This is a genomic window from Streptomyces sp. NPDC047706, from assembly GCF_043204795.1.
GTDB lineage: Bacteria > Actinomycetota > Actinomycetes > Streptomycetales > Streptomycetaceae > Streptomyces.
The window spans coordinates 1-57,671 of record NZ_JBIDCW010000035.1 but is presented as its reverse complement, the minus strand read 5'-3'; the positions used below and the strand labels follow the sequence as shown (position 1 = coordinate 57,671).

At 72.5% G+C, this 57,671-nt stretch carries 44 protein-coding genes and 1 pseudogene (1 of these 45 running past the window's edge); 23 read left to right on the top strand and 22 right to left on the bottom strand.

All coding sequences use genetic code 11. The features are described 5' to 3' along the window. Both ACGF8A_RS31315 and ACGF8A_RS31310 read right to left on the bottom strand, forming a co-directional pair. Positions 1–1,505, bottom strand: the 5' portion of a protein-coding gene (locus ACGF8A_RS31315) for a glycoside hydrolase family 15 protein (protein WP_393113637.1). It extends 328 nt beyond the left edge of the window; 1,505 of the gene's 1,833 nt are visible here — the first part of the coding sequence; its start codon is at positions 1,503–1,505; the stop codon falls past the left edge of the window. 574 nt (positions 1,506–2,079) lie between these two features. After that, positions 2,080–2,859, bottom strand: a complete 780-nt coding sequence (locus ACGF8A_RS31310) for a DeoR/GlpR family DNA-binding transcription regulator (protein ID WP_393113636.1) — start codon at positions 2,857–2,859, stop codon at positions 2,080–2,082. A gap of 126 nt (positions 2,860–2,985) precedes the next feature. On the opposite strand from ACGF8A_RS31310, the gene ACGF8A_RS31305 reads away from it, so the two are divergent. Together ACGF8A_RS31305 and ACGF8A_RS31300 are read left to right on the top strand one after the other, a co-directional pair. Then, positions 2,986–3,861, top strand: coding sequence for an SIS domain-containing protein (locus ACGF8A_RS31305; protein WP_393113635.1), 876 nt, complete (start codon positions 2,986–2,988; stop codon positions 3,859–3,861). A 73-nt stretch (positions 3,862–3,934) separates the two neighbouring features. After that, a complete protein-coding gene (locus tag ACGF8A_RS31300) occupies positions 3,935–4,795 on the top strand; it encodes a class II fructose-bisphosphate aldolase (RefSeq protein ID WP_393113634.1) in 861 nt (286 codons plus the stop codon). Here the strand turns inward: ACGF8A_RS31300 and ACGF8A_RS31295 are convergent. Beyond that, positions 4,785–5,918 carry a methyltransferase gene (locus ACGF8A_RS31295; RefSeq protein WP_393113650.1) on the bottom strand — a complete coding sequence of 378 codons (1,134 nt, stop codon included), beginning with the start codon at positions 5,916–5,918 and terminating at the stop codon, positions 4,785–4,787. The two genes, ACGF8A_RS31300 and ACGF8A_RS31295, sit on opposite strands and share 11 nt — an antisense overlap. 68 nt (positions 5,919–5,986) lie before the next feature. Here ACGF8A_RS31295 and ACGF8A_RS31290 point away from each other — a divergent pair, with 68 nt between their 5' ends. Further along, positions 5,987–6,670, top strand: a complete 684-nt coding sequence (locus ACGF8A_RS31290) for an alpha-ketoglutarate-dependent dioxygenase AlkB family protein (RefSeq protein ID WP_393113633.1) — start codon at positions 5,987–5,989, stop codon at positions 6,668–6,670. Positions 6,671–6,794: 124 nt separating this feature from the next. Beyond that, complete coding sequence (locus ACGF8A_RS31285; RefSeq protein WP_393113632.1) at positions 6,795–8,039, top strand: ROK family protein; 1,245 nt, start codon at positions 6,795–6,797, stop codon at positions 8,037–8,039. 95 nt (positions 8,040–8,134) lie between these two features. Here the strand turns inward: ACGF8A_RS31285 and ACGF8A_RS31280 are convergent. The 3 genes and pseudogenes from ACGF8A_RS31280 to ACGF8A_RS31270 form a co-directional block, all read right to left on the bottom strand. After that, a pseudogene (locus ACGF8A_RS31280) lies at positions 8,135–8,682 on the bottom strand (phosphotriesterase); the annotation flags it as partial. 47 nt (positions 8,683–8,729) lie between these two features. Beyond that, entirely contained in the window at positions 8,730–9,254 is a 525-nt protein-coding gene (locus ACGF8A_RS31275) for an ATP-binding protein (protein WP_393113631.1), read from the bottom strand. A 250-nt stretch (positions 9,255–9,504) separates the two neighbouring features. Beyond that, on the bottom strand, positions 9,505–9,828 hold the full coding sequence (locus ACGF8A_RS31270; RefSeq protein ID WP_393113630.1) for a hypothetical protein: 324 nt from the start codon (positions 9,826–9,828) through the stop codon (positions 9,505–9,507). 361 nt (positions 9,829–10,189) lie between these two features. Between ACGF8A_RS31270 and ACGF8A_RS31265 the strand changes: the two genes are divergently transcribed. Then, entirely contained in the window at positions 10,190–11,314 is a 1,125-nt protein-coding gene (locus ACGF8A_RS31265; protein ID WP_393113629.1) for a PLP-dependent cysteine synthase family protein, read from the top strand. 6 nt (positions 11,315–11,320) lie between these two features. Here the strand turns inward: ACGF8A_RS31265 and ACGF8A_RS31260 are convergent, their stop codons facing one another. Together ACGF8A_RS31260 and ACGF8A_RS31255 are read right to left on the bottom strand one after the other, a co-directional pair. Continuing rightward, the gene (locus ACGF8A_RS31260; protein ID WP_393113628.1) at positions 11,321–11,791 is read right to left on the bottom strand and encodes an SRPBCC family protein; all 471 of its coding nucleotides are present in this window, start codon (positions 11,789–11,791) and stop codon (positions 11,321–11,323) included. An 82-nt stretch (positions 11,792–11,873) separates the two neighbouring features. Beyond that, positions 11,874–12,704 (bottom strand): DeoR/GlpR family DNA-binding transcription regulator, encoded by an 831-nt coding sequence (locus ACGF8A_RS31255; protein WP_393113626.1) that lies wholly within the window; start codon positions 12,702–12,704, stop codon positions 11,874–11,876. Between the two features lie 302 nt (positions 12,705–13,006). Here ACGF8A_RS31255 and ACGF8A_RS31250 point away from each other — a divergent pair, with 302 nt between their 5' ends. Continuing rightward, on the top strand, positions 13,007–15,361 hold the full coding sequence (locus tag ACGF8A_RS31250) for a hypothetical protein (protein ID WP_393113649.1): 2,355 nt from the start codon (positions 13,007–13,009) through the stop codon (positions 15,359–15,361). Positions 15,362–15,365: 4 nt separating this feature from the next. On the opposite strand, the gene ACGF8A_RS31245 is transcribed toward ACGF8A_RS31250, so the two are convergent. From ACGF8A_RS31245 to ACGF8A_RS31235, 3 genes are all read right to left on the bottom strand, one after another. Then, entirely contained in the window at positions 15,366–17,807 is a 2,442-nt protein-coding gene (locus ACGF8A_RS31245) for a right-handed parallel beta-helix repeat-containing protein (RefSeq protein WP_393113624.1), read from the bottom strand. Positions 17,808–18,520: 713 nt separating this feature from the next. Next, positions 18,521–19,342, bottom strand: a complete 822-nt coding sequence (locus ACGF8A_RS31240) for an MOSC domain-containing protein (RefSeq protein WP_393113623.1) — start codon at positions 19,340–19,342, stop codon at positions 18,521–18,523. Between the two features lie 42 nt (positions 19,343–19,384). Then, on the bottom strand, positions 19,385–19,816 hold the full coding sequence (locus tag ACGF8A_RS31235; RefSeq protein ID WP_393113622.1) for a DUF6643 family protein: 432 nt from the start codon (positions 19,814–19,816) through the stop codon (positions 19,385–19,387). A 299-nt stretch (positions 19,817–20,115) separates the two neighbouring features. Between ACGF8A_RS31235 and ACGF8A_RS31230 the strand changes: the two genes are divergently transcribed. Beyond that, a complete protein-coding gene (locus ACGF8A_RS31230) occupies positions 20,116–21,369 on the top strand; it encodes a TerD family protein (RefSeq protein ID WP_393113648.1) in 1,254 nt (417 codons plus the stop codon). Positions 21,370–21,382: 13 nt separating this feature from the next. Here ACGF8A_RS31230 and ACGF8A_RS31225 read toward each other — a convergent pair whose 3' ends face one another. Further along, positions 21,383–22,576 (bottom strand): glycosyltransferase, encoded by a 1,194-nt coding sequence (locus ACGF8A_RS31225; RefSeq protein ID WP_393113621.1) that lies wholly within the window; start codon positions 22,574–22,576, stop codon positions 21,383–21,385. 39 nt (positions 22,577–22,615) lie between these two features. Here ACGF8A_RS31225 and ACGF8A_RS31220 point away from each other — a divergent pair, with 39 nt between their 5' ends. Further along, complete coding sequence (locus ACGF8A_RS31220; protein ID WP_393113620.1) at positions 22,616–23,401, top strand: glutamate racemase; 786 nt, start codon at positions 22,616–22,618, stop codon at positions 23,399–23,401. A gap of 107 nt (positions 23,402–23,508) precedes the next feature. Continuing rightward, positions 23,509–24,057: a hypothetical protein gene (locus tag ACGF8A_RS31215; RefSeq protein WP_393113619.1), complete on the top strand. Its 549-nt coding sequence runs from the start codon at positions 23,509–23,511 to the stop codon at positions 24,055–24,057. Between the two features lie 126 nt (positions 24,058–24,183). On the opposite strand, the gene ACGF8A_RS31210 is transcribed toward ACGF8A_RS31215, so the two are convergent. Next, positions 24,184–25,236: an O-antigen ligase family protein gene (locus ACGF8A_RS31210; RefSeq protein ID WP_393113617.1), complete on the bottom strand. Its 1,053-nt coding sequence runs from the start codon at positions 25,234–25,236 to the stop codon at positions 24,184–24,186. A gap of 227 nt (positions 25,237–25,463) precedes the next feature. On the opposite strand from ACGF8A_RS31210, the gene lnt reads away from it, so the two are divergent. From lnt to ACGF8A_RS31190, 4 genes are all read left to right on the top strand, one after another. Next, positions 25,464–27,077, top strand: coding sequence for an apolipoprotein N-acyltransferase (gene lnt, locus ACGF8A_RS31205; RefSeq protein WP_393113616.1), 1,614 nt, complete (start codon positions 25,464–25,466; stop codon positions 27,075–27,077). A 67-nt stretch (positions 27,078–27,144) separates the two neighbouring features. Further along, positions 27,145–27,621, top strand: a complete 477-nt coding sequence (locus tag ACGF8A_RS31200; RefSeq protein WP_393113615.1) for an NUDIX domain-containing protein — start codon at positions 27,145–27,147, stop codon at positions 27,619–27,621. A 58-nt stretch (positions 27,622–27,679) separates the two neighbouring features. Continuing rightward, positions 27,680–28,480, top strand: coding sequence for a 3-hydroxybutyrate dehydrogenase (locus ACGF8A_RS31195; protein ID WP_393113613.1), 801 nt, complete (start codon positions 27,680–27,682; stop codon positions 28,478–28,480). 76 nt (positions 28,481–28,556) lie between these two features. Next, positions 28,557–30,506: a helix-turn-helix domain-containing protein gene (locus ACGF8A_RS31190; protein ID WP_393113612.1), complete on the top strand. Its 1,950-nt coding sequence runs from the start codon at positions 28,557–28,559 to the stop codon at positions 30,504–30,506. 43 nt (positions 30,507–30,549) lie between these two features. On the opposite strand, the gene ACGF8A_RS31185 is transcribed toward ACGF8A_RS31190, so the two are convergent. The 5 genes from ACGF8A_RS31185 to ACGF8A_RS31165 form a co-directional block, all read right to left on the bottom strand. Next, on the bottom strand, positions 30,550–31,932 hold the full coding sequence (locus tag ACGF8A_RS31185) for an MFS transporter (protein ID WP_393113611.1): 1,383 nt from the start codon (positions 31,930–31,932) through the stop codon (positions 30,550–30,552). A gap of 474 nt (positions 31,933–32,406) precedes the next feature. After that, entirely contained in the window at positions 32,407–33,654 is a 1,248-nt protein-coding gene (gene fmdA / locus ACGF8A_RS31180; RefSeq protein ID WP_393113610.1) for a formamidase, read from the bottom strand. Positions 33,655–33,820: 166 nt separating this feature from the next. Continuing rightward, entirely contained in the window at positions 33,821–34,477 is a 657-nt protein-coding gene (locus ACGF8A_RS31175) for an AmiS/UreI family transporter (protein WP_393113609.1), read from the bottom strand. A gap of 97 nt (positions 34,478–34,574) precedes the next feature. Beyond that, entirely contained in the window at positions 34,575–34,853 is a 279-nt protein-coding gene (locus ACGF8A_RS31170) for an FmdB family zinc ribbon protein (protein ID WP_393113608.1), read from the bottom strand. Between the two features lie 297 nt (positions 34,854–35,150). Beyond that, the gene (locus ACGF8A_RS31165; RefSeq protein WP_393113607.1) at positions 35,151–35,579 is read right to left on the bottom strand and encodes a hypothetical protein; all 429 of its coding nucleotides are present in this window, start codon (positions 35,577–35,579) and stop codon (positions 35,151–35,153) included. A gap of 676 nt (positions 35,580–36,255) precedes the next feature. Here ACGF8A_RS31165 and ACGF8A_RS31160 point away from each other — a divergent pair. Next, positions 36,256–37,269 carry a serine/threonine-protein kinase gene (locus tag ACGF8A_RS31160; RefSeq protein WP_393113606.1) on the top strand — a complete coding sequence of 338 codons (1,014 nt, stop codon included), beginning with the start codon at positions 36,256–36,258 and terminating at the stop codon, positions 37,267–37,269. 57 nt (positions 37,270–37,326) lie between these two features. On the opposite strand, the gene ACGF8A_RS31155 is transcribed toward ACGF8A_RS31160, so the two are convergent. After that, entirely contained in the window at positions 37,327–37,557 is a 231-nt protein-coding gene (locus tag ACGF8A_RS31155) for a response regulator transcription factor (RefSeq protein ID WP_393113605.1), read from the bottom strand. 248 nt (positions 37,558–37,805) lie between these two features. Then, positions 37,806–40,238, bottom strand: coding sequence for a SpoIIE family protein phosphatase (locus tag ACGF8A_RS31150; protein ID WP_393113604.1), 2,433 nt, complete (start codon positions 40,236–40,238; stop codon positions 37,806–37,808). A 389-nt stretch (positions 40,239–40,627) separates the two neighbouring features. Between ACGF8A_RS31150 and ACGF8A_RS31145 the strand changes: the two genes are divergently transcribed. The 5 genes from ACGF8A_RS31145 (at position 40,628) to ACGF8A_RS31125 (ending at position 49,499) form a co-directional block, all read left to right on the top strand. Then, positions 40,628–41,212, top strand: a complete 585-nt coding sequence (locus tag ACGF8A_RS31145; RefSeq protein WP_393113603.1) for a hypothetical protein — start codon at positions 40,628–40,630, stop codon at positions 41,210–41,212. Between the two features lie 373 nt (positions 41,213–41,585). Further along, positions 41,586–43,130, top strand: a complete 1,545-nt coding sequence (locus ACGF8A_RS31140) for a DUF6777 domain-containing protein (protein WP_393113602.1) — start codon at positions 41,586–41,588, stop codon at positions 43,128–43,130. A gap of 210 nt (positions 43,131–43,340) precedes the next feature. Then, positions 43,341–44,966: a sigma-70 family RNA polymerase sigma factor gene (locus tag ACGF8A_RS31135; protein ID WP_393113601.1), complete on the top strand. Its 1,626-nt coding sequence runs from the start codon at positions 43,341–43,343 to the stop codon at positions 44,964–44,966. Between the two features lie 405 nt (positions 44,967–45,371). Continuing rightward, complete coding sequence (locus ACGF8A_RS31130) at positions 45,372–46,997, top strand: alpha/beta hydrolase (RefSeq protein ID WP_393113600.1); 1,626 nt, start codon at positions 45,372–45,374, stop codon at positions 46,995–46,997. A gap of 117 nt (positions 46,998–47,114) precedes the next feature. After that, entirely contained in the window at positions 47,115–49,499 is a 2,385-nt protein-coding gene (locus tag ACGF8A_RS31125) for a phosphoketolase (RefSeq protein WP_393113599.1), read from the top strand. Between the two features lie 478 nt (positions 49,500–49,977). Here the strand turns inward: ACGF8A_RS31125 and ACGF8A_RS31120 are convergent, their stop codons facing one another. Beyond that, positions 49,978–50,715: a hypothetical protein gene (locus ACGF8A_RS31120; RefSeq protein ID WP_393113598.1), complete on the bottom strand. Its 738-nt coding sequence runs from the start codon at positions 50,713–50,715 to the stop codon at positions 49,978–49,980. A 417-nt stretch (positions 50,716–51,132) separates the two neighbouring features. On the opposite strand from ACGF8A_RS31120, the gene ACGF8A_RS31115 reads away from it, so the two are divergent. The 3 genes from ACGF8A_RS31115 to ACGF8A_RS31105 are packed head-to-tail and all read left to right on the top strand — an operon-like array spanning position 51,133 to position 55,044. Further along, positions 51,133–51,993, top strand: a complete 861-nt coding sequence (locus tag ACGF8A_RS31115) for an ABC transporter ATP-binding protein (RefSeq protein WP_393113597.1) — start codon at positions 51,133–51,135, stop codon at positions 51,991–51,993. Further along, positions 51,990–52,973: an iron-siderophore ABC transporter substrate-binding protein gene (locus tag ACGF8A_RS31110; RefSeq protein ID WP_393113596.1), complete on the top strand. Its 984-nt coding sequence runs from the start codon at positions 51,990–51,992 to the stop codon at positions 52,971–52,973. Before ACGF8A_RS31115 ends, ACGF8A_RS31110 begins: the two co-directional genes overlap by 4 nt. 4 nt (positions 52,974–52,977) lie before the next feature. Beyond that, on the top strand, positions 52,978–55,044 hold the full coding sequence (locus ACGF8A_RS31105) for an iron ABC transporter permease (RefSeq protein ID WP_393113595.1): 2,067 nt from the start codon (positions 52,978–52,980) through the stop codon (positions 55,042–55,044). 82 nt (positions 55,045–55,126) lie between these two features. Here the strand turns inward: ACGF8A_RS31105 and ACGF8A_RS31100 are convergent, their stop codons facing one another. Then, the gene (locus tag ACGF8A_RS31100; RefSeq protein WP_393113594.1) at positions 55,127–56,470 is read right to left on the bottom strand and encodes a lysine N(6)-hydroxylase/L-ornithine N(5)-oxygenase family protein; all 1,344 of its coding nucleotides are present in this window, start codon (positions 56,468–56,470) and stop codon (positions 55,127–55,129) included. A 120-nt stretch (positions 56,471–56,590) separates the two neighbouring features. Between ACGF8A_RS31100 and ACGF8A_RS31095 the strand changes: the two genes are divergently transcribed. Continuing rightward, entirely contained in the window at positions 56,591–57,538 is a 948-nt protein-coding gene (locus tag ACGF8A_RS31095; RefSeq protein ID WP_393113592.1) for a methionyl-tRNA formyltransferase, read from the top strand. The last annotated feature ends 133 nt before the right edge of the window (positions 57,539–57,671 follow it).

Sequence of the window (57,671 nt, the reverse complement as noted above, 5' to 3'; positions counted from 1 at the left end):
CACTTGGGGTCGGTGGGCGCGATGAACTTCGACAGCGGCATCATCAGCAGTGCCGCGTCGAGCACCTCGTCGTCCTCGTGCTGGACGAACGCCTGACGCCGTTCCGACCAGCCGTGGGTCATGATCCGCCGGTAGATCGTGTCGCGGACGCCCCGCCAGCGCACGATGTCGGCGGGCAGACCGCGCCGGTTGGCCATCCGGATGGCCCGCTCGATCGCCACCCAGCACATCAGCCGCGAGTACAGGAAGCTCTTGCGGCCACCGCGGGTCTCCCAGATGCCCTCGTCCGGCTGATGCCAGTTCTCGCACACCCAGTCGACCAGGCCGCACACGTGGTCCCACTGGGTGCTGGAGATCGGCTGCGCCCACTTGTCGTACAGGTAGACGGAGTCGATGAGCGCGCCGTAGATGTCGAGCTGGAGCTGCTCGGCGGCGGCGTTCCCGACGCGCACCGGAGCCGCGCCCTCGTGCCCCTCCAGATGGTCCAGTTCACGTTCGGGCAGATCGGTGCGGCCGTCGATGCCGTACATGATCTGCAACGGGCCCGAAGGCTTGCTGTCGCCCGGGGTGATGTGCCGGGTCACGAACTTCATGAACGCGTCGGCCTCGCCGGTGAAGCCCAGCCGCAGCAGCGCGTACACGCAGAAGGCGGCGTCGCGCACCCAGACGTAGCGGTAGTCCCAGTTGCGCTCGCCGCCCAGCTGCTCGGGCAGGCTGGTGGTCGGCGCGGCCACGATCGCGCCGGTGGGCGCGTAGGTGAGCAGCTTCAGGGTCAGCGCCGAGCGGTGCACCATCTCCCGCCAGCGGCCCCGGTACTTGGAGGCGGCCAGCCAGCGCCGCCAGTACGCCACCGTCGCCGAGAAGTGCCTCTCCGCCTCCTGACTCGGGCAGCAGCGCGGGGCCACGTCGTCGCCGACCTGGTCCAGCGCGAACACCGCCGACTCGCCCTCGGCGAGCTTGAAGTCGGCGCGGGCGTCGAGACCGGCGGCGTCCAGGGGGACCGTGGAGGTGAGGCCGAGCGAGAGGTCGGGTGACTCGAACACCGCCACGTCCCCGACCATGCGCAGGGTGTGCGGCTGGGTGCCGTAGTCGAAACGCGGGGCCACCCGCGCGCGGAACGGGATCGAACCGCGCACGCACAGCACCCGCCGGATCAGGCGGTGCCGCTCCGCCTCGAGGGACTCGCCGCTGATCGGCATGAAGTCCTGCACCTCGCCCACGCCGTCCTCGGTGAAGAAGCGGGTGATCAGGACGTTGGTGTCGGGGAAGTAGAACTGCTTGGTACGCCCGGGCACGGACGCGGCCAGCTCGAAGCTGCCGCCCCGCTCGGCGTCCAGGATCGACGCGAAGACGCTCGGCGCGTCGAAGGCGGAACAGCAGTACCAGTCGATCGTGCCGTTGGTGCCCACCAGGGCGACGCTGCGCAGATCGCCGATCAGCCCGTGCTCGGCGATCGGCAGGTACCGGGAGTTGCCGGATGCCCCGTCGTCAGGTATTCCGTACATCGCTGCCTCCCACAACGGCCGTACAGCGCGTTTCCAGCTTAGGCGCGATCGGAACAGACCGGCGGTGCGAAGTGCGAAGGGGGTGCGAGGCGGATCGGAGGGCGTGGAGGGTGTTGGGGACTCTCGGGCCGGGCACGGACGGTGCGGGCAGCGCAGCAGCGGCCGGGGCGGCACGCGGGGAGCGGGTCGTGTCCGGGAGGTCCGTATGCCGGGCGGCGGTGTGTTCGGGAGGTTCTGAACGGCGGGCGGAGCTGTGGCCGCAAGGCCCTGTATGCCGGGCGGGGTGTGGCCGTAAGGCCCTGTATGTCTGGCGGGGTGTGGCCGTAGGCCCCCGTATGGCGACTGGGAAAGCCGGCGCAGCGCGCCCCTTCACGGAGGGCTGGCGCGCGGGCGACGGCGGCAGGTCGGCACGGGTGGGTGGCTGGGCCGGCGGGCGCGGCGACGGCAGGCGCGCGGCGTGGGCGCCTGCGCGCTGAGAACGGATGACAGTGCGCGCGAGTGAGGGCGGGCGACCGCGACCAGCGCACATGGAAGGTGGGCCCGGATGAGGACCCGTGCACGGCGATGGCGCTGGTCAGACCGCTACCACCGTCACCCCCGCCTCCTCGAAGCGCCGTACCGTCTCCTCGTCCACCGCCGTGTCCGTGACCAGCGTGTCCACGAGCTCGGTGCCGCAGATCCGGGCGAAGGCGCGCCGGCCCAGCTTGCTGGAGTCGGCCGCGACGATCACCCGCTCGGCGCGCTCGCACAGCAGCCGGTTGATCGCCGCCTCCGCCTCGTCGTGCGCCGCCGCCCCGTCCGCGACATGCAGGCCGACGACCCCGACCACCGCCACGTCCAGCGTGATCTGGCCGAGCACACCGTCCGCGAGCGGCCCGATGAGCTCGTACGACTGGGCCCGTGCCACCCCGCCCGTGACCACGATCTTGAACTGCGGTCGTACCGCCAGCTCGTTGGCGATGTTCAGCGCGTTGGTGACGACGGTCAGCGCCGGCGAGCCGGAGGCGAGGTCGCCGCGCACGGCGAGGGCCCGCGCCACCTCGGTCGTGGTGGTGCCGCCGGTCAGCCCGACCGCCTCACCGGGGGCGATGAGTTCGGCGACCGCCTGGGCGATGCGCTGCTTCTCGGAGGCGCGACGGGCCGTCTTGTAGCGCAGGGGCAGCTCGTACGACACTCCGTGGACGACCGCGCCACCCCGGGTGCGGACGAGCATCTGCTGCTCGGCGAGCCGGTCGAAGTCCCGGCGGATCGTCGCGGGCGACACCTCCAGTTCGGCGGCGGCCTCCTCGACGTCCAGTCGGCCGCGCTCGACGAGCAGCTCCAGCAGCGCCTTCCAGCGGGCGTCCCGTGACATCCGCACCTCCCTGCACGTTCTCGGTACCCGTGACCCTAGCGCAGCCCCCATCCCTCAGAGTGCTTGATTCTGCTCGAAAAGGCGCTGTATCTTGCAGCAACAATCAATCGTTGGGAAGGGTGCGGCATGACGCATGTCGAGGACGAGCTGGGCAGCCAGCCGGAGTGCTGGACCCGGGCCGCCGCGCTCGCGCCGGAGCAGCGCGCGGCACTGCCGGCGCCGGGGGAGCGGGTCGCGATCGTCGGATGCGGCACCTCGTACTTCATGGCGCAGTCGGCCGCGGCCCTGCGCGAAGCCGCCGGGCAGGGCGAGACGGACGCCTTCGCCGCCTCGGAGTTCCCCTACGGCCGCGGCTACGACCGGGTCCTCGCCCTGACCCGCTCCGGCACCACCACCGAGGTCCTCGACCTGCTCCGCAAGGTGAACGGACGCACCCGCACCTCCGCGATCACCGCCGACCCGCTCACACCCGTCATGGACGCCGCCGAACACGTCGTCGTGCTCGACTTCGCCGACGAGGGGTCGGTCGTGCAGACCCGCTTCGCCACCACCGCGCTCACCCTGCTCCGCGCCCACCTGGGCCTGCACACCGACGCCGCCGTCGCGGACGCCCGCACCGCACTCGACGCCGAGCTGACCGAAGTCCTGATGGACTGCCGCCAGTTCACCTTCCTCGGCACCGGCTGGACGGTGGGCCTCGCCCATGAGGCGGCCCTGAAGATGCGCGAGGCCGCCCAGGCGTGGACCGAGTCCTACCCCGCGATGGAGTACCGGCACGGTCCCCTCAGCATCACCACCGAAGGCACGGCGACGTGGATGCTCGGGCCCGAGCCCGAAGGACTCGCCGACCAGGTACGGGCCACCGGCGGGCAGTGGGTGGCGGGCGGCCTCGACCCGCTCGCCGAGCTGATCCGCGCCCAGCGCCTCGCCGTGGCCGTGGCGGCAGCCCGCGGCCTCGACCCCGACCGGCCCCGCAACCTCACCCGCTCGGTGATCCTCTGAGACGCCCGCGCACGGAGGGGCCGCCCGGCCCCGCCCCCGCGTGACCTCCGAGCAGCACCAGCAAGGAGAAGCCGTGCCCCTCGTGAGAACCGGCGAGCTCGTCACACGCGCCGCCGACGCCCGTTCCGCCGTCGCCGCCTTCAACATCATCACGCTGGAACACATCGAGGCCGTCATCGCCGGCGCGGAGAGCGCCGGGAGCGGCGTCGTGCTGCAAGTCAGCGAGAACGCCGTCAAGTTCCGCTACGGCCGGCTGCTGCCGCTCGCCCGCGCCGCCGTCACCGCCGCCGAACGGGCCGCCGTTCCCGTCGCGTTGCACCTCGACCACATCCAGAGCGACAGCCTGCTGCGCCAGGCCCCGGACGCCGGCTTCAGCTCCGTCATGTACGACGCCGCGCGCCTGGCCTACGCCGAGAACCTCGCCGCGACCCGCGCCGCCGCCGACTGGGCGCACGCCCAGGGGCTGTGGATCGAGGCCGAGCTGGGCCAGGTCGGCGGCAAGGACGGACAGCCGCCGCTGGACGCCCACGCGCCCGGCGCCCGTACCGAGCCCGCCCAGGCCCGCGCCTTCGTCACCGGCACGGGGGTGGACGCGCTGGCTGTCGCCATCGGCAGCAGCCATGCCATGACCACCCGCACCGCCACCCTCGACCACACCCTCCTCAAGCGCCTCTCCGGCACTCTCGACGTCCCCCTCGTCCTGCACGGCTCCTCCGGAGTCCCGGACGGCGATCTCACGGCGGCGGTCGCCGGCGGCATCACCAAGGTCAACGTCGGCACCGCCCTCAACGTCGCCATGACCGGCGCGATCAGGGAGTTCCTCGCCGCCCGTCCGGAGGCCGTCGACTCGCGCATGTACCTCAGCGTCGGCCGCGAGGCGATGGTGCGGACGGTCACGGCGATGCTGCGGATACTCGGCGGCCCTACCGTTTGACGGCCTTCAGCACCACGAACTTCGGGTCGCTCGCCACGAGGTGGCTGTTCCCGAACAGCCGCCGCAGCTTCACGTGATAGCCGAGATGCCGGTTGCCGACCACCCACAGCTCACCGCCCGGCCGCAGGGCCCGCCGCGCGCCCGTGAACATCCGCCAGGCGGTCGCGTCGGTCGTCGCCTGGTGCGCATGGAACGGCGGATTGTTCAGCACCAGGTCGACGCTGCCCGACGGCACCCCGGACAGCCCGTCGCCGACGCGGAACTCGGCGTGCCCGGGCACCCCGTTCGCCTTGTACGTCGCCTCCGCCGAGGCTACGGCCTGGAACGACTCGTCGACGAACAGGACCTCGGCGGCCGGGTCGGCCAGCGCCACCGCCGTACCGACGACACCGTTGCCGCACCCCAGGTCGACCACCCGGCGCACCCCGCGCGTCCGTGGCAGATGGGCGAGGAAGAACCGCGTGCCGATGTCGAGCCGGTCCGCGCAGAAGACGCCCGCGTGGTTCACGACCGTGTGCCCGGACACCGGGCCGACGTCGCCGGGCAGGGCGTAGCTGTGCGGCCACGGGTTCGCGGGCCGCCGCAGCGACGGATCCGGCGTGCACAGGATCAGCCGGGCCTTCTTCCGCGCGAGTGAGGTACGGGTCGGGCCGAGGATCCGTTCGAACAGGTTCAGCGTCGAGGTGTGGATCTCCTTCACCATGCCGGCGCCGACGACGACCGTTCCCTCGTGCACGGCGGGCGCCAGCCGCAGCAGCTGGTCCTCCAGGAGTGCCAGGCTCTTCGGGACACGCACCAGGAGCACGTCGATCCGCTCGGGCGGCGCGTCCCGCGTGGTGAGCAGCGACACCGTGCCGGGCTCGACGCCGCTGCGGGCGAGGTTGGCGCGGGTGGCCTCCTGGGCCAGGTAGGAGTCGGTGATCTGCACGGGCGCGTGCCGCGCGAGCGCCGTGACCAGCGCGCCCCAGCGGTCGCCGAGCACCACGATGGTGCCGGACAGCGGGACGTCCTGCTCCGCGAGGTGCCTGAGCAGATACTCGTCGGAGGCGTCCCACGCGCGCAGGCGGTCACGCGGGTCCTCGGGGAAGCGGATCGGCGCGAGCTCGCCCCAGGGCGTCGTCATACGGTCGTTCATCGTGCCGTCCAGGCTAGCTGCCCGCAGCTCACGGCCGGTGCGCGAGGATGGAGGGCATGGACACCGAGCTGTTCCCCAGGGAGCGTACGGAGATCGCGCCCGGCGCGGTGCACGTGCCCGACTGGCTGGACGGGGACGGCCAGCGTGAGCTGCTGCGCGCCTGCCGGGAGTGGGCGCGGCCGCCCGCCGGACTGCGCACGGTCCACACCCCTGGCGGCGGCACCATGACCGCCCGGCAGGTCTGCCTGGGCTGGCACTGGTACCCGTACGCCTACGCCCGCACGGTCGCCGACGGCGACGGTGCCCCGGTGAAGCCCTTCCCTGCCTGGCTCGGCGACCTGGGCCGACGGGCGGTGACGGACGCCCTCGGAGCGGCGGCGGCCACCGGGGCCGCGTACGACATCGCACTGATCAATTTCTACGACGGCGACGCCCGGATGGGCATGCACCGCGACGGCGACGAGGAGTCGGACGCGCCGGTGGTGTCCCTGAGCCTAGGCGACACCTGCGTCTTCCGCTTCGGCAACACCGAGACCCGGACGCGCCCCTACACGGACGTCGCGTTGCGCAGCGGCGACCTGTTCGTCTTCGGAGGACCGTCACGGCTCGCCTACCACGGGGTGCCCCGGGTGCGCCCGGGGACCGCGCCCGGCGAGTTGGGCCTGACCGGTCGGCTGAACGTGACCCTGCGGGTGAGCGGCTTCACGGCGGAGCGGGCCGAGGGCCGTCCGGCGCCCTGACGGGCGGGGGAACCGGGCGGCCCGCCGCGACGGTGGCGCGGACCGCCGGCCGCATGGCCCGCCGCTTCCGGCGGTGCGCCCGGCGGCCGCCGACGAACGAACGGATCATGGGAGACTCGCCCTCATGAGTGGCAAGGCGGACCCCCGGACGGCGGGGGAAGGGACCACCTCGAGAACGCGGTTGGACCGGGGGCGCGCAGCGCTCGGCCCCGCGTTGGAGCTCGTGCACACCGGACGCGCCCCGACCCGCGCCGTCCTCACCGCCGAACTCGGCGTCACCCGCGCCACGGCCGGAGCGGTCGCCGCCGAGCTGGAGGCGCTGGGCCTGATCCGCGTCGACGCCCGGCCCGGCGCCGCCGCCGGGTCCCAGGGCCGCCCCTCGCACCGGCTGGAACTCGCCGAGGACGGCCCCGTGGCACTCGCCGCGCAGGTGCACGCCGACGGCTTCCGGGCCGCGCTGGTCGGCCTCGGCGGGCGGATCGTCGCCACCGCGCCCGGCTGCGAGACCGTCGACGCCGACCCCGCGAAGGTGCTCGGGTCGGTGGTGGAGGCGGGCGCCGAGCTGTTGCGCGCGACCGGGCGGCGGTGCGTGGGCGCCGGCCTCGCCGTGCCGTCGGCCGTCGCCGAGCCGGCGGGGCTGGCACTGAACCCGCTGCACCTGGCGTGGCCGGCGGGGGCGCCGGTGCGGCAGATCTTCGCCGAGTGCGTCCGCGCGGCCGGGATCACCGGCCCCGCGTTCGCGGCCAACGACGTCAACCTCGCCGCGCTCGCCGAGCACCGGCACGGCGCCGGACGGGGCGCCCGCGACCTGCTGTGCGTGGCCACCGGGCACCGTGGCGTCGGCGGGGCGCTGGTGCTCGACGGGCGGCTGCACACCGGCAGTTCGGGCCTGGCGCTGGAGGTCGGCCACCTCACCGTCAACCCCGAGGGCCGCCCCTGTCACTGCGGCAGCCGCGGCTGCCTCGACGTCGAGGCCGACCCGCTTGCCTTCCTCACCACGGCCGGCCTCGAACCGGGCCCCGAGGTGTCCCTGCTGAAGCAGGCCGACGACCTGATCCGGCACGCGTACGCCGACCCCGCCGTCCGCATGGCGACCGAGGCCCTGATCGACAGGCTGGGACTGGGCCTCGCCGGGCTGGTGAACATCCTCAATCCCGACCGGATCATCCTGGGCGGCCTGCACCGCACCCTCCTTGACGCCGACCCCGGGCGTCTGAGGGCGGTGGTCGCCGACCGCAGCCTGTGGGGCCAGAGCGGCGGAGTGCCGATCCTCGCCTGCTCCCTGGACCACAACAGCCTGGTCGGTGCGGCGGAACTGGCGTGGCAGCCGGTACTGGACGATCCGCTGGGGGCGCTCGCGGCGGCCTGAGGAGTGCCGCCGTCCGGGGCCGACGCCTTCCGCGGGCGCCTGGCAGGCGGTCACCGTGACGACACGGCTGGTCGGGCTTCGGGGCGGCAGGACCGGCGATCTTCGAATCCGGTCTCGGCCGGCGCGCGTACGGCGTTCGGTATGCGCCAGTCGGTGGCGTGGTGGGGGCGCGCGGGACCGTCGTAGGACAGGCAGGCGCCCGCCTCGGCCGGCCTGGCGGTGCACGACGGGGTCGGGGGAGCGGTCCGAGGTGCCCAGGATCATCCGGTGCGGCGGCACGCCCAACTCCCCGCACCGCAGGTCCAGTACGTCCGGTGCGGCCGTGCCCAGCTCCAGGTGGACGGCGACGGACGCGCCGGTCGCGTGGTGGGCCTCGGGGCGGCGGCCATGGTCCAGCTGGGCGTGGGCGTCGAACGCGTGGAGCCCGCCCGCGACCTTGACGAACCCCGCACGGACGCCCGACGTGCCGATGCCCTCGGTCAGTTCGGCGACGAACACGTCCGCCGGCCCCCCGCACCCGCTCCAGCGCTCCCTCGCCGTAAGGGGCGGCCTGGTGCAGTCCCGTCGCGGCCACCTCAGGGACCCCGCAGTCCCGGGCGGGCGCGGGCAGATCCGCGGCCCGCCGGCCCAGCCCGTACGGGGTCGCATGACGCCGTTCAGCAGGACCCGCGTGCTGCGCTCACCGCCCGGTCAGCCCACAACGGCCGACCGGGCGGGAGTGTGTTCGGGCGCGCGGACGGCCGGTTCGACCTCCGCGAACCGGCGCGCCGGCTCGGCGGCCGTACGGCGGGCCGGGCGCGGGGGCGCCTTCAAGGCAGGGCTGACCGTGGGCAGCGTGAACCACACGATCTTGCCGTTGTCGCCGTCCGGCCGTACGCCCCAGCTCTCGCTCATCGCCGCCACCATGGCGAGCCCGCGCCCACAGGTGGCCAGCGGGTCCGCGTCCGCCACCACGGGAAGACGCGGGTCGTGGTCGCGCACCGAGACGGTGAGCCGGTCGAGCAGGAGCTCGATCTCGACGGTGCACGTCTTGTCGGGTTGGGCATGCCGGTGGACGTTCGAGAGCAACTCCGTCACACCGAGCGCCGCTCGGTCTATCAGGGGATCCAGATGCCAGTAGCGCAACTGCGCAGATACGATTCTGCGGACCTGGCCGATCCGCGACGGCAGGGCTTGGAGCTCCACCGTGCAGTGCCTGCTTGGGTGACTGATCACGGCTGCGACTCCCCGACGTGAGGTCCGGAAGAACACGGAGTTCGGATCCAGCAGCGCCCGTGAAAAGGCCGCCTGCTGTCGTGGCCGGCGGGCTGGTTCGCAGCGTTATCGCCGGTAAACCCAGAGTGACGTGAGACCAGAGTGGCGCAAGGGGTGTGAGGCCGCAACTCGCGGTGTTCCGGACAGAAAGCGGCGCCGTCGCTTCCCGGCCACGGCTGCCGCCCTCCCCGGCCCGGCCCTCGGTCACCTGTCAGGTGCCCTCTGCGGCCGCCCTGCGCACGGCCTCGATGAACCGGCGTGCCGCGGGTGGGCCAGGCTCGCCCGGGGCGGGGTCCTGCTCGCCCAGGGTCAGCACATAACGCTTGCCGTTGAGGTCGGCCAGGGCGCGGTCCCCGGAGGCGAACCACGGCTTCGACGCCCGCACCGCCCGCACCGGCGCGCTGTCGATCTCGCTGCCGTAGCTGGTGAGCAGCTCCACCCGGCCGCCGCTGATCCGGACCTGCCCGGCCCGGGTGAGTGAGCGCAGGCCCTTCCCGATCCGCACGCCCAAGGCCGTGAACTCCGGCTCCGCCATGCCCTGCCGCCCCCTCGTCGACCGCGGGTCCTGTTCGGGGTGTCCGTCCCACCCGGTGCAGTCTGCACGCCACCGCAGTCGCGCACCAGTGCGCACGTCACCGAGGCATAGGCCACCCGGTGCACTCACGCGAATGCGCCCCCGGAGGTGGCCGGCAGGACAGCCGCCCGCCGGTCGGCGCCCGAGTGCGCCAAGGCCGCCGCGCGGTGGCGGCGCGTCCCCGTGCCCAGTGGGCCCCCAGCCCCGGCTTTGAGCGCCTCAAAGATGCGTTTATGCAGGTGAGGAGCGTGCTCAGGCTGCTTATGATCGGTGCGTCGGCCGCGCGATCCGCCGTCGGCGTGCAGCCCTAAGGAGCCCCGCCGTGACCACCCCCCAGCAGATCCGGACCGGCACCACCCTCGACGCCGACCGCACCGACGCCGCCTACCGCGGCTGGCTCAAGGACGCCGTCCGCAAGGTCCAGGCCGACGCCAACCGCTCGGCCGACACCCACCTCCTCCGTTTCCCCCTGCCGGAACACTGGGGCATCGACCTCTACCTCAAGGACGAGTCGACCCACCCCACGGGAAGTCTCAAGCACCGCCTCGCGCGCTCGCTCTTCCTCTACGGGCTGTGCAACGGCTGGATCCGTCCGGGCCGCCCGGTGATCGAGGCGTCCAGCGGTTCGACGGCCGTCTCCGAGGCGTACTTCGCGAAGCTGATCGGTGTCCCCTTCATCGCGGTGATGCCCCGCACGACGAGTGCGGAGAAGTGCCGCCTGATCGAATTCCATGGCGGCAGCTGCCACTTCGTGGACGACTCACGCAGGATGTACGAAGAATCCGCCCGCCTCGCGGCCGAGACCGGCGGACACTACATGGACCAGTTCACCTACGCGGAACGGGCCACGGACTGGCGCGGCAACAACAACATCGCCGAATCCATCTTCCGTCAGCTGGAGTTGGAGCGCTTCCCGGAGCCCGCGTGGATCGTCGCCACGGCCGGCACCGGCGGCACCTCCGCGACCATCGCGCGTTACGTCCACTACATGCAGTACGACACCCGCGTCTGCGTCGCCGACCCGGACAACTCCTGCTTCTTCGAAGGCTGGACCACCGGCGATGCGGACGTCACCTGCGACTGCGGCTCCCGTATTGAGGGCATCGGCCGGCCCCGGATGGAGCCGAGCTTCGTGCCCGGTGCGATCGACCGCATGATGAAGGTGCCGGACGCGGCGAGCGTCGCCGCGGTACGCGCCCTGGAGCGGGCCATCGGCCGCAAGGCGGGCGGCTCGACGGGCACCGGCCTGTGGAGCGCCCTGAAGATCGTCGCCGAGATGGTCGCCGAGGGACGTACCGGCAGCGTGGTCACCCTGCTGTGCGACCCCGGCGACCGCTACCTCGACAAGTACTACTCGGACGCCTGGCTGGCCGGACAGGGACTGGACATCGCCCCCTACACCGCGGCGATCGACTCGCTGCTCGCCACGGGTGACTGGCCGGACTGAGGCGTCCTACCGCGCCAGCCGCCGGTCCAGCGCCGTCATCGCGTCCCGGAAGGCCTTGCCGAGGCCCGGCCGGGCCAGCCTCAGCAGCGCACGGAACACCGGCGGCCCGTCGGCCGCGAACGTCCACTGCACCCGCGTACCGCCACCGGCCGGCGCGAGCCGCCACTCCTCGACGAGCGCGCGGGCGCCCGGCGTGTTGGTCTCGTCGATGCGATAGGCGTACACCTCCGGCCCCTTCGCCACGAGGACCGTCTCCGCGAACCGCGTACCGCCGCGCAGACGGACCTCGCGCCCGGCGCCTTCGCCGGTCGTCCGGGCCAGCGTCACCGCCGAGAACCACTCCGGCCAGCCGGCCACGTCCTCGGCGAGCGCGTGGAAGACCGACTCCGGGGAAGCGGCGATCTGCCGCGCGAAGACCAGCCGTACCGGAGCGGACCGGACGAAGCCGAGATCCACCGGACGCAGTCGGCGCGCCATGTGAAACCCCCTGTGCGAGGAGCGGGGACGGGGCCGCTCACCCTGGTCTGCGGTCCGTCGGATGTCTGCGCCGCGGACGGGATCAGGGCTCGTCGGTGGCCTCGTCCTCGCCCGCCACGATCAGGTGCCGCAGATGCTCCGCGATGTCCTCGCGCGCCTCGGCGGTCAGCCCGGAGTCGGTCACCAGCGTGTCCACCTGCTCCAGCGTCGCGAAGGAACTCAGGCCCACCGTGCCCCACTTGGTGTGGTCGGCGACCACCACGACCCGCCGTGCCGACTGCACCAGCCGCCGGTTGGTCTCGGCCTCCGCGAGGTTCGGCGTCGACAGGCCCGCCTCCGCCGATATGCCGTGCACGCCGAGGAACAGGACGTCGAAGTGGAGGGTGGCGATCGCCTGGTCGGCGACCGGCCCCACCAGGGAGTCGGACGGTGTGCGCACCCCACCGGTCAGCACGACCGCCGCGGCGCCCTGCCGCTGTCCCGAGGACCGCTGCGCCGAGTGGAAGACGTCGGCCACCCGCACCGAGTTCGTGACCACGGTGAGGTCGGCGACCTCCAGCAGATGGTGGGCCAGCGCGTAGGTCGTCGTGCCGCCCGACAGCGCGATCGCCGAGCCCGGCGCGACCAGTTCGGCCGCGGCCTTCGCGATGTCCTCCTTGGCGCTCAGCTCCAGGCCCGACTTGGCCTCGAAGCCCGGCTCGTGCGTGCTCGCCTCCAGCACCGGCACCGCACCGCCGTGCACCTTCTCCAGGACGCCCTGGCGGGCCAGCGCGTCAAGATCGCGGCGGACGGTCATGTCCGACACGCCGAGCTTGCGGGTGAGCTCGTTGACGCGGACGCCGCCGCGCCGCCGCACCTCGTCCAGGATCAGGGCGCGGCGCTGCTCCGCGAGGAGGTTCTGATTCTCACTCACGTACGCTCCGGTCCTTTCCTCGAGCCGCCCGACACACCCTCGCACCTGCTCCCACTAGGACGTTCTCGCGGGCCCCGGTGCGTGGGCGTCCCATGTTCGCACGGCTTGGCCCGAGTCGCGCCACCGGCTGCACGACGCGCACATGTCACCTGGGTCTCATCGGTTGCCCGCCCCTCACACGGATCGGGGAGATTCCGTGACGAGGGGTGTGCAGCGTGCCGCCAGGGGAGATCCTGGTGCCGCATGGACATGCCGATGGCGCGTCCGGGGGATGTGCGAAGGACACGGGGGAAGTGCGGAGAGTGGAAAGCGCGCAGGAAGACCTGAACGACGGAGCGTCCCGGCCCGCGGCCCCGCCGGTGGGGACCGGAGCCACCCTGGAACTGCTGGTGCACGGCGTGGGCGGCGCCACGCCCGAGCACATGCTGGACGATCCGCGCACCGTGCGGGTCTCCGGCGACGACACGGCGGCCGTCTTCCGTCGCGCCGACGACGTGGATGCCGAGCATCGCCCGGCCGGGACGCAGACCCGGACCGGGACCGGCAGCGCCACCGGCGGCCGCCCGGTGCCGGAGGCCTACGTCTGGTGCAACCTCACCTCCGGAAACGGCGCACGCGCCCTGTGGCTGCTCCTGCTGCCGTTCATGGTGGCCAACCTCGCCCACTGGATGCGCCCCTCGGCCCAGGACCGCCCCCGCACCATCCGTCTCTACGGGCTGCTGGTGCGCCTCGTCGGGCTCAGCCTGACGGTACTGCTGGTCGCCGCCGCCTGCGACGTCGCCCTGGACCTGACTGCCTGGCAGTGCGCCGGCACGCGCGCGTGCGCCGAGCGGCACACCTGGCTCGGCTTCCTGTCACCCACCGCGTCGGCCGGCGGCTGGTGGAGCCGGCCGGGCCGCCGCCTGGCCCTCGCGGCCCTGCTGCCCACCGCCCTGGTCGGTCTGCTCTGGTACCTCTCCCGGCGCACCTGGAGCGCCTACGAGTCGGAGCAGCCGCTCGTCCGTGAACCCGACGAGGACGGCGCCCGCGGCGCGCTCGGCCGCCCCGGCTTCTGGTACGGCCGGCGCCTGGTCGCCCGGCTGCGCGGCGCCCACACCGCCGCCGGTCTGCTCACGGTGGCCGCCGCCGTGGTCCAGGCCGCCGCCCGGCACGACCGCGAGGCCGGCGGTCCAGCCGCCCTGGCGACGCTGGGACGGGTGCTGGAAGCGGCTCTCGTCCTCGGCGCGGTCGCGGTGGTGGCGGTGGTCTGCCGGCGCGGCCGCAGCGAGAAGCACCTCGACCGGGAGATCGACACCTCTCTGGTACGGCACCTGCCGCTCGGTGCCCTCGTCCTGCTCGCCCTCACCCTGGTCCACGCCTGCTGGGAGCGCCCCGGGTGGCACTCGGACGGCAGGCTGCCGGGCGACGTGGCTTTCGCGGGCATCGCCCTGGCACAGGGCCTGCTGGTGATCGTCCTCGCGGTCGTCGCCCACCAGCTGTACCGCAGCGACCCCGACCCACGCACCGCGATGCGGGGCTTGGCCGGACCCGCCGTCGCGATGCTGGCCTGCGCACTGGGCGGCGTGATGTCCGGCGGCGTCTCCCAGCGCGTCGCCGACTGGGTGGACGGCACCCGGGCCTCACTTCCCGGTCCACCGGTCGTGCTGACCTGGCAGGCGTCCGTGATCCCGCCGCTGCTCGTCGTCCTGCTGCTCCTGGCCTGCGGGCAGGCCTGGCGCACCCTGCGGCTGGCCCGCGCCGAGCGCGCCGTCGTGGAGGCCGAGTACGCGGGGGAGGCAAAGGACCCGGACCGCACCCGCCGTATCGCCCGCACGCGTGCGACGGCCACGCTCACCGACCGCGGCCCCCTCTTCGTAGCCGCCGTCTCCGCCGTCTCCCTGGTCCTGGGCATCGGAGCGCTGGTCGGCGCGATGGCGACGGACAAGACCCCCGGTGCGGCCGCACAGCACACCCATCCCTTCGTCCACGGTGCCGCGGACACCGCCCAGGCGCTCGGATCCTGGCTGGTCGGACTCGGCTTCATCCTGTTCGTCACCCTGGGCCGGCGTGCCTACAAGGACGCGTCCGCACGCCGCACCGTCGGCGTCCTGTGGGACGTCGGCACCTTCTGGCCGCGCGCCGCCCACCCCTTCGCACCGCCCTGCTACGCCGAGCGCGCGGTCCCCGACCTGAGCTGGCGGATCACCACCTGGACCCGCACCACCGGCGGCCGTCTGGTGATCTCCGGCCACTCCCAGGGAAGCGTCCTCGCCGCCGCCGCGGCCTGGCAGCTGCCGCCGGCCGTGCGCGGGAAAGTCGCCCTGCTGACATACGGATCCCCCCTGGAGCGCCTGTACGGCCGCTGGTTCCCGGCCCACTTCGGGCCGGCCTCGCTCGCCGCCCTCCACGACGAGGTCGACTGCTGGCGCAACCTGTACCGGCTCACCGACCCGATCGGCGGCCCCGTGCACCTGCCCGCCGGTGACGGCCCACAGGTCGACCGCGAGCCGATGCGGGACCCTCTGGCCCATGCCCGCAGCGACCTCCACCCGCTGCCCGCCCCGGTCCTCGGACATTCCGACTACCAGGCCGACCCGGCCTTCGACCGGGAGCGCGGCGACCTGCTGGACCGGCTCCGCCCTGGACTGCCGGCCCAGCGCCCCGGGGCCGCCCGCTAGCCGCTCACGCGAGATCGGGCAGGTCCCGCGCGTACAGCAGGGTCAGATCGTCCGTGCTCGGTTCCTCGACCTGGGCGACCCGGCTCGCATGCCGTTCCACCATCGCCTCGAAGGTCTGCCGCGCGGTGCGGCCGTTGCCGAAGGCGGGACCCTTCGGGATCGCCGTGAAGTACTTGAGCAGGGCCTCCGCGGCACCCGGCGCCAGCCGGTACTCGTGCTCCTCGGCCTGCTGCTCCACGATCCGCAGCAGTTCCTCGGGGCCGTAGTCGCTGAAGGTGATGGTGCGTGAGAAGCGGGACGCGACACCAGGGTTGACCGACAGGAAGCGCTCCATCTCGGCCGTGTAGCCCGCGACGATCACCACGACCGCGTCCCGGTGGTCCTCCATCAGCTTCACCAGCGTGTCGATGGCCTCCTTGCCGAAGTCCCGGCCCGCGTCCTGCGGGGACAGCGCGTACGCCTCGTCGATGAACAGCACCCCGCCACGCGCCCGCTCGAACGCCTCCTGGGTGCGGATGGCCGTCGAACCGATGTGCTCGCCGACCAGATCGACGCGGGACACCTCGACCAGGTGGCCCTTGTCCAGCACCCCGAGCGAGGCGAGGATCTCGCCGTAGAGACGCGCGACCGTGGTCTTGCCGGTGCCGGGGGAGCCCGTGAAGACCAGGTGCCGCTTGACCGACGCGGCCTTCAGGCCCGCCTGCTGCCGGCGCCGGCCCACCTCGATCATGTCGGTGAGCGCCCGCACCTCGCGCTTGACGCTCTCCAGGCCCACCAGGGCGTCCAGTTCACCCAGGACGGCCTTGGAGGTCCGGGCCGGTGTCTGCGGCTGTACGGCGGCGACGAGCGGCTCCTGCTCGGTCGAGCGCTGCCCGGGGATGGCGCCCAGCAGCCCCGGTGACTGACCGGCCGTCTGCACCGCGGGCGCGGGGGCCGTTGTGGGTGTGCGCACCCCCGCGCTCTCGTCGCTGGTGCAGTCCTCCACCACCGGCCCCACACCCGACTCGGCGTCGGGACCGCCGTCCGCGAACTCGTACCCGCCGCGCGCGCACCGCTCCGTACGGCACTTCTTCAGCGTCGTACGGCAGCCGTCGAGGACATGGAAGCCGTATCCACCGCTGCCCCGCACCCGGCAGTTGAGGAAGCTGCCGCGGCCTCCCGCCGAGACGTAGAAGCCGGCCTCCGCGGGGGAGTCGACCGTGCACCGCTCGATGGTGGGGTCGGCGCCCTTGGTGACGATCACGCCGGTCTGGGTGCCGTCCAGCGTGCAGTTGCTGAGCGTTCCGCCGCTGCCGTGGTCGCGGAACCACGCGCCCGTCGCGGCGTCCCGGATCCGGCAGTCGTCGAGCTGCGCGGTCGCCCCGTCGCTCACCGACACCGCCGTGTTGCGCACCTGGGACAGATCGCTGTCGACGACGTCCGCGCGCGAGCCGCGATCGAGGACGAACAGCGCGTCGGGCACGTCGTGCACCCGGCAGGAGTCCAGCACCGCGGTGGCGCCGTCGCTGACCCAGACAGCCGGGTAGTCGCCGGTGCTGTCGAAGATCTCGCACTGGTTGGCGTCCACGCGTGTACCCGGGTCCCACACCGACAGGCCGTTGCGCCCGAACTGGCGCACGCTGGTGCGGGTCAGCGTCAGAACGGAGCGGGAGCGCAGGTCGACCGCGTTCTCCGGGATGTCGTGGATACGGCAGTCGGCGAGGGTGAGCACCGCGTCCGTGTCGAGGGTGACACCGTCGGCGGTGGTGCGGTGGACGTCGCAGTCGGTGAGGTGGGCCGTGGCCCGGCCGGTGATCTGCACACCGCTGCCGCGGACCTCGTACACCTCGCACCCCACGGCCTCCAGCGCGGAGTTCTCACCGGTCGCGGTGAGGCCCGAACCGGCTGCGTGGTGCACCCGGCAGCGCTCCAGGCGCGGGTGCCCGCCGCCGCGCACCGCCACGCCCGCCTGTCCGGCGGCGACGACCTCACAGTCCTCGAACACCCCGGCCCCGCCGTCGACGACGGCGATCCCGATACCCGCCGGGTTGTCGACGGTGCACCGCCGCACGGTCGGCCGGGCGCTGCCGCGCACCTCGATGCCGGCCGCGGACCGTGTGACGACCCGGACGTCGGACAGCTCCGGCGCGCCCTCCTCGACGAGCAGCGCGGGCGCCGCCGCGTCCTGGCCCTCCACGTGCAGGTCCTGGACGACCGCGGAGGCGCGCACGACGAGCGGCACGCCGTCGGCGGGCGCGATCCGTACGGAACCGGGCGAGCCCTCGGGTCCGCGCAGGGTCACCGCCCGCTGGACGACGAGATTCTCCCGGTAGGTCCCCGGGGCGATGGTGAGCACGTCACCGTCGGCCGCGGCCTCCAGGGCGGCGGCGAGCGAGGCGTACTCACCTGTGCGGCGCCGCCACCGCGATGTACCGGCGTGCGTCACCTGGACCGTGCCCTGTGCCATGGCGTTGCTGTGCCCCCACCTCGGTCGTACTGACGGCTCGTTCGCCCGGAGGCGTCCACCCGTGCCGGAACCCGTGACCGCGCCCGGCCCCGCAGGGCCGTCGCGCGCTCGCGCGCTCGACACCGGCGCGCCCCTGAAGCTCGCTCGCGCGCAGGTCGATGCCGAATCTCGCTTCGGCCGGTCCACCGTAGCGTGCGCGCGGACACCGGGTTGACCGGAGCCGGAAGGCCGTCAGCTGCCCGTGCCGGTCCTGCCCCGCTCCGGGCGCGCCCGGCCCGACGCCTGGCTCCCAACGCGCGTTCCGGCGAAGGACCGTGCGCCGGACGATCAGCCGTCTTCCGCCCTCGACCGGGCACATGGCCGCCAGGGCCGCGCCGGCCCCGGCGAGCACGGCGTGCGTGGCCGCCGCCGCGGGGCCAGCGGGCGCACCACCGGGCGACCCTGCCCCTCGGTCCATGTCGCGAACCGGTCGCCCGGCTCGGGGTTCTTGAGCCGGGCGGCGACCGGACCCGTCCGCTCGGTGCCCTCCGGAGCGGTCCAGTGGGCGAGGGCAAGCGTCCTGCTGTCCCGCTCGACCGCCTCGGGGCCGGCGGCGAACGTGGCACGCTCGAGGGCGACATGTGTCCCCGGACCTCTCACGAACGTCTCACCAAAGGCCCGACGCCCCGGTCCCGACGCCGGGTCCCGCAGGTCCGGCTTCCCGCGCGGATCCCTCATTCGAGGACGCGGACCGGGTCACCGATGCGGACCGTGCCCGGCGACAGGGGCACGAGATGCTGTCCGAAGATCAGGCGGCCGCCGATCCGGCGGTGCCGGCCGAGGGTGCGCAGGGGCTCCTTGCCGCGCTCGGCGGTGTCCTGGTCGGTCGTCGTCACGACGCATCGGCCGCACATCCTGGCGACGCGGAACTCGGCCTCGCCGACGGCGATGCGCCTCCAGCCGTCCTCGGCCCAGGGCGAGGTGCCCGCGACGACCACGTTCGGCCGGAAGCGGTTCATCGGCAGGGGGCCCTCGGCGGCGAGACCGTCCTCGGCGATGAGGGAGTTCAGGGCGTCGAGCGAGGCTGCCGTGGTGAGCAGCAGGGGGAAGGCGTCGGCGAACGAGACCGTCTCGCCGGGCAGCGCGTGGTCCGGGGCGACCGGCCTGCGTGTGGCGGGGTCGTCCATGTGGACCAGACGCACATCCTCCCCGAGGTAGGAGCTGCACCACGCGTGTGCGGACTCGCCGGCGAGGACCCCCTCCACCTTGGTTCCGAAGATGTCCAGCGTGACCGTGCCCGCCGGTTCCGGGACGAGCACGTCGAGCGGCTCCGTCCCGGGCCCGGACAGCCGGACGCCGCCGGGCACGAGCTCGGCGGCGGCAAGCGCGAGACGCGGTTGCCGGCGTTGGGTGACGACCTTCCCCCCGTCGTCGATCAGCACCCAGCGTCTGTCCCCGGCCAGCCCCCAGGGCTCCACGACGGCCTCACGGGGCGCCGTGCCCCGCAACGCCTTGACCGGATGGACGTGAATCGACTGCAGCTCCGCGTTCCCCATGGGGCCATCGTGCCAGCCGGCGCCGACAACCTCACGGGGTGATCAGTAACCGCGGTACTGCTGGTGCTGGTACGGGTCCTGGTACGGAGCCGGGGTGGGCCGGGGGGCCGCCGGGCGCATCGCCTCGTAGCCCGTGCCGCCGGGTGCCGCGGGGCGGGGGTGCTGCGGCTGCGGGCCGGGATATCCGCGCGGCGCGGCGGCCTGCTGCGGGATGTACGCCGTCGGCGCCTGCTGCAGCGGAGCGGGCTGCGCCTGGGGGTAGCCGTACGAGGGCTGGGAAGGGGCCGCGGGGAGGGCGGGCAGCGCGGAGGGGAGGGCTGGCAGATGGCTGCCCGGGGTGTCGTACGCGGCGGGGACCCGGATCGGGGCGATTTGCGGGGTGCCCCGCTCGGCGACGAGCGAGTCGTAGATCGGCGTGTCCGGGAAGGAGGCGGAGTAGTAGCCGCCGCCATAGGTGGAGCGGGGGGAGGTCATGGCACATAAGTTAAGCCCACGATGTGCTGGTTGGGGAGACCGATAAGAGGGTTGTTTTCCGTGTCGGCGGTGACGTGGGATCCCCAATGCGAGCGAACTTGGGGAAAAGGGGCACCGGGCGGCGTTCTGATCGTGTAAAGGCTCAGCTCCCAGGGGGTTACCGGCGGTTGACGACTTGTGTTTCTGCGCTCCACATGGGCGTCCGGCGCTCTGGGCAATACGTTGGGGAGCGCGGAGAACGCGACGGGATGCCGGGACGTGACCTGGCATGGTGACAGCGGATGGGGGCGGACATGTCAATGCCGAAGGGATCGAACGTCCCGGTGCCGACGACGGCGCTCCGGGTGGAACTGGGCTGGCGCTCCGGACCGGGCGTGCCCGACACCGACGCATCGGCGCTGCTGCTGGTGGGCGGAAAGGTCCGCTCGGACGCGGACTTCGTCTTCTACAACCAGCCACAGCACTCCTCCGGAGCGATCCGTCACGAGGGGAAGCGGGACGCCGGCGGCCAGGTCACCGACACGCTGGTCGTCGACCTCGCGCGCGTCGAGCCCGCCATCGAGTCGGTGGTGCTCGCCGCGTCCTCCGACGGCGGGACGTTCGCCCAGGTGCCGGGTCTCTACATCGAGGTCAAGGACGCCGGCGGGGGCACGGTGGCGGCGCGGTTCGACAGCGCGGGCGCGACCGTCGAAACGGCCTTCGTGCTCGGCGAGTTCTACCGGCGCCAGGGTGCCTGGAAGTTCCGCGCCGTCGGCCAGGGGTACAGCAGCGGCCTGGAGGGCCTGGCCACGGACTACGGCATCACGGTGGACGAGCCGCAGCGCACCGCGCCCGCCGCACCGCCGGTCCCCCCGGCCCGGCCCACGACCGTCGCCCCGCCCGCCCCCGCCGCTCCGCCGGCCCCGCCCGCTCCCGTCCAGCTCACCAAGGTCACGCTCACCAAGGCGTCCCCGTCGGTGTCGCTCACCAAGCAGGGCGGAACGTCGGGTGCCATGCGCGTGAACCTCAACTGGCAGGTGCGCAAACAGTTCTCGAGATGGGGCAGCAAGCGCGGCCGTGCCGTCGCCATGCACGCGGACCTCGACCTCGACCTGTGCGCCCTGTACGAACTCGACGACGGCAGCAAGGGAGTCGTACAGGCCCTCGGCAACGCCTTCGGGTCGCTGCACCAGCCGCCGTACATCCACCTCGACGGCGACGACCGCACCGGTGCCGTGGCGAGCGGTGAGAACCTCACCATCAACCTCGACCACAAGCAGGCGTTCCGCCGCATCCTCGTCTTCGTGACCATCTACGAGGGCGCCCGTTCCTTCGCCGACCTGCACGCCACGGTCACCCTGCATCCGCAGTTCGGCGCGCCGATCGAGTTCTCGCTGGACGAGTGCACGGTCCCCTCCCCGGTGTGCGCGCTCGCGCTCATCACCAGCGCCGGCCAGGACCTGGTCGTCCAGCGCGAGGCGCGCTACCTGGTCCCCGATCGCGGGGTGAGCATGCAGCGGGCCGTCGACCACGCCTACGGATGGGGCATGAACTGGACGCCCGGCCGCAAGTGAGCCCGCCGCCGGCTCACCCCTCGTCGGCCACGGCGTCCGGCCGTGTGTAGGTGCGGCCCTTCCAGGCCGCACCGCGTCCCCTGTAGTGCTGCACCGCGGAGTCGACGGTCATGAAGAGGTACAGGGACGCGGTGAAGGGCAGCAGGGGAGCGAGCCACAGGGGCTGCTCGTAGTAGCGGAGCATGGGCAGGTACGTCCCCGTCATCACGAGCCAGGCCAGGGCGCCGAGCACCGCGGTCGCCGTGCTCCCCAGGGCCAGGCCCGCGCACACTGCCACGGGCGGCACCAGGTACACCACCGCGAGCCCGGCCACCGTCCCGGCGAGCACCGACGGGTTGTGCCGCAACTGGGCGTAGGCGCTGCGCGAGACCATGCGCCACAGGTCGTGCAGCCGGGGATAGGGGCGCACGCTGTCCACGCGGTCGGCCAGCCCCAGCCAGACGCGCCCGCCGCTGCCGCGCACGGCCCGCGCGAGGGCGACGTCGTCGATGACGGCGTGCCGGATGGCGTCGGGGATCCGGGCGCGCACGGCGGCCTCGGTGCGCAGCAGTACACAGCCGCCCGCCGCGGCTGCCGTCCGCGCGCCCTTCCGGCCGATACGGCGGAACGGATACAGCTGCGCGAAGAAATACACGAAGGCCGGTACGACGAGGCGCTCCCAGGGGCTGTCGACGCGCAGCCGGGCCATCTGGGAGACGACGTCGAAGCCGCCGGTGTGCGCCGCCGCGACCAGCTCGCGCAGACTGTCCGGCGCGTGCGCGATGTCGGCGTCCGTGAGCAGGAGGTACTCGGGGGCACGCACGCGTGCCAGGCCGATGCCGTGACGCACCGCCCAGAGCTTGCCCGTCCAGCCCGCGGGCGGTTCGCCCGGCGAGTCCACGGTCAGCGGCAGCCCCCCGCACCGGCGCGACAGCTCGCGTGCCAGCTCCCCGGTGCCGTCCGTGCTGCCGTCGTCCACCAGGAAGACCTCGGCCCGCCCGGGATAGTCCTGGGCGAGCAGCGACGGCAGACCGGCCGGGAGCACCGCGGCCTCGTCGCGCGCGGGGACGACGACGCACACGGACGGCCAGACGGCGGGAGCCGCCCGCGGCGGCAGTCGGATGTCCGTGCGCCAGAAGAATCCCTGACAGAGCAGCAGCCACAGCCAGGCGGACAGGGATCCGGCGGCGATCCACAGCAAGGCGCTCACCCGCGCAGTCTGCCCCACGGGACCGGCCGCGAAGTGCCCATCGTCTATCGTGGCCGGGTGAAGATCGCGCTCATGGACTCCGGACTCGGTCTGCTGGCGGCCACCGCAGCGGTACGGCGCCTGCGGCCCGACGCCGATCTCGTCCTCTCCCTCGACCCCGACGGCATGCCCTGGGGACCCCGGACGGCGGAGGACCTCACCGAGCGCGCCCTGGCCGTCGCCGAGGCGGCCGCCGCGCAGCGGCCCGACGCCCTCATCGTCGGCTGCAACACCGCCACCGTGCACGCACTGACCGCCCTGCGCGCCCGCCTGGAACCCGCGGTGCCCGTCGTCGGCACGGTCCCGGCGATCAAGCCCGCGGCGGCGGGCGGGGGACCCGTCGCGATCTGGGCCACGCCCGCGACCACCGGCAGCCCCTACCAGCGCGGGCTCATCGAGAACTTCGCCGACGGCGTGGACGTCGCCGAGGTGCCGTGCTGGGGGCTCGCGGAAGCGGTCGAAGGCGCGGACGAGACGGCCGTCGACGCCGCCGTCCGCGCCGCCGCCGAACTGACCCCGGACGACGTCACCACCGTCGTGCTGGGCTGCACCCACTACGAACTGGTCGCGGAGCGCATCCGTGGCGCGGTGCAGCGCCCCGGCCGGCCCCCGCTCGTCCTGCACGGCTCCGCCGGTGCCGTGGCCGCCCAGGCGCTGCGGCGGATCGGCGTGCGCCCCGACCCCGCGGCCACGCCACTCGGCGGCGTGACGGTGCTGCTCAGCGGCCGCGAGGGCGCGCTGCCGGACGCCGCCCTGACGTACGAGGAAGGCCGCCTGCTCGCGGCCGCGAGCCCCGTACGGTGACCGCCGGTCACTGACGGGAACCGCTCGGCCCGCTCCCAGATCTGCTCCTTACCGTCACTGAGCGCGACCCCCGACCCGGTCAGCGAAACCTGAGTAGTCTCAATGGCATGAGGCACCACCCCCGCGGCGAGCACACCACGCATCCGGACGTCTGGACCGGCCGGGCGACCAACCGGGTCCAGTGGCTGCTGGCACTCGCCGGCGCCGCCTGCCTCGCGCTCGGCATCGATCTGGCCGTGGCCTCCGCGTGGACGCACGAAGGCCTCGCACCGCTCGTGATGTCCGTCGTCGGCTGCATCGCCGCCGGGCTGCTCGTGCTGTTCGGCACCCTCGCTTTCGTGCACGTCGCCCTGCGGGTGGACAAGGAGTGCCTGGAAGTGCGCTGCGGCCACATCGGCGTGCCGCGCCGCCGCATCCCGCTGTCGGACGTCGCCGGCGCGGAGTTCGTGCCGCACGTCACCCCGCGCCAGTGGGGCGGCTGGGGCTACCGCTGGCGTCCCGAGAAGGGCACCGCCGTCGTCGTGCGGCGTGGCGAGGGCGTGGCGCTGCGGCTCTGGGACGGTCACACGTTCACGATCACCGTGGACGACGCGGAGGCCGCCGTCCGGGTCATCAAGGAGCGCCTGCGGCCGACCACGCCCGGCGCCGCGCGCTGAGGCCGGGGGCTCAGCCACGCGCGGTGCGCCCAGCCCGGGGGATCCGCCGCCCCTCGCGGCCGTCCGCCGGTCGCATACCGCGGGCGAGGACCGGTGCGCCGGGGCCGCGGGCGGCCCCGCGTCCCCTCACGGCACCGGTCGGTGTTCCGGTACGACGCCCTCCCGACGAGTCGGCTCCTGCGCCAGCGGGCGTGCCGTCGCCAGCCCCGCGAGCAGTCCGGCTCCCACCGACACCGCCGTGAAGCTGAGCGCGTTGCCCAGCGAGGCGATGGCCGCGAGAGCCGTCAGTGCCGCGCCCGCGCTCAGCGCGACCGGCGCCGGCCGCGCGGTGCGCCACAGGGCGTACAGCAGCCAGCAGAAGGCCGCCGCCAGCAGCGTCACTCCAACGGCCCCCTGTTCGGCCGCCTGCTGAAGCAGCGCGGAGTGGGGCTTGCCGTCGGACAGCGGCGACGCCACCGAGGTCGCGCCGAGCTCCCCGAAGCGCCCCGGACCGACTCCGAGGACCGGGTTCTCGCGGGTCACTGCCAGCGCGTCGCGCCACAGCTCCACCCGGTGCCCGGTCAGCGGACCCTGCAGAGCGGCGGCGAGCCCCGCGGGTAGCGCGCCGGCGGTGACCGCCCAGGTCAGGCCGGTCACCGCCGCCGCCACCGCGCCCAGACCGGCGAGGGCGACCCCACGGTGGCTTATGCGCCCGGCCGCCGACGAGCAGAGCAGCACCCCTGTGCAGGCGACGACACCGGCGATCGTGCCGAGTACGGCCGCGGTCGCCACGATCCCGGCCGCCAGCGCCCACAGCGCGGGCCGCAGCGCCGGTGCGGCCGTGGACCAGGCGGCGCAGCACGCGGCGCCGGTGGCCAGCGTGAGCAGGGCCGCGGTGGCGCCCGCGTGCCCCAGCGGCACCCCGGGCTGCGGCCCCGGCGCGAGATGCGGAACGGCGATCGCCAGGCCGGCTCCCGCCAGCGCTCCGGTCAGGGCCGCGGCGACCGGCGCGATCGCCCCGCACACACGGCCTGCCGCATAACCGGCCGTCACCGCCAGCACCGCGAGCAGCACGCCTTCCGGGCGCCCGCCGTGCACGGCCGCCGTGATCAGCGACCACAGGGCGCAGGTGCCGAGCACGACGACGCCCGCCGCGTCCGAGGCGCTGCGTCTTGTGTCGTCGGCCTTCGCGTCGGCCACAGACGTCAATCCCGTGAACCCCACCCGTCCCCCCGCAACCGGCCGTCTTCCCGACCTGCACGGGCCCGGGCCGTCCCGCGGGCGACCTGGGCACGGGCACACGGTAACGGCTTGTGGGCGGTTTGGGGACGTGTGGCACCGACTTGTGCGGAACCGATGTGCCCGTGCGCGGGGGAGCGTTCCGGCCGCGCTGCCGGCGACGCGGAGGGCGGCCGTAGACTCGCGGGGTGACCGTCACCGCAACCTCCGTGGACGAGTCGGACGCCGCAAGCCCGCGAACGGCGCCCGAGTCGCGCGCCGCGCGGTGGCTGCGCCACCTCGTCCCGGCCGCCGCCTCGGCGCTCTCCGGAGTGCTTCTCTACGTCAGCTTCCCGCCGCGCACCTTGTGGTGGCTGGCCCTGCCGGCCTTCGCCGTCTTCGGCTGGGTGCTGCGCGGCCGGGGCTGGAAGGCGGCCCTCGGTCTCGGCTACCTCTTCGGCCTCGGCTTCCTGCTCCCGCTGCTGGTGTGGACCGGTGTGGAGGTGGGCCCCGGCCCCTGGCTGGCCCTGGTCGTGATCGAGGCGATCTTCGTCGCCCTGGTGGGCGTGGGTGTCGCGGCGGTGTCCAGGCTGCCCGGCTGGCCCGTGTGGGCGGCGGCGGTGTGGATCGCCGGTGAGGCGGCACGCGCGCGTGCGCCGTTCGAAGGCTTCCCGTGGGGCAAGATCGCCTTCGGGCAGGCGGACGGCCTCTTCCTGCCCCTGGCCGCGGTCGGCGGCACGCCGGTGCTCGGCTTCACGGTGGTCCTGTGCGGCTTCGGTCTGTACGACGTGGCCCGGCTGAGCCTTGCGGCGCGACGCACCCGGGCGGTGCGGCGGGGCGCGGCGGCCGTGGCGCTGCTCGGTGTGGCCTTGCCGCTGGCCGGCGCCCTCGCCGCGCGCCCCCTGGTGAGCGACCGGGCGGAGAACGGCACGACGACCGTCGCCGTCGTCCAGGGCAACGTGCCGCGCGCGGGCCTCGACTTCAACTCCCAGCGGCGCGCCGTACTCGACTACCACGCGCGCGAGACGGAGCGGCTGGCCGCCGAGGTCGAGGCGGGCAGGGTGGCCAGGCCCGACTTCGTGCTGTGGCCGGAGAACTCCTCCGACATCGACCCCTTCGCCAACCCTGACGCCTACGCGGTCATCGACCATGCGGCCAAGGCGATCGGTGTGCCCGTCTCGGTGGGCGGGGTCGTCGAGCGGGACGGCAAGCTCCTCAACGAGCAGATCCTGTGGGACCCGGGCAAGGGACCCGTCGACACCTACGACAAGCGGCAGATCCAGCCGTTCGGCGAGTACCTGCCGCTGCGCCCGTTGCTCGACATGATCAACGAGAGCTGGACGTCCATGGTCCGCCAGGACTTCAGCCGGGGCGGCGAGCCGGGCGTGTTCGACATGGACGGCGCCACGGTCGGCCTCGTCACCTGCTACGAGGCGGCGTTCGACTGGACGGTGCGCTCCGAGGTCGTCGACGGGGCGCAGCTGATCTCCGTCCCCAGCAACAACGCGACCTTCGGCCGCAGCGAGATGACCTACCAGCAGCTCGCCATGTCCCGCGTCCGGGCCGTCGAGCACAGCCGCACCGTCGCCGTGCCGGTGACCAGCGGTGTCAGCGCGATCATCCTGCCGGACGGGACGATCACCCAGCGGACCGGCATGTTCGTGTCCGGCTCCCTGGTCCAGGAGGTGCCGCTGCGCTCCTCACTGACGCCCGCCACCCGCCTCGGCGTCCTGCCGGAGATCGCCCTGGTGCTGGTCGCTGCGGGTGGTCTCGGCTGGGCGGTCACGACGGCCGCGCGCGGGCGGCGCGCGGGTGACGCCTAGCGGTATGCCCGCGGTACGCCTCCGGAGCCCGTCCGGGACCGTGGAAGCAGCCCGTTAGGGTCGTCCCATGGCAACTCCTGACTTCATCCGCACCCTGCGGGCGACCGCCGGTCACCAGCTCCTGTGGCTCCCGGGGGTCACCGCGGTCGTCTTCGACGACGACGGACGGGTGCTGCTGAACCGCCGGTCGGACACCGGGCGGTGGTCGCTGATCGGCGGTATCCCCGACCCCGGAGAGCAGCCCGCCGCCTGTGCCGTGCGGGAGGTCCACGAGGAGACGGCGGTGCACTGCCGGCCGGAGCGGGTGGTGCTGGTGCAGGCGCTGAAGCCCGTCACGTACGGCAACGAGGACATCTGCCAGTACATGGACATCACGTTCCGCTGCCGGGCCGTCGGCGGCGAGGCGCGTGTGAACGACGACGAGTCGCTGGACGTCGCCTGGTTCGGCATCGATGCCCTACCGGGGCTCGACGCGTCCGACGTGCTGAGGATCAAGCAGGCCCTGTCGGACGCACCCACATGGTTCGACCCCATGACATCTTGATGAAGTATGGGGGATGACCACATGGGGTGAGGGGAGAGGGCTGCCTAGGGTCAGTCCCATGACCGCGTCCCGCGCCTTCCCCGGCCCTCCTGCCCCGTTGCTCGACCTCGGTGGCCGCACGGCCCTCGTCACCGGCGCCGCCGGTGGTATCGGCCGCGCCTGCGTCCTGCGGCTCGCGGCCGCCGGCGCCAAGGTCAGAGCGGTCGACCGGGACGACTCCGGCCTCGCGGCGCTCGCCGAGCAGTCGGCGGGCCTGCCGGGCAGCGTCGAACCGCAGGTCCTCGACCTCACCGACCTGGACGCCGCCGAGGCCGCGGCCGCCGGCACGGATGTGCTGGTGAACAACGCCGGACTGCAACTGGTCCGGCCCATCGAGGAGTTCCCGCCCGACGTCTTCCACACCGTGCTCACCGTGATGCTGGAGGCGCCGTTCCGGCTCGTCCGCGGCGCGCTGCCGCACATGTACGGCCAGGGCTGGGGGCGCATCGTGAACATCTCCTCGGTGCACGGCCTGCGCGCCTCGGCCTACAAGTCGGCGTACGTGGCCGCCAAGCACGGCCTGGAGGGGCTGTCCAAGACCGCCGCCCTGGAAGGCGCGCCCCACGGCGTGACCTCGAACTGCGTGAACCCCGGCTACGTGCGCACCCCCCTGGTCGAGCAGCAGATCGCCGACCAGGCCCGGGCACACGGCATCCCGCAGGAACGGGTGCTGTCGGAGGTCCTGCTGCAGGACAGCGCGGTCAAGCGGCTCATCGAGCCCGAGGAGGTCGCCGAGGCGGTGGCCTATCTGTGCAGTCCCCAGGCGTCCTTCATGACCGGTGCGTCGCTCGTGCTCGACGGCGGCTGGACCGCGCACTAGTTCGACCGCGTTCGGAGTGCCCGGAGTTTTCCACAGGGCTGGACGGGGCGGCCCGGCGATGAGGAATCCTGTGACCATGACCCGCGATCACGTGCAGTCCGCCGAGCGCCCCACGGGCGAGCCCGAAGCGCCACCGTACGGCGCCGAGGCGCCGTTCCTGGAGCTGCTGGCCCGTGGCGCGTCCGCCGACGCCTACGAGCAGCCCGTGCTCCTCGCCCGCGCCCAGGGCCGGCCGGACCGGTGGATCGCGGCGCTCGAACACGCCAAGCTGCTCGCGCTGCGCGTCCGGTCGGAGCTGGAGGGGCGGCGGCGCCGGGAGGCCGAGCTGTCGGCACTCTTCGAGACCGCCCACGACCTGGCCGGGCTGCGCGACCTGGACGCCGTGCTCCAGGCCATCGTGCAGCGCGCCCGCTCGCTGCTCGGCACCGACATCGCCTACCTCAGCCTGAACGACCCGGACCGCGGCGACACCTACATGCGGGTGACCGAGGGCTCGGTCGCGGCCCGCTTCCAGCAGCTGCGGCTCGGCATGGGCGAGGGCCTCGGCGGCCTGGTCGCGCAGACGGCCCGCCCCTACGTCACCGACGACTACTTCAAGGACGGCCGCTTCCAGCACACGGACACCATCGACGCGGGCGTGCGGGACGAGGGTCTCGTCGCCATCCTGGGCGTCCCCCTGATGCTCGGGCACCATGTGATCGGCGTGCTCTTCGCGGCGGACCGGCGCGCCCGGGTCTTCGAACGGGAGCAGATCGCGCTGCTCGGCTCCTTCGCTGCCCTGGCCGCCGCCGCCATCGACACCGCCAACCTGCTCACCGAGACCCGCTCGGCGCTCGCCGGCCTGGAGCGCGCCAACGAGATCATCCGGGACCGCAGCGCCGTCATCGAACGGGCCTCCGACGTGCACGACCGCCTCGCCGAGCTGGTGCTGCGCGGCGGCGGGGTCCACGACGTCGCCGCCGCCGTCTCCGAAGTCCTGGACGGCACGGTCGAGTTCACCGACGCCACCGCCGCACCAACCCGGGCCCTGGAAGCCTTCCGCACCGAAGGACACGCGGTGCGGCACGCCGACGACTGGATCGCCGCCGTCGCCGCGGGCGGTGAGCTGTTCGGAGCGCTCGTGCTGCGCGGACACCCCGGACTCGACCCCGTCGACCAGCGCACCCTGGAGCGCGCCGCGATGGTCACCTCGCTCCTGCTGCTGGCCCGGCGCTCCGCCGCCGAGGCCGAGCAGCGCGTCCGGGGGGAACTCCTCGACGACCTGCTCGACGCCCGCGACCGTGACCCCCGCCTGCTGCGCGAGCGGGCCTCCCGGCTGCACGCCGATCTCGACGCCACCCACGTCGTCCTGGCCGCGCGCCTCGACGGCCCCGCGGCCGACGCCGACCAGGAGGCGGACGCCCGTCGGCGCCTCTGGTCCGCCGCGTCCCACCTCGCCGCCACCCGGCACGGACTGGCCGCCGCCCGCGACGGCGGCACGGTCCTGCTGCTGCCTCTGGACGTCGGTGACACGGCGACGGGCCTGGCCCGCCGCACCGCCCGGCACCTGGGCACCGCCGTCCACGAAGCGGTCACGGTCGGCTCGTCCGCCCCCGTCGAGGCCCTCACCGCCCAGCCGGACGCGGTGGCCGCCGCCTACGAGGAGGGGCGGCGCTGCCTGGACGCCTTGCGCCTGCTCGGCCGCAGCGGGGACGGCGCGGCCGCCGAGGACTTCGGCTTCCTGGGGCTGCTGCTGGCCGGTGACCGGGACATCGCCGGCTTCGTCGACCGCACGATCGGCCAGGTGGTCACGTACGACGAACGCCGGGGCACCGACCTGCTGCGCACCCTCGACGCGTACTTCGCCTGCGGGATGAGCCCCGCCCGCACCAAGGACGAACTCCACGTCCACGTCAACACCGTGGCCCAGCGTCTGGAGCGCGTCGGCCGACTGCTGGGCGACGACTGGCAGACCCCGTCCCGCGCCCTGGAGATCCAGCTCGCTCTGCGCCTGCAGCGCCTCACGGCTTCCCCGATACGCCCCTGACCCCCGCCGCCACGGGGGCGTACGGGGGTCAGCGGCACGCGGATCAGACGGTGTGCGCGTCAGCCGCCTTGACCGGCGACGCCGCGTCGGTCTCCGCCTCGACATCGGCCAGATCCCGGTTGCGGGTCTCCTTGGCCACCGCGACGGCGACTGCCGTGAGGAGTGCCGCGGCGATCACGTACAGGGCGATCGGGGTGGAGCTGCCGTATGCGGACAGCAGGGCGGTGGCGATCAGCGGGGCCGGGGCGCCGGCCGCCACGGAGGCGAACTGGGCGCCGATGGAAGCGCCGGAGTAGCGCATCCGGGTCGCGAACATCTCGGAGAAGAAGGCGGCCTGCGGCGCGTACATCGCCCCGTGCAGCACCAGGCCCACGGTCACGGCGAGGATCAGGTTGCCGAAGCCGCCGGTGTCGATGAGCCAGAAGAACGGGAACATCCACAGGCCGACGCCCACCGTGCCGATCAGGTAGACGGGACGGCGGCCGATCCGGTCGGACAGCGCGCCCCACAGCGGGATGACCGCGAAGTGCACGGCCGACGCGATGAGCACCGCGTTGAGGGCGGTCTGCTTGGAGACGCCGGCGGCGGTGGTGGCGTAGACGAGGATGAAGGCGGTGATGACGTAGTAGCTGATGTTCTCGGCCATGCGGGCGCCCATCGCCACGAGGACGTCACGCCAGTGGTGGCGCAACACCGCGACCAGCGGCGCCTTCTCGGCCTGCGCCGTGCGGTCGGCCTTGCGGGCCTCGGCCTGGGCGAGTGCCTGCTGGAAGACGGGCGACTCGTCGACGGACAGCCGGATCCACAGCCCCACGATCACCAGCACACCGGAGAGCAGGAAGGGAATCCGCCAGCCCCAGCCGGTGAAGGCGCTCTCGGACAGCACGGCGGTGAGGAAGGACAGCACACCGGTCGCCAGCAACTGCCCCGCGGGTGCGCCGGTCTGCGGCCATGACGCCCAGAAACCACGGCGCCGCGCGTCCCCGTGCTCCGAGACCAGCAGGACGGCGCCGCCCCACTCACCACCTAGCGCGAAGCCCTGGACGAGCCGCAGCACCGTCAGCAGCACGGGCGCCGCGCTGCCGATCGTGGCGTGCGTGGGCAGGAGGCCGATCGCGAACGTCGCGCCACCCATCAGCAACAGGCTCAGCACCAGCAGCTTCTTGCGCCCGAGCCGGTCGCCGTAGTGCCCGAACACGAGGGCACCGAGCGGCCGGGCCGCGAAGCCGACGGCGTAGGTGAGGAACGACAGCAGGGTGCCGACGAGCGGGTCGGAATCCGGGAAGAACAACTGGTTGAAGACCAGTGCGGCGGCCGAGCCGTACAGGAAGAAGTCGTACCACTCGATGGTGGTGCCGATGAGGGACGCGGCGACGATGCGCTTGAGGTTGTTCGGCGTCGGTGGAGCGGATGCTGCGGAGGCCATGTGCGCCACTTCCTCGTGTGCGGTGGGGACGGGTACGTGTCGGCACACGGTAGAAACACGCAGATCAGGCGCACATGTGGCGGGGCAACATAGTTCAGGGCCGGACTATGCGTCCGGCCCCCATGCCTGCTCGGCGAGGGTGCTTCGGGGCCCTCGGCGGAGGCGGAGCGAGGAGTGTGGGTGACGGGTTCGTCGGGAACCGGCCGGCGCCCTTGGGGGCGGCATGGTCAGCCTGCGGGACTGCTGACGCGTTCCGGCTGGATCACGCAGATCACCCTGACCTGGTCCCGGCCGCGAACCAGGGGCAGGGCCCGCCCAGGTACTTCTGCGCGAGGGCCTCGATGTGATCGACCGCTCCCTCGGTGGTCACACACCGCAGCGCCTGTACCGCCCCCGGGCCGGGCCCGGCCTCTCCGGGTGGCCGGCGGGGTTTCCGGAGCGCGGAGCCCGGCCCGGGAGCGGTTTCGGGTCGACTCAGCTGGACACCGCGCACTGACCGCGGTCCGCCGACATCGGTCCCTCCGAAGTGGGACGGACGTCGAAGTCGAAGATCCCGGTCGGGAGGTACAGGGAGCAGCAGGCGTTGGGGATGTCGACGATTCCGCTGATGCGTCCCTCGATGGGGGCCGCGCCGAGGAGCAGATAGGCCTGCTCACCGGTGTAGCCGAACCTCTTCAGGTACTCGACGGCGTTGAGGCAGGCGCGGCGATAGGCGACCGTCGCGTCCAGGTAGTAGTTGGTGTCGGTGTCGTGATCCACGGAGATCCCGATGAACGAGAGGAATTCCGAGTACCGCGGCTCGACGTTGCCCGGCATGAAGACGGGGTTGGTGGTGACACCGTACTTCTCCATGCCGCCCTTGATCAGGTCGACGTGGAAGTCGATGAACCCGCCCATCTCGATGGCACCGCAGAAGGTGATCTCACCGTCCCCCTGGCTGAAGTGCAGATCACCGCCCGACAGCTTGGCGTCCTTGACGTGCACGGGGTAGAAGACGCGCGATCCACGAGTGAAGTTCTTGATGTCGTGGTTGCCGCCGTTCTCCCGCGCGGGAACGGTCCGGGCGCCTTCCCGGGCGATACGTTCGGCATCCGAGCCGTTCGCCTTCCCGGCAAGGGCCTCGTCGGGGTCGGGCGCGAGTCCCAGGGGCGGGACACGGTCGGGGTCCGTGTCGATCAGCGCCTGCTCACGCCTGTTCCACCGTTCCAGCAGTTCCGCGGACGGCGCGGTGCCGAAGAGGCCGGGGTGGGTGATGCCGGTGAAATGGACACCGGGAAGGTGCCTGGACGTCGCCACCTGCCCGTGGAAGTCCCATATCGCCTTGTAGGCGTCCGGGAAGTAGTCCGTCAGGAAACCTCCGCCGTTGGCCTTGGCGAAGACCCCGGTGTAGCCCCAGGCCTCACCGGGAGCGTCGCCCACCTGCTGCGGTACCGGTCCGAGGTCGAGGATGTCCACGACGAGCAGGTCCCCCGGCTCCGCGCCCTCGACGCCTATCGGCCCGCTGAGCATGTGGCACGCCTTCAGGTCGACGTCGCGTACGTCGTTGGCGGAGTCGTTGTTGCCGATCTGCGCGTCGGTCCATTCGCGGCATTCGACGCGGAACTCGTCCCCCGGGCGGACCATCGCCGCGTTGGGTACGTCAGGGTGCCACCTGTTGTGTCCCGGTACGTCCTGCTCGCGCATCGAACGGGACTGGTCGACGCTGAAGATTACTTCAGGCATGTGAATTCCCCATGTTCTTCTGTAATGGTGAGCGGCTGTGCAGGGGGCCATGGCGTGCCCCGGTGACAGCCCCGTTGACCATCTGCCGCTTTTCTGTTCGTGCTCGCCCGGGAGTTACGCGTATTCCGAGTTCCCGGTGAGCCGTCAGCGGCGCTCTCCCGCCGCGCTAGCCGTGGCTGCCGGCTGGATATCCCGGAGTTCCGTACTGCTGCTCCGCGGGCTTGCCGGGCCGCCTGTGACGCAGCGCGAACCACAGCCCGCCGAAGGTCACCACGCCGAACGCGGCGAGCGCTATCGCGATCTCGTAGAAGTTCTCCGCAACCCAGTAACCGGACAGCAGCATGAATGCCGGTATGACGCCGGTCACCCATCCCTCGATCGCGGTCACCCAGCCGACGTAAAGCGTCAGACTCTCCAGTTTCAGACCCAGGAGCAGGAAGAAGAGGAACCACAGGAACGCCCAGTAGAGCCATATGACTCCGAAGGGCTGATCGCCGAACTGCCGGAAGCTGACGAAGGAATAGCCAAGCGCCACGATCGCCACGAACAGTGAGTAGTAACCCACGCCGGTGGTGTCGAGCCCCATCAGCAGTCCGATTCCTACATACAGGTAGGTGAAACCGAAGAGGAAGATGCCGGAAGCCAGCAGGATTCGCTCGGCATCCTGGTTCGCGGCGATGATGAGGTAGGTGGGTGTCAGAACCTGCAGCCCGCCCACGAACAGATTGAATACGGCGGCTGCCCGGCTGTCCACTTTCCCCAGCAGCATCAATCCGTTCAGGAACAGCACCGCGCCCACGAAGAGAAGTCCGACATTCGCCAAGAGAACACACCTCCCGATGCACTGGCGAGGCAGTGGACCCGTGGCCGCTTCCCGCCTTTGTCAGGAAGGGCCGACCGGCCGGGTCGCGACTTCCCGGTCAGGGGCGGGGTAGCCGGGCGTGGGCCGGATGAACGGGCCTCGGCGCTGCCTCCTTGGCAGGCACCCGCGTGACCACCGCGGGGCTCTCCCGAGACTTTTCCTCTCGCTCGTGCAGGGCCGCGACCGCGGGTGTCGTGAAGGTGGTCGCGGGTGGGGAGTACACACGACGAGCCGCACTCGAGCACCGCGGGCAGACTTCCTCGGCCGACGCCGTGCCGATGGGCCGCCTCACGTCGAACGAACCGCAGCTGTCGCAGGAATACTCGTACGTCGCCATGAGCTGTCTCCGCCCGTTTCCGGGCCCTTGTGACGGCGGGCCGCGGAGCCGATCGAGCCGGGTGAACCTTGAGAAGCCACCTCTCATACCAGGCAACGCCCGCCACGACGGCGTGTCAAGGCGAGTCGCCGAGGCCCCCGAACGGGCCGCCCTGAGCTGGGGATACGGGCATCAGGCGTCATGTGCCCCAGGGTGCGGCAGGCGGTCTGGCGTACGAGGTGGAAGCCGGCGAGGCCGTCGCCGCAGGAGCGGCGACGGCCTCGGACCGGCGCGTTCGGGACAGGTCCCCGGCGTGTGTCAGGGCGCGCCCGCGATCGCGCACGCGCGGCACGGCGGCCGGCCGCAGGTGCACTGCATGATGGCGTCCAGCACGTCGCGGTCGTGGTAGAGGCACTCGTCCCGGCAGGTGTGGCGCGGCACGAAGCCCGCCTGCAGCTCGTCCGGCCAGGGCTCTTCGCCCTCCCGGCAGCGCACGAACCGCTCCGGATCCGTGGAGTGCAGGTGCTGCATGCTCTCGCGGGCCTGACCCTCCAGGTCCCGCGTCTCGGCGACCACCGCCTTGAGCTGGTCGGCGAGACCGGAGAACCTGGTGTCCCCGGTCCTGACATGGGCGGCGCTCAGTGCCATGACGGCGTTGCCCAGGAACCGTCGCGCGTCCTGGAGATCAGTGACGTGGTGCAGCTGGATGCCGGTCACACCCCTGACCCACACGGCGTCTTCGCTCACTTGTCCACCTTCCGGACCCGAGTGGGCCCCTCTGGTGATGCCGGCGCGGAAGTACGCCGCATCTTCCTCATGCGCCCTGAAGTGCCGGGAACGAAAGCCGTCCGCGGGTCGCGGTCGTTCCGTTCTCTTGTACGGCCCGTCCGCTGCGCCGCGGAAATCATCTGCAAGGCTGCTCTTTCCTGCGAAGCTAAATCTGCCAGAGGCCTCAGTCCAGACATTTGCTGGTGAAATGCCTCACAAGGTGCTATTTCGCGATCAAAATGCGCGCGACGGCGGTGTGGCGGAGTGGGGCCGGTGCCGCCGCGAACGCGCTCCTGCGGAAGACGGGGCTGTCACCGGGCCCATCTGCACAACTGCTGACGCCTGCTTCCCGGATGAGGCGATTCGGACCGGACGCTCCTGGCCGCCGGGACGAGCCGGGGCGGGGCGAGGGACGTCGCGATCAGGGGGCGATCGCGACCGGACGGGCCCTGGGCCGGCAGGTGCCGTCCCCGTCCCGCGGCCGGGCCTGGAAAGAGTCCGGTGGATAGAATCGCAAGTATGGACGAGCAGCTGTCACGTCGGCCGGTCACCGGAGAGTCGGGGACGGAGCGGCATGATCGGCACCTTTCGCTCATGGGCACCGCAGAAGTGCGGATCCGTCGCCGGGCCGGCCCGGTGAGGGGGCCTGACGGGCATGGCGGCGCATGACATGGGCCTGTCCGCGGGGCGGCCTTCCGGCCTGGCCGGGCAGCGGATCGCGGGCTACCGGATCGAGAATGTGATCGGCCGCGGTGGCATGGCCGTCGTCTACCGTGCCAGGGATCTGCGTCTGGACCGCACCGTCGCGCTCAAACTCATCGCCCCGGAGCGTGCCCGCGACGACACCTTCAGGCGCCGCTTCGCGCACGAGTCACGGGTGGCCGCGGCGATCGATCACCCGCACATCGTGCCGGTCTTCGAAGCCGGAGAGACCGACGGCGTCCTGTACATCGCCATGCGCTACGTCGCCGGGCAGGATCTGCGGGCCCTGCTGGACCGGGAAGGCCCGCTGCCCGTCCCGGCGGCCCTGCGTATCGCCGCCCAGGTGGCCTCCGCACTGGACGCCGCCCATGAGCACGACCTGGTGCACCGGGACGTCAAGCCGGGCAACATCCTGGTCGCCGCGGGCACCGACAGCGACCATCCCGAGTACATCTACCTCACCGACTTCGGACTGACGAAGAAGTCGCTGTCGCTCAGCGGGTTCACCGCCGCGGGCGAGTTCGTCGGCACGCTCGACTACATGGCGCCGGAACAGATCTCCGGCAGGCCGGTGGACGGAAGGTGTGATCTCTACAGCCTCGCCTGCGTCGTCTACGAGGCCCTCGCCGGCGGGCCGCCCTTCCAGCGCGAGGAGGATGTGGCGCTGCTGTGGGCGCACCAGTACGACCAGCCGCCCCGGCTGACCGAGCGGCGGCCCGGGATCGCGCCCGCCGCCGCCGATGTCATGGCCAAGGCGCTGGCGAAGGTTCCCGAGGACCGCTACGACTCCTGCCTCGAGTTCGTCGCGGCGCTGCGTGCCGCCACCGGGAGCGGGGCCGGCCTGGGCGTTCATGCATCGCCCTCCGAGGACGCCCGGCCGCCGGAGAGTCAGGGCCGCCCCGAGGCGCCGCCGGATCCTCCCCACTGGGCCCGGCCGGTCTTCCGGGGCCCGCCCGCGTGGCCGTAGACCGCTCCGGCTCCTGCGTCCGGGAGGGCCCGCGGCGGCCTGCGTTCTCTCTGGGCGTCACAGCCCCAGGGAGATGGCCAGACGCGTCAGTTCAGCCGTGCTGCTGATGCCGAGCTTGGCCCGGATGCGGCGGAGGTAGGCGTCGACGGTGTGCTTGGAAAGTCCCATGTGGCGGGCGGTCTGGAGATACGTGCGCCCGGCGGCGATGTGGCGCAGGGTCTCCTGCTCGCGGGGGGCCAGCGTGGGGGCGGGGGCTTCGGCGAGCGGCGCGGCGATGGTGAGGCTCATGGGTTCTTCACTCCGATGGGTTGGCTCGGCCATCCCTGCTCACGACCTCGGAAGCGGGTGACATATGCCGGTATGTCGCTTTTCTCCTCGTAGGGAAAAGCCTGACCTCGCGACTTCATGACAGCGTCCGTGGACTGTCACAGGCGTGTCACAGCGGACGTTTCGCCGCGCGTCACAGCGGACGTCTCGGTGCGTGTCAGATCGTGATCGGAAGGGGGGCCGTGAGTCTCGCTCGGCGAGCGGCGTCCTCACTGACCGGTGAGGGACTGCTCGGCCCAGATGGTCTTGCCGATCGGCGCGTGCCGGGTGCCCCAGCGCTGGGCGAGCTGGGCCACCAGCAACAGGCCGCGGCCGCCCTCGTCGAAGGTCCGGGCCCGCCGCAGGTGTGGGGCGGTACTGCTCGAATCGGAGACTTCGCAGATCAGGGAGCTGTTCTCATGAATCAGCCGCAGCTGGATGGGCGGTCGGCCGTAGCGGATGGCGTTGGTGACCAGCTCGCTGACCATGAGTTCGGTGACGAAACCGGCTTCCTCGAGTCCCCAGACCGTCAGCTGGTCGGTGGTGAGCCGACGGGCCTGGGCGACGACGGAGGGATCGGGTGGCAGCTCCCAGAGGGCGACCCGGTCGTCGTGGAGGACCCGGGTGCGGGCGACGAGAAGGGCGACGTCGTCCTCGGGGCGGTGGGTGAGCAGTCCCGTCAGGACCCGGTCGCAGACCGTCTCCAGCGTCGCGGCGGGACGGGCGAGCGCCGCGAACATGCTGTCCAGGGCGTCGTCGACATCGTGCTCGCGGGTCTGGAGCAGACCGTCGGTGTAGAGGGCGAGGATGGTGCCCTCGGGAAGTTCGGTCTCCACCGTCTCGAAGGGCAGGCCGCCCAGCCCCAGCGGCGGACCCACCGGGACGTCGAGCAGATACACGGAGCCGTCGGGGGAGACCACGGCGGGTGGAGGATGACCGGCCCGGGCGATGGTGCAACGGCGGGAGACCGGGTCGTAGACCACGTACAGGCAGGTGGTGCCGATACCACCGGCGGCGTCCCCGGCGCCTTCCGTGCCGGCCTCGTCGGCGGACAGGCGCAGGATCAGGTCGTCGAGGTGGGTGAGCAACTCGTCCGGCGGCAGGTCGACGTCGGCCAAGGTGCGTACCGCGGTGCGCAGCCGGCCCATGGTGGCGGCGGCGCGCATGCCGTGGCCGACGACGTCGCCCACCACCAGCGCCACCCGCGCTCCGGACAGCGGGATCACGTCGAACCAGTCACCGCCCACGCCGGACTCGGTGCCGGCGGGCAGATAGCGGGAGGCGATCTCGAGTGCCGACTGGACCGGCAGCGTCTGCGGCAGCAGACTGCGCTGCAGGGTCATGGTGTTGGTGCGCTCCCGGCTGCGGTGGCGCGCGTTGTGGATACCCACGGCCGCTCTCGTCGTGAGCTGCTCGGCCAGCCGCAGGTCTTCCGGCCCGAAGGGCTCCGGTCGCCGGTGCCGGCCGAAGACGGCCATGCCCAGGGTGCTTCCGCCGGAACGCAGCGGCACCGTCATGAGCGAGTGGGTCCCGTGCCCGAGGACCCAGGCGGCGCCGGGATCCTGGGCCACCCATCGGGCGATCACGGCATCGTTCGTCGCGTAGACGGCGCCGCGGCCCGTGGCCAGGCACTCGGCGGGCGGCGAGAGCGGGGGATAGACGGTCGACCCGCCGACCCGGACCGGGGACTCGGGGCTCCCTTCGAGCACCGATCGCACAGCGGTCCGGCACATGGTGACCGGCTCGGCCGCCGGGACGTGTACCGGCTCGCTTCCGCCAGGAGCAGGGTCGAGCAGATCGACGGTCACGAAATCGGCGAGCCGTGGGACGGCGACGTCGGACAGTTCCTGCGCGGTGCGGGCGCTGTTCAGGCCGGTGCCGATCAGGGCGTCGGCCTCCGTGGGCAAGGGCATCCGGCGCCGGGCACCGCCGACACCGGTGTCGTCATGCGCGGACAGGCACACGGCCCGGACCTTGCCGTCCGGGTCCCGCAACGGGGCCAGCGAGGTCGTCCAGTCGTGTTCCCCGCCCCTGCCGGCGTGGCGTACGAAGGCGCCCACCTGCTGCGGCTCGCCGGTCTCCAGCGCCAGGCGCATCCTGCGCTCGGTCTCGGCACTCACGGGATCCGGCGCGATGTCCGGCAGCCGCAGCCCGCGCATGGTGTCCTCCGAGAGGGAGAGCACGCGCTCCATCCCGGCATTCGCCCGCAGCAGCCGCAGGTCCGTGTCGAAGATCGCCATGAGGTAGGGGGACTGGGTGAACGCCCACTCCTCCATGGGCTCGGTCCAGGGCGTGCGGGGCCTGTCCGGTACGGGGGACACCACGAGCCACTTGGCGCTCTCGCCGGTCGACGTCCAGTGGTGCGCGAGCAGACCGACGTCCAGCCGGTGGCCGTCCCGGTGCCGCAGGGACACGGTGCCGCTCCACCGTTCCTGCCCGGACGGGGCTGGCCGTGTCGTGTCCGCGACGGCGTCGGCGAGCAGACGGGCGGCGGGCAGCCCGAGCACCTCGGAAGTCGTGTAACCGAGCAGGCGACGGGCACTGTCGCTCCACCCGATCACGATGCCCTGCTCGTCGATGGTGGCCGTCGCCGTGTCCGCCGATTCGGTCCTCGGGTCCGGCTCCTCCGGCCGCTCACCAGGAGAGACGGGAAATCGTTGCATCGCCGCTCATCTCGCCCTCGCTAGTTCCCTTCCCGTCGCCCCCGTGAGGACCCGCACGGCAAGGGACTCCACTGACAAGCATGATTTAGCGGGGCCGGGAGCACCAACGCAGTGCCGGCCTGGTCGCCGCCGGGGGTGGATCGGCTGTCGTGTGGGTCGGGCCGCCGGACGGGTCGGATGCCGGGCGGCGAAAAGCGCGGAAAGCTAAACTCCTGACCAGGGCTGAGCGCTCTGTGAAGCCGATCGATCCCGCCAGAACTCCTGCTCCAGACCGAGTGATTCCGGGACTCCCGGGATCGCGCGGTTGCCGCGGCCCCCCGTTCGCCGCCCGGCGGCAGCCGAAGGTGCCGCAACCCCGTGATCACGCGAAAGCAGCGGAAGCGCAAGACATGGCCACCCCCGACGCCGACTTCCTTCCGACCCACGTCATCCCCAGCGACGGCCTGTCCGCCTGGGAGACCCCCGACGCGTCCCGGCCGACCGTGCCGCTCGACGCACTGCTGCCCGTCCAGCTCGTTGAACGGCGCGGCGACTGGGGGCGCATCGTCTGCTGCAACGGCTGGTCGGCCTGGGTCGACGGCCGTCTGCTGGTCCCCGTACCGCAGGCCCCGCCCATGGCCGGAGCGCAGCCCGCCCGCTCGGCCGACCTCCGCCGGTTGCTGGCCCGGGCGAAGGATTCGCTGTTCCGTTACGGGCAGGCCGTGGACGATCTGGCGGCGGGGAGGGCGGACGGTGAGACCTTCCGGGAGCGCACGCAGGGGCTGCGGGCCGGGCTGGTCATCGACGGGGAGGCGGCGTGGCTGTACGACGTCGACCAGGAGCGCTGGGTGTACTGCGAGGGCACGGGGGCGGGCACCTACGCGGTCTCGTCCGCTCCGTCCGGTGACCGGGCGCCGGCGACACCGGCGCCTTCGCGGACCACGGGCGAGGTGCCGAAGCGGACACAGATCGTGGACTGGCCGGGAGAGTCCTGACGGCAGTCGGACGGTTGAGCTTGGGCCCGATGGCGCCGAAGCGCACAATGAGATCGATGGCACAAATTCACATGCCGTGCCGTGAATCATCGACCAGGTCCTTGATCTGCGCGACTCCGTCACCCGGTGGAGGTGAACCGTGAGTTCCGGACCGCAGCCAGAACATCCCACAGGACCACCCTCCGGGCCTCTCGCCGGCCGCCCGTCCAGTGAATCGGCAGGACATCCACCGCCGCCTCCACCGCCCGGAAGTCAGGGCCCGCCCGGGCCCCCGAGTGGTCCGGGCGGGCCGGGTCGTCCAGGCGGCCCGGACCACCCGAGGCGGGGGCCCGGGGGAGGGAACAGCCCCGGGCGACGATCCGTGCCGCGCATCATGGCGATCACCGCCGTGGCCGCCGCCGTGGGTCTCGCGGTCGTCTTCACCCGCCCCGCCAGCGAACCGGCCGAGGCCGGCGAAGTCATCCTCCAGCCCACGAGCTCCACCGGTCCGGATCCGTACACCCCGTCGACGGCGAAGTCGACCTCGTCGTTGCCTTCGGCCGCGCCCGACACACCCGCGGGCAAGAAGAACGCCCTTCGCAGTGTGACGGGATCCGAACCCGGCCTGTACGGCGGCAGCCTCAACACCGCCAGTTGCGACGTGGAGAAACAGGTGCGTCATCTGACCGCCGACAGTTCCAAGAACAAGGCGTTCGCCTCGGTTCTGGCTCTCCGGGAGTCCGCGGTCGCCGGCTACCTGCGTGCACTGACGCCCGTACTGCTTCGTTCCGACACCCGCGTCACCAACCACGGCTATCGCGACGGTGCTCCCACCGACTACCAGGCCGTGCTCCAGGCCGGTACGGCCGTCCTCGTCGATGGTCACGGTGAGCCGAAGGTGCGGTGTGCCTGCGGCAATCCTCTGACCCCCGCGGTCGCCCATCAGGGGACGCCTCAGCAGAAGGGGACCCCTTGGTCAGGGTTCCGGCCGCAGGACGTGGTGGTCGTCAAGCGCTCAGCCACTGCGATCAAGGAATTCGTCATCTTCGATACGCAGGACCGGAGTTGGGTCCGCCGCGACTCGGGTGACCACGGCGACGCCGACGAGAAGACCACTGCCCCGGCCCGGCACTGGCCGCTGCCGCCGAAGGAACCCCCCGCGAAGGAGCCGCCGGACGAGCCGGGTCAGGACTCCGAGCACAGGCCCGACGAGGACCCCAAGCAGGAGCAGGAGCAGGAGCAGGAGCAGCCTGAGTACAAGCCTGACGACCCTGGCACCAAGCCGGACAAGCCCGAGCAGAAGCCGAAGGAGGACAAGCCGAAGGGGGAAGAGCCCGAGCACAAGCCGAAGGAGGACAAGCCTGAGCAGAAGCCGAAGGAGGACAAGCCCGAGCACAAGCCGAAGGAGGACAAGCCCGAGCACAAGCCGAAGGAGGACAAGCCCGAGCACAAGCCGAAGGAGGACAAGCCCGAGTACAAGCCTGACGACCCTGGCACCAAGCCGGACAAGCCCGAGCAGAAGCCGGAGCAGGAGAAGCCCGAGCACAAGCCGAAGGAGGACAAGCACGAGGAAAAGCCGAACGAGGAAAAGCCGAACGAGGAGAAGCCGAACGAGGAGAAGCCGAACCAGGAAGGGCCCGGGGAGAAGCCAGGTGAAGAACAGCAGCAGCCCGGCCCTGATGACGGGAACCAGCAGCAGCCTGGCCCCGATGACGGGAACCAGCAACAGCAGCAGCCCGGCCCCGATGACGGCGACCAGCAACAGCAGCAGCCCGGCCCTGATGACGGGAACCAGCAGCAGCCTGGCCCCGATGACGGGAACCAGCAACAGCAGCAGCCTGGCCCCGATGACGGCGACCAGCAACAGCAGCAGCCTGGCCCCGATGACGGGAACCAGCAACAGCAGCAGCCCGGCCCCGACGACGGCAACCAGTCCTGAACTGCCTATCCGGGCGGATCCTGCGCCGCCTCTGCGCACCCCCTGCGCTACGTTCCTCTCCCCGATGTGACGGCGCCCATTGCGCCGCCATGCAGGTCCCGTGAAGGCTCTCGCGGAACACGTGTCCGAAGAACTGTTATCCCGGGGCCTCCGAGCGATCTCCCATGTATCGGACAGGATCGTTCGGCGTCGAGGACAGGAAGACTGTTGATGAGTACAGAGCGCACGAGGGAGTCGGCTGCACTGGTGACCGCTGCCGCCGACGGCGACCCGCAGGCTCAGGACGCGCTGGTCAGCGCGTACCTGCCGCTGGTCTACAACGTCGTGGGCCGGGCTCTGAACGGCTCGGTCGATGTCGACGACGTCGTGCAGGACACCATGCTCCGAGCGCTCGACTCGCTGGACTCCCTGCGCGCTCCCGAGAACTTCCGCTCCTGGCTGGTGGCCATCGCGATGAATCAGGTCCGGGCGCACTGGCACGACCGTCAGTCGGCGCCGGGAGCCGTCGACGAGGCCCAGGACGTCGCCGACCCGGGCGCCGACTTCGTCGATCTGACCATGGTCCAGCTCCAGTTGTCCGGGCAACGCCAGGAGACCGCACGCGCGACCCGCTGGCTGGAGCCCGACGACCGGGGGCTGTTGTCGCTGTGGTGGCTGGAGTGCGCCGGTGAGCTGACCCGGTCCGAGGTCGTGGCGGCTCTGGAGCTGTCGCCTCAGCACACTGCGGTCCGGGTGCAGCGCATGAAGGCGCAGCTGGAGGCTGCCCGGGTGGTCGTGCGGGCCCTCGACGCGCGTCCGCGATGCGAGGAACTGAGCGGGCTGCTGGCCTCCTGGGACGGCCGTCCTTCGGCGCTCTGGCGCAAGCGAATAGCCCGGCACGCCCGCGGCTGCGCACGCTGCTCCGGTTTGTGGAGCGGGCTGATGCCCGCGGAGGGGCTGCTGGCCGGCCTGGCGCTGGTCGCCGCGGCGCCCGCGTTGCTGGAGAAGGTGCTCTCCGCCTCCGGCGGAATGGAAACGGCCGGCTCGGCGTCCCGGCTGGACCCGTCCGGCGGCCGGCGTGGATCTGGCCCCGGCACCGGGCCGGGCCGCGGGGTCTCCCGCGGTGAGGCCCGCCGGCGCCGGCGCGTCCGCCGCCGGGCCGCCGGAGTCGCCGTGGCGGCGGCCTGCGTGACGGGTGGCGGTCTGTGGTACCTCGGCCCGGACTCCGGAACAGGGCCCGAGGAGGCCTCCGTCGAGCGTGCCGCCGCCGTCCCGTCCGCCGCCCCCTCGACCTCCCGTGCCGCCGAGACCTCCCCGTCGGCCTCCAGTTCTCCGTCACCGTCCGCGTCGCCGTCGAAGAAGGCCCGCCCCTCCAAGAGCCCGAGCCCCACCAAGAAGACCGTGCCTGCTCCCCGGCCTCCCGCCGAGCCGACCCGCAGCGCTCCCAGCGCCCCGCAGACGCAGCCGGCACCCACGGGGGCCGTCGCGCAGGTGGTCGCGCTGGTGAACAAGGAGAGGTCGGCGGCCGGTTGCGGTCCGCTCGCCGAGGACGGGCAGCTGAACCAGGCGGCGCAGGGTCACTCACAGGACATGGCCGCCCGTGGCTTCTTCGACCACACCAACCCGGACGGCGCCGACCCCGGGCAGCGCACCACCGCCGCGGGCTACAACTGGTCCACGTACGGCGAGAACATCGCCAGGGGCCAGCAGACGCCGGAGGCCGTGATGAACTCCTGGATGAACAGCCCCGGTCACCGGGCGAACATCCTCAACTGCGCGTTCAAGGACATCGGCGTGGGCATCCACAACGGCTCGGGCGGACCGTGGTGGACCCAGAACTTCGGTGCCAGGCAGTGACGGACACCGGCGTCCGCGGCACCCGCGCCCGCGCCGCTCCCGTCACAGCATGACGTGCTTGACCTGGGTGTAGTCGAGCAGCCCGGTCAGGGAGAGGTCGCTGCCGTAGCCGGAGTGGCGTACGCCGCCGTGCGGCATCTCCGACACATGCTGCGCGACCCGACGGTCACCCTGGACGGCGCGCTCGGCTCCATCTGGCGCCACGTCGCCGCCGCCCTCGGCCTGCCCGGCACAGTGCCGGCGGAGTGAGGTCCACGGGCCGGGGGTGACACCTGGGGCGGCGGCTCGGCCATTCGGACGCGCCCGGCTCGCACGCCGTACCGGGCCACGGTGGTGTTGAGGCGTACGCGTGCCGGCGCCCAGCGCATGGGTGGCGTCGGGCGCCCAGCCGTGAATGGACAAGGCATGCACATATCCGCACCGCCGGGCCGTCGCCGGGCCTGCGCCGCCGCCGTCGCCGCAGTCGTCACCTGTGCCGCCGCACTGGCCGGACCGGGCCTCGCCACCGCCGACGGCCCCCCGGCGCCGGCCCTGAAGCTGGACTGGAGCCCCTGCGTCAAGGGCAGCCCATTCGACTGCGCGACCGCGAAGGTGCCGCTGGACCACGGCGACCCCGGCGGACGCTCCATCGACCTGGCGGTGATCAAGCGGAAGGCGACCGGACCGGGACGGCGCATCGGCACCCTCTTCTTCAACCCGGGCGGCCCCGGCGGACCCGGAACCGTGCAGATGCCCCAGAACTACGAGCTCTTCCCGCGCGAGGTGCGGGAGCGGTTCGACATCGTCAGCTGGGACCCACGGGGCATCGGCAGCAGCACCGCGGTGAACTGCTTCGCCGGCTCCCCGCAGGCCCAGGCGTGGGCGCGGAGCAAGACGGCCGGCGTGCCCGTGGGCGAGAAGGAGCGCGCGGCCTGGATCGCCGCGTACCAGGACCTCGGCAGGCGCTGTCAGCAACGTGACCCGCAGCTGCTGCGCCATGTGTCGACCACCGACACCGCCCGCGACCTCGAACTGCTCCGCCAGGCGGTGGGCGACCCGCAACTCACCTACCTCGGCATCTCCTACGGCACGTACCTGGGCGCCACCTACGCCAACCTCTTCCCCGAGCAGGTCCGCGCCATGGTGCTGGACAGCAACTGGGACCCGCGGGCCTGGACGAACGACGCCTCCGACGCCGCCCGGCTCACCACCATGCTGCGGCTGGGCTCGGACCGCGGTGCGGCCGCGGTCCTGGACGAGTTCCTGCGTCTGTGCGGGGCCGCCACCACCGTCCGCTGCCCCTTCTCCGCCGGAAGCCCCGAGGCGACCAGGGACAAGTTCGACCAGTTGCTGCGGCGGCTGCGGACGGACCCCGTGGGCGCCTGGTCCTACGGCCCGACGGTCGGTGACGTCATCGGCGGCCTCTACTCCGTGCTGCCAGGGTGGGCGGACCTGGGCGGCAGGCTGCAGGACCTCTGGCAGGGCCGCGCCCCGCAGCCGTCGGCGCTCCCGCCCGCACCCCCCGTGCCGGACCCCAGTCCGTACCTGGGCGAGGAGCAGCCCGTCGCGGTCGTGTGCGGCGACAGCCCCAACCCACGTGACCCCGGGGCCTATCCGGCCATGGAGGAGGCAAGTGCCGCCCGCGCGGGAGACGCCGGACGCTACTGGACCTGGGCCACCGTGGGCTGTGCCACCTGGCCGGCCGTCGCGCAGGACACCTACCGCGGCCCGTGGAACAAGCGGACGGCCCACCCCGTCCTGGTCGTCGGCACCACCCACGACCCCGCGACCCCCTACTCGGGCTCGCAGGCCATGGCCAGGGAACTGGCCGACGCCCGCCTGCTCACCCACGAGGGATACGGGCACACCGCCCTCCTCAACCCCAGCAGCTGCGTGCAGGCACACGAGAGCCGCTACCTCATCGACGGCACGCTGCCGCCGGCGGGCTCGAAGTGCCGCCAGGACAGGCCGCCCTTCTCCTCGGACGTGCCGAAGGGCGCCGTCTCCGCCGGAGAGGGCGGCACGGCCAACATCCTCACCAGCCGTCCCTAGGGCCTGCGGCATTCCAGGACGGCCCGACCGGCCCTGTCGGGGTACCCGTCGCCGGGCGGAGTGTGGGAGAGCACCCGCCTGAACCGTCCGCCTCCGCCCGAACGGGAAGGAACCATCATGTCCGCCGATACCCGACCGACGCCCGACGGCCTCACCGACGAGGAACTCCGGACACTGGACGCCCACTGGCGCGCCGCGAACTACCTGTCCGTCGGCCAGATCTACCTCATGGCCAACCCCCTGCTCACCGAGCCCCTGCGGGCGGAGCACGTCAAACCCCGTCTCCTCGGCCACTGGGGCACCTCACCGGGCCTGAACCTGGTGCACACCCACCTCAACCGCGTGATCAAGTCCCGTGGGCTGGACGCCCTGTGCGTCTGGGGACCCGGGCACGGCGGGCCCGCCGTCCTCGCGAACAGCTGGCTGGAAGGCTCGTACACCGAGACGTACCCCGACGTCACACAGGACGGGGCGGGGATGGAGCGGCTGTTCCGGCAGTTCTCGTTCCCGGGCGGCGTGCCCAGCCATGTCGCCCCCGAGACCCCGGGCTCCATCCACGAGGGCGGTGAACTGGGATACTCCCTGTCCCACGCCTACGGCGCGGCCCTGGACAACCCGGGCCTGCTGGTGGCCTGCGTCATCGGTGACGGCGAGGCGGAGACCGGGCCGCTGGCGGCGTCCTGGCACTCCAACAAGTTCCTCGACCCCGTCCACGACGGAGCCGTCCTGCCGATCCTCCACCTCAACGGCTACAAGATCGCCAACCCTGCGGTGCTCGCGCGGCTCCCCGAACCCGAACTCGACGAGCTGCTCCGGGGCTACGGTCACGACCCCCTCCACGTCACCGGCGACGACCCGGCCTCCGTGCACCGGGCCATGGCGAAAGCCATGGACGCCGCGCTCGACCGCATCTGCGAACTCCAGCGCGCCGCCCGGGAGGACGGCGCCACCGAGCGCCCCCGCTGGCCGGTGATCGTGCTGCGCACACCGAAGGGCTGGACCGGCCCGGCGGAGATCGACGGCCTGCCGGTGGAGGGCACCTGGCGCTCCCACCAGGTCCCGCTGGCCGCAGTGCGCGACAACCCCGAGCACCTGCGCGCGCTGGAGGCCTGGCTGCGTTCGTACCGGCCCGAGGAACTGTTCGACGAGCGGGGCAGCCCGCGGCCGCGCGTCCTCGGCTGCGTCCCGGCGGGCCCGCGCAGGCTGGGTGCGACCCCGCACGCCAACGGCGGACTGCTGCTGCGCGAACTGCCGCTGCCGCCGCTGGAGCGCTACGCCGTCCCGGTCGACAAGCCCGGCGTGAGCGTCCACGAACCCACCCGCGTGCTGGGCACGTTGCTCGAACACGTCATGCGGGAGACCGCAGCCCGCCGCGACTTCCGCCTCGTGGGGCCCGACGAGACCGCCTCGAACCGGCTGGACGCCGTCTACGCCGCGAGCGGGAAGGCATGGCAGGCCGGGACCCTGGAGGTGGACGAACACCTCGACCGGCACGGCCGGGTGATGGAGATACTTTCGGAACACACCTGCCAGGGCTGGCTGGAGGGCTATCTGCTGACCGGCCGGCACGGTCTGTTCTCCTCCTACGAGGCCTTCGCGCACATCGTCGACTCGATGGTCAACCAGCACATCAAGTGGTTGCGCGTGACCCGCCGACTGCCCTGGCGCGCGCCCATCGCCTCCCTCAACTACCTTCTGACGTCCCATGTGTGGCGGCAGGACCACAACGGCTTCTCCCACCAGGACCCCGGCTTCGTCGACCACATCCTCAACAAGAGCCCCGAGGCCGTGCGGGTCTACCTGCCGCCGGACGCCAACACCCTGCTCTGTGTGGCCGACCACGTGCTGCGCAGCCGTGACTACGTGAACGTGGTCGTCGCGGGCAAGCAGCCCTGTTTCGACTGGCTCTCCATGGAGCAGGCCCGGGTGCACTGCGCCCGGGGCGCGGGCGTCTGGGACTGGGCCGGCACCGAGGACGACACTCAGGAGCCGGACGTCGTCCTGGCCTGCGCCGGCGACGTCCCGACCCAGGAGGTGCTGGCCGCCGCCCAGCTCCTGCGGCACCATCTGCCCCGGCTCGCCGTACGCGTCGTCAACGTCGTCGACATCGCCCGCCTGCTGCCGAGCGAGGAACACCCGCACGGAATGAGTGACTTCGAGTTCGACGGCCTGTTCACCGCCGACAAGCCGGTCCTCTTCGCGTACCACGGTTATCCGTGGCTGATCCACCGCCTGGCCTACCGGCGCACCGGTCACAAGAACATGCACGTGCGGGGCTACAAGGAGATCGGCACCACGACCACGCCGTTCGACATGGTGGTCCGCAACGACCTCGACCGCTACCGCCTGGTGATGGATGTCATCGACCGGGTGCCCGGCCTCGCGGTGCGTGCCGCCGCCGTACGCCAGCGCATGGAGGACGCCCGACTGCGCCATCACGACTGGATCCGCGCGCACGGCACCGACCTGCCCGATGTGGCGGACTGGTCCTGGGAAGGCTGACCCGGCCCCGGGCCGCGGAACCGGCGCCGGCCTGTTCCGCGGGCCCGGCCAAGTCGTCAGTAGGGCAGTGGGCGTCCCGAGGGCGTCCGCAGGTCGAGACCCGCCGGGCGCCGTGGCGGCCGTGGACGCTTTTCCTCCCGGATCCGCTTCATGACCGTCGCCTCCTCGGGTGTAGCCGATGCGCCCTGCGCGGGTACGCGAACGAACCGTGTCCTCGGCCGGCGGCCGGCTCTGGACGAGCGACCCGATCACCGGTTACGCCGGACCCTTCCCCGTGATCGGCGGGCCCAACCCCAACCGGGGCCCTGGCAGCCTCGGTTCCGGGACAGGGACCGGAGCGGTCGGACCAAGCACCGGGCGAGGCGCCCAGGTTGCGGGGCGTTCCCTCGTCCGGCTCGGACGGAGGCCGCCGGCGGGGGCCGCGGGAACGGCCACGGCCGGATCGGCCGCGGGCGCCGGTTGCCTCCCGGCGCTCGGGTCAGCCGACCGTGTCGCCCGCTGCGACGGGGTGTGCCTCCAGGCCGGTGTCGGCGAGCAACTCGGCGATCAGCTGCGGGGATCCGCCGACATAGGTGCTCACCAGGTCCACGTCACCGCCGACGCACCAGGCGCGGTCCTGCGGCCACCACAGGTCGGGCAGCTCGGCGAACTCGTCCAGTGCGGTGGGGGAGACGGCTTCGGCGAGCGTGCCGGACAGCAGCACCTCGTCCCGGCCGGGGGTCCCGAAGACGGGGAACCGGTCGAAGTCCCAGCGCCCGTAGCCGTTCCAGAGGCCGAACCAGCAGTGTTCCGGGGTCAGGGTGTGCCGTGCCAGGACCGGGATCAGGGCCTTGGCGACGGGCGGCGGCGTCGGTCCTCCCGCCGGGTGTTCGTCCCAGACGCCGGGCAGGCCGTGCTCGGAGGCGTTGTGGTGCATGTCGTCCATCCCGACCAGCTCGTGCCAGCGGGCGGTCGGCGTCACCGTACGCCCGTACGCGGCGGCCACCGTCGCCCAGCGCACCGGCCGCTCGGCCAGGGCCGCCGGATGCAGTACCCGTACGTGGCCGGGGCATCCGGGCCCTGTCACCCCGGACACCGTACCGAGGCCGCCGGGCTCACCGAACCCGGCGGTGCGGCCGGTGAGCCAGCGGGCCGGGGTGAGGTCGGCGGTCCGCACGCGCAGGCGTCCGTACTGCTCCGGAGCGGGGTCCCGGTCGACCGGGCGGTAGTCGTTCACACCGCCCAGTCTCACCGACTCTCACGGCCGGCCGGCCTCTTCCGCCCCGTGACCGCCGATGATGCGCGGGTTCTTGCCGTTGTTCCTGGTGCAGCCGTCGATGGACGGGGACGGGCCTGTCCGTCCGACACAGCGAGGGCGGCGACGGGCCGTTGCTCACCGGTCCCCTGAGGCTCGGGAGCCGAGGCGCTCGCAGGACCCGGGGCCGGCCCGCTCCGGGGCAGTGGGGCGGCATGGACGTCCGCGGTGACCGCCGCCGCTGATGCGGACCAGATGGGCCGGCGGTGCGCCGCTCGGCGGCGGCAAGGGTTGCCTGGTGGGGGTGGATCAGGACGCTGCACAGATTGGCGCGTCTTCCTCTTGCGTACTGCCACCCCGGGGTTCAATCCACGCTTAGGTTAGGCTAACCTTCGCAACGTGCGAGCTGCTGAAGAGACCCCCGGGGCCGTGAGTCCACGCGGTCATGAGCTGTCGGCCACGGATGTCACCGTGGCCTACGACGGTGTCGACGTCGTGCACGGCGCTGCCCTGAGGCTGCGACCGGGTGAGGTGACCGTGCTCGTGGGGCCCAACGGCAGCGGCAAGTCGACGCTGCTGCGCACCCTCGCGCGGTTGCAGCGGCCGAGGACCGCCGAGCTCGTCATCGACGGCGAGACCGACGGACTGGCACTGACCCCACGGGAGTTCTCACGCCGCGTCGCCCTGCTGACGCAGGGACGGCCCACGCCGAGCGGGCTGACCGTGCGGGACGTCGTCGAGTTCGGCCGGTATCCCTACCGGGGCCGCTGGGGCAAAGGGGATCCGGACGGCCGGGCCGCGGTGGCGCGCGCGCTCACCCTGACCGGCGTCGCCGAACTCGCCGACCGGGGTGCCGAGCACCTCTCCGGCGGCCAGCTCCAGCGCGTCTGGCTCGCCGGCTGCCTGGCCCAGGAGACGGGCGTACTGCTCCTCGACGAGCCCACCACCTACCTCGACCTGCGCTACCAGATCGAACTCCTCGACCTCGTCCGCGACCTGGCGGACGAGCACGGGATCGCGGTCGGCGCCGTCCTGCACGACCTGGACCAGGCGGCGGCCGTCGCCAACCGGATCGTGCTCCTCCACGAGGGGCGGATCGTCGCCGACGGCCTGCCCGAGGACGTTCTGACGGCGCAGCGGCTCACCGACACGTACGGCATCCGTATCGAGGTCGACACCGACCCCCTCACCGGCCGGCTGCGCACCCGCGCCATAGGCCGGCATCACACGCGAAGCGAAAGGCTCAGCACCACCTCATGAGACGCCTCCTGCTGACCGCGGCGGTCACCGCCGCCGCGGCCCTGACCATGACCGCCTGCGGGACCACCGAGCCCGCCGCCGACGACGCCGCGAAGAAGAAGTCCGGCGAGCGCATCACCCTCACCGACGCCAACGGCGCGAAGGTGGAACTCGACGGGCCGGCCGAGAAGGTCGTCGGAACCGAGTGGAACGTCGTCGAGAACCTGATATCGCTCGGTGTCGACCCCGTCGGCGTCGCCGACGTCAAGGGCTACAAGACCTGGGACACCGCGGTCGCGCTGAAGAACGAGCCCAAGGACATCGGCACGCGCGGCGAGCCCAGCATGGACACCATCGCCTCGCTGTCCCCGGACCTCATCGTCGCCACCACCGACCTGCCGCCGGCGGCCGTGAAGCAGCTGCGCGAGGTCGCCCCCGTCCTGGAGGTCCGCTCCGCCGACGCGTCCGACCCGATCGGGCGGATGACCGAGAACCTGGACCTCATCGCCCAGGCCACCGGCACCACCGAGAAGGCGGACGAGCTCAAGGAGCAGTTCGAGGCGAAGCTCGCCGAGGGCAGGAAGGCCCTCGCCGACGCCGGACTCGCGGGCGCCGGCTACGCCTTCGCCGACGGCTACGTCGTCTCCAACCAGGTCTCGATCCGCCCGTACACCAGCGGCTCCCTCATCGGCGCGGTCAACGAGAAGATCGGCCTGAAGAACGCCTGGAAGATCGAGGGCGACAAGGACTACGGGCTCGCCTCCACCGACGTCGAGGGCCTCACCGAGCTGGGCGATGTGCAGTTCGCCTACATCGGCAGCGAGGGTGACAAGAACAGCACCCCGTTCGCCGGCGCCCTCGCCAAGGACAAGGTGTGGACCTCGCTGCCGTTCGTGAAGAAGGGCGACGTGCACCGGCTGCCCGACGGCATCTGGATGTTCGGCGGCCCCGAGTCCATGGGGCAGTACGTCGACGCCGTCGTCGAGGCGCTGGCGAAGTAACACCGTGGCCGTCACCGCAACCGCTCCCACCACCCGCCCGGCTCCGGCCCCGTCCCGGAGCGGCGCCGCCGCGGTGACGGCCACGCTGGTCCTGCTGGTCGCCGCCCTCGCGCTGGTGGACATCACGCAGGGCACCGCCGCCGTCGGCGCGCCCGAGGTCTGGAAGGCCCTCACCGGCCGGGCCGACCCGGGCGACTCGTCCGTCGTCGTCGCCTCCCGGCTGCCCAGGATGACCGCCGGGCTCGTCGTCGGGGTCCTGCTGGGGACGGCGGGCGCCGCCCTCCAGGCCGTCAGCCGCAACGTGCTCGCCTCCCCCGACACGCTCGCCGTCAACGCGGGCAGCTACCTGGCCCTCGGGGTGGCCGCCGTCACGGGAGTCTCGCTTCCCCTGTTCGCCTCCACCGGCGTCGCGTTCGCCGGCGGCCTCACGGCCGCGGCCGTGGTCCTCGGGCTGTCCGGCCCGGGCACGGGAACCGTCCGGCTCGTGCTGGCCGGCAGCGCCCTCATGCTCGGCCTCACCGCCGTCACCGAGGGGCTGCTGCTGCTGTTCCCGCAGCAGACCGAGGGCCTCTACCGGTGGAACCAGGGCAGCATCGCCCAGAACGGCTTCGACGGTGTGCTCCAGACGGCACCCATCGGTGCCGCCGGCCTGATCGGGCTGCTGCTCGTCGCCCGGCGCGTCGACGCCCTGGCGCTCGGCGACGACGCCGCACGCGGCCTCGGCGTCCGGGTCCGCGCCACCCGGATCACCGTCGTCGTCTTCACGGCGCTGCTCTCCACGGCCGCCGTCACACTCGCCGGACCCATCGGGTTCGTCGGGTTGTGCGCCCCCGCGCTCGTCCGCCCCCTCGCCCGCAGGTTCCGCGCGTTCACCCGCACGCGCGCGGGCATGCCCCTCGCGGGCCTCGCCGGTGCGGCGCTGGTGCTCGGCTCGGACGTGCTGCTGCGCGCCCTCGTACCGGCGGACCTGGCGGTGGCCGTACCGACCGGTGTCGTCACCAGCCTCGTCGGCGCCGCGTTCCTGATCGTGATGGCCACCCGGACGCGGGACGGCGCCGCCGCCTCCGCGCCCGACCGGTTGCGCATCCGGAGCCGGGCCGTCTTCCTGACCACGACCGCCGTCCTGGTGGCCGTGCTCGCCGGGGTGACGATCGCCGCGGTGCTGCTCGGCGACAGCAAGCTGCTGCTGGGCGACGTGGTCAACTGGGCCCAGGGCAACGCCGGGCGGACCGTCGGCTTCGTGCTCGACACCCGGGTGCCCCGGGTCATCGCCGCGCTCCTCGCGGGCGCGGCACTAGCCCTGGCCGGGACACTCGTGCAGTCCGTGACCCGCAACCCGCTGGCCGAGCCGGGTGTCCTGGGAGTCTCCGGCGGCGCGGCGCTCGGCGCCGTGCTCCTGGTGACGACCGTGCCCGCGGCCGGGTCGTGGAGCGTCGCCGGCGGGGCCTTCGCGGGTGCCGCGGTCAGTTCCGTCCTCGTCTTCGGGCTCGCCGCGCGCGGCGGGTTCCAGCAGAACCGGCTCGTCCTCGTCGGGTTCGGCGTCGCCACCGGGGCAAGTGCCCTGATCAGCATGCTCATCATCCTCACCGACCCGTTCAACGCGACGAAGGCGCTGACCTGGCTGTCGGGTTCCACCTACGGTCGGACGCTGCCCGACGTCGCGCCGCTCGCGGCGGTCCTCGCCGTCGGCGCGGCCGTCGCGGCGCTGCGGCGTACGGAGCTGGACCTGGTGTCGCTCGACGAGGACACGCCCAAGTTGCTGGGGCTCGACGTGGCGCGGGGGCGCCTGGGCTTCCTCGTCCTGAGCGTCCTGCTGAGCGCCACGGCGGTGGCCGCCGCGGGCACGATCGGCTTCGTGGGCCTCGTGGCACCCCACGCGGCCCGGGCCCTGGTGGGCCGGCAGCACGTCCGGGTGGTGCCGGTCGCGATGCTCCTCGGCGCCGTCCTCGTCTGCGCCGCGGACCTGATCGGCAGAACCGTGATCGCACCGGCCCAGCTCGGCGCCGGCCTGATGACCGCGGTGATCGGTACGCCGTACTTCCTCCATCTCCTCGTGCGCAGCCGCCGGTAGCGTCACGGCCGCCCGGCGCCGACGGGCCGTGGTGTGCGGGACGGCTGCCGTCCCGCACACCACGGCCCGTGCGTGTGCGGGACTAGCCGGGCACGTGGTCCGCCCTCATGGTGTCCGTGCCGTGCCGCGCCAGGAGGGAGGCCAGGATCTCCCCGGCCCGTACGGCGGTGGTGGACAGCAGGGTCGAGGTGAGGCCGTGGGTGTGTTCGGTGCCGCCCTGGAGGTAGATGCCGGCGGTGACGTTCGAGGGGGTGACCACCCGGTGGTCCCGGCCCACCTCGAGGGAGTCCTCCTCGTCGCGCAGGCAGAGCTTGGCGAGTTCGCCCAGGTTGTCGCCAATTCCCTGCGGCTGGTAGCCCGTCGCGTAGACGAGCAGGTCCGAGGCGAGGACCTCACGTTCGCCGGTGGGCAGGAACTCCACCGTCACCTTCACGTCGTCCGCGCCGGCCTCGACCTCACGGATGCGGGAGACGTTCATCATCCGCAGCCGCTGCCTGCCCTGGACCTTCTCCTGGTACATCGTCCGGGACAGCGCCTCGATCAACTCCATGTCGACCACGGAGTAGTTGGTGCCGCGGTGGTAGTCGAGCAGCGACTGCTTCACCTCGCGGGGCGCCCCGTAGTACAGGTCGACCGCCTCGGGATCGAAGATCCGGTTGGCGAGCGGGCTGTCGTCGGCGGGGGTGTAGCCGTACTTGGCGAACACGGAGCAGATCTCGGCGTCGGGGAAGGTGCGGTGGAGGTAGTCAACGGCCTCGGCGGCGCTCTGCCCTGCCCCGAGCACGACGGCACGGCGTACGGGCGTCGCCGACGCGACGAGCCGGTCCACGCGGGGCAGCAACTCGCTGTTGTGCCAGATGCGTTCGGATCGAAGGGCGCCGGGAGGCAGATGCGGCTCCAGGCCGGTGGCCACACAGACGCTGCGGGCCCGGCGGACGGTCAGCCGTTCGGGGGCGGCCGGATCGCGGCTCGTGACGTCGAAGTAGCGGACCTCGCCGTCCCGCGTGACGGGCCGTACCGAGACGACCTCGGCGGAGTACGCGACGAGAGAGGCGACCCGGTCCGCCGCCCACGCGAAGTAGTCGTGGAACTCGATGCGCAGCGGGAAGAGGGTCTTCTGGTTGAGGAAGTCGACGAGCCTGCCGCGTTCGCGCAGGTAGCACAGGAAACTGAAGTCACTGGTGGGGTCGCGCATCGTCACCAGGTCCTTGAGGAAGGACACCTGCATGGTCGCGTCGTCGATGAGCATCCCGCGATGCCAGCCGAACCGGGGTTGTTTCTCGAGGAACAGCGCCCGGATCCCGTCCCCTTCGCCCGATGTCGCTCCGTGCTCCTGGAGCGCGATCGCGAGTGCGAGGTTGGACGGTCCGAAGCCGATGCCCAGAAGGTCGTGGACGTGATCCGGCCCGCTCTGCAGTGTCGTCACCGCTTCATCGCCTCCCGTGAAGGGGGGACACAGTGTTCCCAAAGTTGGAGCACGGCCTCCCCCAAGCAGGCACATGCTAGATAAGGTTAGCCTTACCTAGCAATGCCTGAGGAGGCTTATATGCGGGTCGTCATGTTCGGCTATCAGACGTGGGGGCACCGGACGCTGCGGGCTCTGCTCGCCTCCGACCACGAGGTCGTCCTCGTCGTCACCCACCCCAAGAGCGACCACGCGTACGAGAGGATCTGGAGCGACTCGGTCGCCGACCTCGCCGAACAGCACGATGTTCCGGTGCTGTTGCGCAACCGGCCGGGCGACGACGAACTCCTGCGCGCGCTCAAGGAGGCCGAACCGGACATCATCGTGGCCAACAACTGGCGTACCTGGCTGCCCCCGGAGATCTTCGAACTGCCGCCGCACGGCACGCTCAACGTCCACGACTCGCTGCTGCCCTCCTACGCCGGCTTCTCACCGCTGATCTGGGCGCTCATCAACGGCGAGAAGCAGGTCGGGGTCACCGCCCACCGCATGGACGCCGAGCTCGACATGGGCGACATCCTGCTGCAGCGCGCGGTGCCGGTCGGGCCCACCGACACCGCCACCGACCTGTTCCACCGCACGGTCGACCTGATCGGCCCCCTCGTCACCGACGCCCTGGACCTCATCGCCTCCGGCAAGGCGGTGTGGACACCGCAGGACCGCTCCCGCTCCAGCTTCTTCCACAAGCGGTCCCCGGAGGACAGCCGGATCGACTGGACCTGGCCCGCCGAGGACCTGGAGCGGTTCGTACGGGCCCAGTCGGACCCGTATCCGAACGCCTTCACCCATCACCGCGGCGAACGGATCCGGATCGTCTCGGCCGCCGTCTCCGAGGGCCGCTACGGAGGCACGCCGGGACGCATCTTCATCCGTGAGGGCGACGGAGTGGTCGTCGTCGCGGGCGCCGAGGCCCGGTCCGGCGCGCTGCCCGGTCTGGTGGTCAGGCGGGTGCGCACCGAGGACGGCACCGAGTACGCCGCCACCGACTACTTCCGCACCATGGGCGGATTTCTGACGCCGCGTCCCTAGGGGGCGAGCGGGGGGGGGGGGGGGGGGGGGGGGGGGGCGGGCCGCCCCCCCCCCCCCCCCCCCCCCCCCCCCCCCCCCCCCGGCCGGGCTGGTGGGTCCTCGTGGGGTGCGGCGCCGCGGTGCTGGCCGTCGG

Bases quoted from the DNA above. Each gene is read 5' to 3' on its own strand.
- ACGF8A_RS31190 (WP_393113612.1), top strand. From the start codon at position 28,557: ATGACCCGCGATCACGTGCAGTCCGCCGAGCGCCCCACGGGCGAGCCC.
- ACGF8A_RS31245 (WP_393113624.1), bottom strand. From the start codon at position 17,807: ATGGCACAGGGCACGGTCCAGGTGACGCACGCCGGTACATCGCGGTGG.
- ACGF8A_RS31285 (WP_393113632.1), top strand. From the start codon at position 6,795: ATGAGTGGCAAGGCGGACCCCCGGACGGCGGGGGAAGGGACCACCTCG.
- ACGF8A_RS31235 (WP_393113622.1), bottom strand. From the start codon at position 19,816: ATGACCTCCCCCCGCTCCACCTATGGCGGCGGCTACTACTCCGCCTCC.
- ACGF8A_RS31310 (WP_393113636.1), bottom strand. From the start codon at position 2,859: ATGTCACGGGACGCCCGCTGGAAGGCGCTGCTGGAGCTGCTCGTCGAG.
- ACGF8A_RS31260 (WP_393113628.1), bottom strand. From the start codon at position 11,791: ATGGCGCGCCGACTGCGTCCGGTGGATCTCGGCTTCGTCCGGTCCGCT.
- ACGF8A_RS31200 (WP_393113615.1), top strand. From the start codon at position 27,145: ATGGCAACTCCTGACTTCATCCGCACCCTGCGGGCGACCGCCGGTCAC.
- ACGF8A_RS31290 (WP_393113633.1), top strand. From the start codon at position 5,987: ATGGACACCGAGCTGTTCCCCAGGGAGCGTACGGAGATCGCGCCCGGC.
- ACGF8A_RS31170 (WP_393113608.1), bottom strand. From the start codon at position 34,853: ATGGCGACGTACGAGTATTCCTGCGACAGCTGCGGTTCGTTCGACGTG.
- ACGF8A_RS31230 (WP_393113648.1), top strand. From the start codon at position 20,116: ATGCCGAAGGGATCGAACGTCCCGGTGCCGACGACGGCGCTCCGGGTG.
- ACGF8A_RS31295 (WP_393113650.1), bottom strand. From the start codon at position 5,918: ATGACGACGCCCTGGGGCGAGCTCGCGCCGATCCGCTTCCCCGAGGAC.
- ACGF8A_RS31125 (WP_393113599.1), top strand. From the start codon at position 47,115: ATGTCCGCCGATACCCGACCGACGCCCGACGGCCTCACCGACGAGGAA.
- fmdA (WP_393113610.1), bottom strand. From the start codon at position 33,654: ATGCCTGAAGTAATCTTCAGCGTCGACCAGTCCCGTTCGATGCGCGAG.
- ACGF8A_RS31240 (WP_393113623.1), bottom strand. From the start codon at position 19,342: ATGGGGAACGCGGAGCTGCAGTCGATTCACGTCCATCCGGTCAAGGCG.
- ACGF8A_RS31095 (WP_393113592.1), top strand. From the start codon at position 56,591: ATGCGGGTCGTCATGTTCGGCTATCAGACGTGGGGGCACCGGACGCTG.
- ACGF8A_RS31195 (WP_393113613.1), top strand. From the start codon at position 27,680: ATGACCGCGTCCCGCGCCTTCCCCGGCCCTCCTGCCCCGTTGCTCGAC.
- ACGF8A_RS31145 (WP_393113603.1), top strand. From the start codon at position 40,628: ATGGCCACCCCCGACGCCGACTTCCTTCCGACCCACGTCATCCCCAGC.
- ACGF8A_RS31130 (WP_393113600.1), top strand. From the start codon at position 45,372: ATGCACATATCCGCACCGCCGGGCCGTCGCCGGGCCTGCGCCGCCGCC.
- ACGF8A_RS31305 (WP_393113635.1), top strand. From the start codon at position 2,986: ATGACGCATGTCGAGGACGAGCTGGGCAGCCAGCCGGAGTGCTGGACC.
- ACGF8A_RS31140 (WP_393113602.1), top strand. From the start codon at position 41,586: ATGGCGATCACCGCCGTGGCCGCCGCCGTGGGTCTCGCGGTCGTCTTC.
- ACGF8A_RS31110 (WP_393113596.1), top strand. From the start codon at position 51,990: ATGAGACGCCTCCTGCTGACCGCGGCGGTCACCGCCGCCGCGGCCCTG.
- ACGF8A_RS31150 (WP_393113604.1), bottom strand. From the start codon at position 40,238: ATGCAACGATTTCCCGTCTCTCCTGGTGAGCGGCCGGAGGAGCCGGAC.
- ACGF8A_RS31135 (WP_393113601.1), top strand. From the start codon at position 43,341: ATGAGTACAGAGCGCACGAGGGAGTCGGCTGCACTGGTGACCGCTGCC.
- ACGF8A_RS31215 (WP_393113619.1), top strand. From the start codon at position 23,509: ATGAGGCACCACCCCCGCGGCGAGCACACCACGCATCCGGACGTCTGG.
- ACGF8A_RS31155 (WP_393113605.1), bottom strand. From the start codon at position 37,557: ATGAGCCTCACCATCGCCGCGCCGCTCGCCGAAGCCCCCGCCCCCACG.
- ACGF8A_RS31270 (WP_393113630.1), bottom strand. From the start codon at position 9,828: ATGGCGGAGCCGGAGTTCACGGCCTTGGGCGTGCGGATCGGGAAGGGC.
- ACGF8A_RS31185 (WP_393113611.1), bottom strand. From the start codon at position 31,932: ATGGCCTCCGCAGCATCCGCTCCACCGACGCCGAACAACCTCAAGCGC.
- ACGF8A_RS31160 (WP_393113606.1), top strand. From the start codon at position 36,256: ATGGCGGCGCATGACATGGGCCTGTCCGCGGGGCGGCCTTCCGGCCTG.